This is a genomic window from Nguyenibacter vanlangensis (genome assembly GCF_038719015.1).
Classification (GTDB): domain Bacteria; phylum Pseudomonadota; class Alphaproteobacteria; order Acetobacterales; family Acetobacteraceae; genus Gluconacetobacter; species Gluconacetobacter vanlangensis.
Window position 1 is genome coordinate 1,001,720 of sequence record NZ_CP152276.1, and the last position, 57,671, is coordinate 1,059,390.

Genomic DNA, 57,671 nt, shown 5'->3' on the forward strand with positions numbered 1-57,671 from the left:
GCCCGACAGCGTCGCCGACCCGCGCGACAGCGTCAGGTAATCCAGCCCCACATCGTTCAGAAACCGCAGCCGGTCCAGGATCTCGCGCAGGATGCGCCGGGCGATCTCCGCCCGCTGCGGCGTCAGCGTCGCCTCGACGGTGGCGAACCAGTCCAGCGCCCGGCGGATCGGCAGGTCCGACGCCTCGGCGATCGTCGCCCCCGCGACCCGCACCGACAGCGCCTCGGGCCGCAGGCGGGCGCCATGGCAGGCATGGCACGGCTTGTCGGACTGATAGCGCGACAATTCCTCGCGCACCCACACGCTGTCGGTCTCGGCCATCCGGCGGCGCAGGTTGGTCACCACCCCGTCGAACGCCTTGGTCAGGTCATAGGATTTACGGCCATCGCGATAGCGGAAGGTGATCTCCTCGCCGCTCCCCTGCATGATCACGTCGCGCACGCCCTGCGGCAGGTCCCGCCAGGGCGTCTCCATGCGCACCCCGTAATGCGCCGCCAGGCTTTCCAGCGTCTGCTGGTAATACGGGCTCTGCGCACTGCGCCACGGCGCGATCGCGCCGGCGGCCAGCGACAGCGACTCGTCCGGCACGATCAGATGCGGATCGAAGAAGGTCTCGGTGCCGATTCCGTCGCAGGCCGGGCACGCCCCCTGCGGCGCGTTGAACGAGAACAGCCGCGGCTCGATCTCCTCCAGGGTGAAACCGCTGACCGGACAGGCGAATCGCGACGAAAACACGATGCGCGGCGGCGGCTCGGCATCGCCCCGCACCACTTCCTCGGCATAGACCAGCCCGTCGGACAGCCCCAGCGCCGTCTCGAAACTGTCGGCCAGGCGCGATTCCAGCCCGGGCTTGACCACCACCCGGTCCACCACCGCCTCGACCGTGTGGCGCAGCTTGCGGTTCAGCTCGGGCACCTCGGCGATCTCGTACAGCGCGCCATCCACCTTCACGCGGGCAAAGCCCTTGCGCTGCAGTTCGGCCAGTTCCTTGCGCCACTCGCCCTTGCGGTCGCGGATCACCGGGGCCAGCAGCATCAGCCGTGTGCCCTCCGGCAGGGCCATCACCCGGTCGACCATCTGGCTCACGGTCTGGGCCTCGATCGGCAGGCCGGTGGCCGGCGAATAGGGCACGCCCGCCCGCGCCCACAGCAGGCGCATGTAATCGTGGATCTCGGTGATCGTGCCGACGGTCGAGCGCGGATTCTTCGACGTGGTCTTCTGCTCGATGGAAATCGCCGGCGACAGGCCCTCGATCGCATCGACGTCCGGCTTGCCCATCAGCTCCAGGAACTGCCGCGCATAGGCCGACAGGCTCTCGACATAGCGGCGCTGCCCCTCGGCATAGATCGTGTCGAACGCCAGCGACGACTTGCCCGACCCCGACAGCCCGGTCACCACCGTCAGCGCGTCGCGCGGGATCTCGACGTCGATATTCTTCAGGTTGTGCGCCCGCGCGCCCCGCACCCGGATGGACTGCGCCGCCGGCGGCCCGCCCGCCGGACGAGTGCTCGGACCAGCATCCCGGTCGGCCTCCTGACTGGATCGATGTGCCATGCTCTGTCGCTCTCTGCCGCCGCTCTCTATCGCCGCTCTATATTCTATATATCGTCGCTCTTTGGCGCCCGCTGGGGCGCCCTCTGGCGCTCCCGCTCCGGACCCGCCGCGTCCGGCCCGCCGCGTTCCCACTCTGTTCTGACCGTTTCCGCGCCGTCCGCCAAGATCCGCCGCCTCAAAAATGCCGGGGACGAAGCGATATGAACCGACATGCCGGAAAAAAACATCCCGACGGAACGCCATCCGCCGCACCGGTATCATCCGCCGCGCATCTGGGTTAGGATGGCATCAGAGTTGCGTCCGCCCCCCAGACCGGCCGGGGCGGACGGTTTTTTAGAGCAGGAGCATCGCCGCCCGCGCGGCGTCTCCGGACCGGACAGCGGCAGGACAGCGTCATGGCAGGTAGCGTCAACAAGGTTATTCTCGTGGGCAATCTGGGCAAGGACCCCGAGGTCAGAAACAGCCAGAACGGCGCCAAGATCGTCTCGCTCACGCTGGCCACCAGCGACACGTGGAACGACCGCGCCTCCGGCGAGCGGCGCGAGCGCACGGAATGGCACCGCGTCGTCATCTTTAACGAACGCATCGCCGACGTGGCCGAGCGTTTCCTCCGCAAGGGCCGCAAGATCTATCTGGAAGGCTCGCTGCAGACCCGCAAATGGACCGACCAGTCCGGCCAGGAACGCTATACGACCGAGGTCGTGGTCGACCGCTTCCGCGGCGACCTGGTGCTGCTGGACAGCAATCGCGGCGGCGAGTCCGGCGACGACGCGGGCGGCGGATATGGCGGCGGCAATACCGGCGGCGGATATTCCTCCTCCGCCCCGCGCCAGATCGGCGGCGGCGGCGGTCGCGGCGGCAATGCCGGCGGCCCAGGCGGCAATACGGGCGGCAATACGGGGGGCTGGGACGCGCCGCATGGCGGCGGCAGCGACCTGGACGACGAAATCCCGTTCTAAATCCCGCTCCGGGCCGGCACGACCCGGCCCCTGGCACAGGCCGCCCCTTTGGTACAGCCTGCCCGGCCCCAACGGGCCATCGGGACGGCGCATGCGGCATCTTCACCGTGGTTTCCCCACTGTGGTTTCCCCACCGTGGTTTCTCTGGGCCCCGCACTCTGTGCTAGGCTCGGGTCCAGTTCCCGCCCTCCTTGCCCACGGGCCGGGGGCCTTGACATGACGGATTTGCATTGACCGAAATTCCCGATCCGCCGGAGCCGCCGGCGCCTTCCGATCTGCTTCCGGTGACGATCGAGGAGGAGATGCGGTCCTCCTACCTCGCCTATGCGATGTCGGTCATCGTCAGCCGCGCCCTGCCCGACGTGCGCGACGGGCTGAAGCCCGTGCACCGGCGCATCCTCTATTCGATGCGCGAGAGCGGCTTCACCCACGACAAGCCCTACCGCAAATCGGCCCGCGCGGTCGGCGACGTGATGGGTAAATACCACCCGCATGGCGATTCCTCGATCTACGACGCCATGGTGCGCATGGCGCAATCCTGGTCGATGCGCGTCAAGCTGATCGACGGTCAGGGCAATTTCGGCTCGGTCGACGGCGATTCCCCTGCGGCCATGCGCTATACCGAGGCCCGGCTGGCCAAGGCCGCGTCCTTCCTGCTGGACGACATCGACCGCGACACCGTCGATTTCCAGCCGAACTACGACGAAAGCGAGCAGGAGCCGAAGATCCTGCCCGCCGCCTTCCCCAACCTGCTGGTCAACGGCGCGTCCGGGATCGCGGTCGGCATGGCGACCAACATCCCGACCCATAATCCTGGCGAGATCATCGACGCGACCCTGGCGCTGATCGCCCGCCCGGACATGACCCTGGACGAGCTGATGCAGATCGTCCCCGGGCCGGATTTCCCCACCGGCGGCATCATCCTGGGCCGCGCGGGCATCCGCAGCGCGTTCGAGACCGGGCGCGGCTCGGTCATCATCCGCGCCCGCGCCGAAATCGAGGAGCTGCGCCGCGACCGCCGCGCCCTCGTGATCACCGAAATCCCGTACCAGGTTAACAAATCGACCCTGCAGGAACGCATCGCCGAACTGGTGCGCGCCAAGCAGATCGAAGGCATCTCCGACATCCGCGACGAAAGCGACCGGTCGGGCATGCGCATCGTCATCGAGATCAAGCGCGACGCGACGCCCGAAGTGGTGCTGAACCAGCTCTACCGCTTCACCCAGCTCCAGACCTCGTTCGGCGTCAACATGCTGGCGCTGGACAACGGCCAGCCCCGCCTGATGGGGCTGAAGGACGTGCTGCACGCCTTTATCACGTTCCGCGAGGACGTGATCCTGCGCCGGGCGCGCTTCGACCTCAACAAGGCGCGCGACCGCGGCCACCTGCTGGTCGGCCTCGTGATCGCGGTGGCCAATATCGACGCGGTGATCGCGCTGATCCGCGCCGCCCCCGACGCCGCCACGGCGCGCGAGGCGCTGATGCGCACCGCGTGGGACGCCGCCGACGTCGCGCCGCTGCTCGACCTGATCCAGGATGAGGGCAACGTGATCGCCGACGGCAAGGTCCACCTGACCGAGGCCCAGGCCCGCGGCATCCTCGAACTGCGCCTGCAGCGCCTGACCGGGCTCGAGCGCGAGAAGATCCAGCAGGAACTGTCCGAGGTCGCGGTCCGGATCAACGAACTGCTCGAAATCATCGCCAGCCGCCCCCGGCGCATGGAGGTGATGTGCGCCGAACTGGCGGCGATCCGTGCCGAGCTTGCCTCGCCGCGCCTGACCGAGATCGCCGATTACGCGGGCGACCAGACCGACGAAAGCCTGATCGAGCCCGGCCAGATGGTGGTGACCATCACCCGCGACGGCTTCATCAAGCGCACGCCGCTCGACATCTTCCGCGCCCAGAATCGCGGCGGGCGCGGCCGTACCGCCGCCGGGCGCCGCGGCGACGACATCGTGGTGCGCTCGTTCAACGCCCACACCCATCAATGGGTGCTGTTCTTCTCGTCCGGCGGCAAGGCGTATCGCGAGAAGGTCTGGCGCCTGCCCGAGGCCAGCCCCACCGCCAAGGGCCGCGCGCTGGTCAACCTGCTGCCCGACCTGGGCGGCGATTCGATCACCGCCGTCCTGCCCCTGCCGCAGGACGAGACGCTGTGGGAAAACCTGCACCTGGTCTTCGCCACCGCGTCGGGCAATGTCCGCCGCAACCGGCTCAGCGATTTCCGCAATATCCGCGCCTCGGGCCTGATCGCGATGAAGCTGGACGAGGGCGACCGCCTGATCGGCGTCGCCACCTGCCGCGAAGGACAGGACGTGTTCCTGGCCACGCGCAACGCCCGCTGCATCCGCTTCCAGATCACCGACGACACGCTGCGCGTCTTCGCCGGGCGCGACAGTTCCGGCGTGCGCGGCATCCGCCTGGCCGAGGGGGATGAGGTGAACAGCCTGTGCGTCCTCAACCATGTCGAGGCGACGGTCGAGGAACGCTCGGCCTTCCTGCGCATGGCCAATGCCCGCCGCCGGGCCGAAAACGCCGCCGCGGGCGACGAGGCCGAGGACGTCCCGCCCGATGCGTCCGACGAGGAATCGGCCCCCGCCGATTCGGTCATCACGCCCGAGCGATTCGCCGAACTGGAACTGGCCGAGGAAATCCTGCTGACCGTCAGCAACGCGGGCTTCGGGCGCCGCTCCTCGGCCTACGACTACCGGGTCAGCGGGCGCGGCGGGCTGGGCATCGCCAACATGACCTTCAGCAGCAGCCGGCGCGGCACCGAAGTCGTGGCGACGCTGCCGGTGATCAACGGCACCGACGTCATGCTGGTGACCGACGCGGGCCGCCTGATCCGCCTGCCGGTCGGCCAGATCCGCGTCATGTCGCGCCAGGCCGGCGGCGTGACCCTGTTCCGTCTCGACACCACCGAGCGCGTCACCAGCGTCTTCCCCGTCATGGATGACGGCGAGGATGGAGGCGAGGATGACGCTGCCGAGGACGGGCTCCAGAACGGCGCCCCGGACGGCGCCCAGGACGGCGTCCAGGATGGCCAGGGCGCGGCGGAGGCACCCGATGCCTGACGCCGCGCCGCGCACGGGATTCTATCCCGGCACGTTCGACCCGGTGACCAACGGCCACCTGGACATCATCGAACGTGCGGCGCGGCTGGTGGACCGGCTGATCGTCGGCGTGGGCGAAAATGCCGGCAAGCAGCCGCTGATGCCGGTCGACGAGCGCATCGCCTGCCTGCAGGCCGAAACCGCGCCGGTCGCACGCCGCGCCGGGATCGCGATCGGCGTGGTGGGCTTCGGCGGCCTGCTGGTCGACGCCGCGCGCGCCCATGGCGCGACCGTGATCGTGCGCGGCCTGCGCGGGGTCGCCGATTTCGATTACGAGGTCCAGATGTTCGGCATGAACCGCCAACTGGCTCCGGACATCGAGACGATGTTCCTGATGGCCGGCGAAGGCAGCCAATATATCTCCTCGCGGCTGGTGAAGGAGGTCGCCCGGCTGGGCGGCGACATCACCGGCTTCGTCCCCCCGTTCACCCGGCGGCGAATCCTCGCGCGCCTGGGCGGATGACGCGGGGCGCGCCCCGGTGCGCCGCCCACGATGTCTAGATGTTTATTTCAGCACTGGAACACGAATCATGACCGATACCGCAACCGATACCGCACCGGCGGACCTGATCGCCCTGGAACTGAAGACCGGCCGCGTGGTCATCCAGCTTCGGCCCGACCTGGCGCCGCTGGCGGCCGAGCGGATCCGCACGCTGGCGGCCGAGGGCTTCTATGACAACACGCCCTTCCACCGCGTCATCCACGGCTTCATGGCGCAGGGCGGCGATCCGACGGGCACCGGCACCAGCGGCAGCCACCTGCCGGACCTCAAGGCCGAGTTCACCCGCGCCGCGAAGTTCGAGCGCGGCACCGTCGGCATGGCCCGCACCATGAACCCCGACAGCGCCAACAGCCAGTTCTTCATCATGTTCGAACCCTCGCCGCACCTCGACGGCCAGTACACCATCGTCGGCCAGGTGATCGAAGGCATGGAACATATCGACCAGATCAAGCGCGGCGCGGGCCAGAGCGGCACGGTCCAGGACCCGGATCGCATCGTCAGCATGCGCCCGGTCGCCGCCTGACTCTCCACCCGCCGCGCGAATGCCGCCGGCATTCGCGAGGGTTGACTTGACCGCCCGCAGAAGCTACCCGAGGCCGCACCGCAGCGCGGCCTCGGTGAGCCGGTAGCTCAGTCGGTAGAGCATTCGACTTTTAATCGAATGGTCGTGGGTTCGAGTCCCACCCGGCTCACCACAGAGCCTCAGCCCGCGCGCTTCAGCGCATCGCGCAACGCATCGTTCAACCGGCTCCGCCATCGGGGACCCGTGCCGCGCCAGCCATCCAGCACATCCTGGTCCAGGCGGAGGGAAACCAGCCGCCTTGGGATGGGACAGACGCGGGGGGCCTCTGCGGACGACCCGCTCGCCCCGCCGGATCTCGGCCTGGTCGAAAAAGGCGTCGGTCAGTTCCGGCGCATCGTCCGGATCAACCCATTCGGGCCATTCGGGCGCGCCAGAGGGCTTCTTCACGGTCATGCGCATGCCTCATCGAAATCATGCGCCGCGCCGAGCGGGGTCCAGACCATCACGACCGGGCGGCCACCGAGCATGCCGGCCGCGATGAACCGTTCCTCACCATAATCCTTCCGGCCATCCAGGACAGTCGCGGTCGTCGGCTGCGGCCGAACGTTCAACGGCTTGATCAACACCTTCTTGGCACAGATGCGCAAGCCGGACGGGCGCCGCGCACTGATGCGCTTCGACCGGACGGTGAACATCGCATCGCAGCCTTGTCGTAATGTAGCCCCGGCTTCGGGTATTCGAGGGCCCGAACGGCGCCGGGAAATCCACGATAGTCGATCGTTATATGTGGGCGTTATGCACGGGCACGGATTCCGGTCGTGAATCCCGGCACGATCGCGCATTCCCTTGGCCCTGCTCCTGATGACCCGACGCGCGTTCTGCCGGCCGAATCGCTGTGCACGAGCGCTCTGGCCTGCTCCGCACCATCAAATCCCGGGACTAAACATTTAATTTATTCTGTTCCTATCATTTTCCATCTCACCTTCTTGAGGTGAGCAGCGGGATCGTAAAGGGTTACATCCAAGGCGAGATCGCGAGCGGTGAGACGGCCAATGGCGGCGGCAAGGGCATAGGAATCCTGCACCGTGTTGGCGATGTTCTGGATCAGTGTCCGTTGCTGCTGGAACAGAAGTTGCTGCTGTTGCAGCACCTCGAACGTCGTGCGGACGCCCAGGAGTTCCTGTTGCTGGATGGCGCGGAATGCTGCTTCTCCCAACGAGACAGCCTCCCGGTTCCTGGCCAGTTGATCGCGATCCGCCTGCCATTTGCGCCAGGCGCTGTCCGCCGCTTGAATGGCCGTTCTCCGTTGGTCGTCCAGATCATGGCGGGCGGCATCAACCGCGCGCCGGGCTGCGCGGATTGCGGCATATTCCGATCCGCCCTGATAGAGCGGAATACTGGCCTGAATCGTGGCCATCTCACCGTCTTCGGTGAATTTTGCCTCGTCCTGGTTGATCTGGCGCTGAAAAGACGCCTGAGCAGAAATCTGCGGCAGCAGGGCGGCAAAGGCGACCTTCACGGCATCCTGCCCGGCGGCGAGAGCGTATTGGGCACCGATGACCTGCGGGGCGTTGGTCACAGCAAGACGCGCGGCATCGGCCTCCTGCGCGACAGGCAGGACCAGGGGCTGGGGTGGTGCGAGGTCGCGTGGAGGTGAGCTGCCGACCTGACGCTGGAACGCAGCTTCGGCGACGCCGAGATCGCCTTCGGCCTGGCGGGTGGCGGCCCGTGCGGCCTCGTATTGCGAACGTGCCTGCAGAACGTCCGTCTGGGTGGCCTGATTGAGTTCGAACTGGCGTGTGGTCAGGCGTACCTGCCCGGCTAAGGTGTCTTCGTTGCGTTTTGTAAGGTCCAGAAGGCGGTGGGCCTGGGTCACGGACACATAGGCCGAGACGACGTTCTGGAAGACCTGCTGTTCGATCTGCACAAGGCGGGCACGTTCCTGCATGACCGTATGCATGGCCTGTCGGGTCGAGGCGACAGTCCGGCCGCCGGCGAATAGCGGCTGGGTGACGGTCACATCCGCGTTATAGCCGGGGGCAGCAAATTGCTGATCGTAACGGAATGATCCGCCAAATGGATAAGTGATATAGCTGGATTGATTGTAATTGGCGCTGGCGGCGACAGAAACAGTCGGTCGCCAGCCTGAAAGGGCCTTCGGAACGCCTTCGTCTGTCTGCTGGAGCAGCGCCCGTTCCTGCAGTAATTGAGGAGCAGAGTTATAGGCTGTGGCCAGGGCATCGTTGAGAGAATAGGTGTTCGGTCGCTCTTTTCCCTGACCGATTGACGGTACAAAAATGACTGCCAGAGCGGCCGTGACATAGAATCCAGACCATTTCGGTCTTGTTGAAGTCTTGTTCCGTTTCATCGCTTACGTGCATTGCATGATTTTTCCGAACGTATCAATATGTGTCGAAATTATGTCAGTTCCCTTCTGACGGAGCATATCGACCGTGCATCATGGCTGACGGATCGGCACGCCCCCTGTTTCGGGCGGAAGCCCTTAAATGGCATCAGGAAGCCTGGATCGGCTCGGCGCAACTCGTGGAGCCGATCTCCGGGCGCATCGCCTCACTGTGTTCTGTGGTGCTGGTCGCAACAGCGTGTTTCTATGTCGCGTTCGGGACCTATACACGGCGGATCCACGCCAATGGTCTGATGCTGCCGCCGACCGGACTGGTGGTCGCCGAGGCGGACCAGAGCGGTATTGTCGCATCAACTCCGGTCAAAGAGGGGATGCATGTCACAGCTGGAGACCGGCTGTTTACCCTGGATGTTGAAAGTTGGTCCGAAGCCGGGCCGACCGGACGACAATCGCTGGATGATCTGGCGGCTGAGAGGGATCTGTTGACGGCGAGACGCGCGTTGTTGAACGCGGATGCTCCGGTCGAACTGGAATCGTTTCGGGACGAACTGACGGCGCTGGAAAAGCAGCAGACCATGCTGACCGAACAGGTTGGGCGGGACAATGCGTCCTTGCCACTGGTGGAACGGGCGATGAGTGAGATGCGGACAGCGATCGGCACCCATCTGGTGACGGAAAGCCAGTTCCAGAGCCAGCTTTATACCTATGTGCAGTTCATGAATACGCACTCGCAGACCTTGCGCACGCTGGTCGAAACGGGCGGCCAGATTTCTGACCTGCGCTACAAGATCGATCGGCACCGCTACAAGGTGGATGAAGATCTGAACGACCTCGATGTGCGTCTGGCCGATATCAAGCGCCAGATTGCCCAGGCACGGGGCCAGGCCGGAACGGTCATCGACGCCCGTGTCAGCGGGACGGTGGACGGTATCCGTGCGTCGGTCGGGCAGCGCGTCGCGGCCGGCCAGCCCCTGGCCAGCATTCTTCCCGACAATGCCGAATTGCTGGCCGAGCTGTACGTGGATAGTCGGGCGGTCGGTTTCGTGCGGCCTGGGCAGCATGTGCTGCTGAAATATGCGGCCTATCCGTTCCAGAGATTCGGTTTGTATGACGGTACCGTCGTTGAAGTGACGAAGGCGCCCCTGCCGGAGCGGAATGGGTTCGTTTCCAGGGACAATGGCGATAGTGAGGCCAACAGCGCCTCGCCACGGCCACAAGGCGATACCTATCGTATTCGGGTGCGACCGGATCGGTCCTATGTGTTGGCCTATGGCCAGCAGGAGCGGCTGACGCCGGGGATGGCGGTGGAGGCGGAGATCGCGATCGATCGCCGTCGTCTGTATCAGTGGCTGCTTGATCCGGTCATCTCGATGACATCGACGCTGAAGTCGGTTTCCGGTGGTCCCGTGTCCAGGACGATGCCGTAATGCTGCGGCCGATCCAGACCGGGTTTCGCCGAAAACTCCCCGTTATCCTGCAAACCGAGACAGCGGAATGCGGGTTGGCCTGCCTGGCGATGATCTTGTGTGCCCATGGGCATCTGATCGATCTGGCCTCCCTGCGTCGACAGGCTGCGGTGTCTGGGTCCGGCCTCAACCTGCGGTCTCTGATGCGGATTGCCGACCGGTTCGGGTTGCATAGCCGGCCGGTCAAGCTCGATCTACCGGCGCTGGCGAAGCTATCTCTGCCTTGTGTCCTGCATTGGGATTTCAACCATTTCGTGGTGCTGGTGAAAGCCGGCGAGAAAGAGATCCTGATCCACGATCCGGCACGGGGCGCGCGCAGGCTGACGCTGGACGAAGCGTCGCGACATTTTACCGGTGTGGCCCTGGAATTGACTCCGGCAGCCGCATTCGAGAAGCGCGACGAACGCCGGCTGCTGAGCATCGGCGACATGTTCCGCCATATCGCGGGATTGAAGGGAGCGCTACTGGCCCTGGGTGGTCTTTCTCTGGGTCTGGAATTCATTGCCCTGGCCAATCCCATGCTGGCGCAGGTGATCATCGACGAGGTACTGACGACGGGAGACCGTTCCCTGCTGTGGACGATCGCCGCCGGTCTGGTGCTTCTGGTGGTCTTGCAGGGGGTGATCGCGACCTTTCGTTCATGGATGGTCATGCTGCTGTCCACGCGAATCTCCGTGCAATGGAATGTCAGTCTGTTTTCCCATCTGATGGGCTTGCCGCAGGACTATTTTGCGAAACGGGGGGCGGGTGACATTCTCTCGCGTTTTGCCAGCCTGGGGACGATCCAGCAGACCTTTACGACCGACCTAGTGCAAAGCGTGATGGACGGTCTGATGGCGATCGGCATGTTCGTCATGATCGTGATCTATGGGAAATGGCTGACGGCGATTGTCGCTGTGTCTTCTCTGCTCGATCTGATGGTGCGGATCGTCCTGTTTGAACCCTATCGGGAAATGTCTGAAGAGGCGCTGATGCATGAAGCGGCCCAGCAGGGCCATTTCCTGGAAACTTTGCGCGGGATGCGCAGCATCAAGTTGCTGTCCCTGGAAGGACGACGGAAGATTGCCTGGGGAAACAGGCTGGTCGACAGCATCAATGCGGGGTTGAATATCCAGCGATACGATCTGATTTTCGCGCGGACACAGGAAGCTCTGTTCGGGCTTGATCGCGTACTGATGCTGGTTCTCGGTGCCCGGATGGTGATCTCGGCCGAGATGTCGGTCGGGATGCTGGTGGCATTTCTGAGCTACCGGGATCAATTTGCAAGCCGCTTTGGGAGCCTAGTGACGGCCGGGTTCAAGATCCGGAATTTGAAAGTGCAGTGTGACCGGCTTTCTGATATCGCTCTCGCCGAAGCTGAGGTGACCGATCAGGTTCAGGCTCCGCTGTCCGCTCCAGCGTTAGTCGACGTCAAGTCCGATGTGCCGGTCATCGAATGTCGAAATATCGGGTATCGGTATGGCAGGGAAGATTCCTGGGTGTTCCGAGGTGTCAATCTACAGGTGCCGGCCGGAAAAAGTCTGGCTATTACGGGGCCCTCCGGTTGCGGCAAGTCGACCTTGTTGGCGATCATGATGGGGTTGGTCCAGCCGGAAGAGGGGCAGGTGCTGTGGAATGGCGTCGAGCTTGGCCCTGCAAACCGGGAAGCATATCGATCGCAGATCGCCGGTGTGCTTCAGGACGATATTCTGTTATCGGGAAGTATCGCCGAAAACATTGCCGGCTTTGATGAAAACATGGATTGGGGTTGGATGATTGAATGTGCGAGTAACGCGCAGATCCTTGACGACATTCAGCGCATGCCCATGGGATTCGAAACTCTGATCAACGAAATGGGACATACTCTTTCAGGGGGACAACGGCAGCGCGTTATTTTGGCTAGAGCATTTTACCGTAAATCACTGATTTTATTTCTTGATGAGGCAACGAGCAATTTGGATTTTGTTTCGGAACAATCTGTCGAAAATTTCCTTCAATTGACAAAAACCACACGAATTATAGTTACACATAGAAAAAATATCGCTGAAAACGCAAATAATATATTTCAAATGCTTAAATGATATTGCGACGAGAGAAAACGCTCCCGCCTTTATGGGTCGTCCATTTCGCATGGAGCGCCTAAAAAACTCGTCGTAGCGAGAAGTTGGTATCGCTGCCTATAAGGCGATGCCTTGGTATCGATAGGTAAGAAAATTTCTTATGGATCGTGCAACCAATGTTGTAAGTGAATTATTAAAATAACGGTCGAGCCATGCCCATTGCCCCCCCGGGTTTATCTCAAGAAAGACAGGATTTCCGCATTTATCGATGATAACGTCTACCACAGCCAAGTTTAAATTTAAACGCTCGCATAAAGACAGTAGGTTAATTTTTAATGATTCTGGTATTTCTGAAATCTCAAAAATTTCCTTGTTGAGTTGTTCAGTCCTCCAGTCAATTTTTGCCGTCTCTGAGTTCTGAGAATTCACCTTAATGGAGATTATTTCAGATAATATAATTAAAATCCTCAGTTCGTACTTTTTATCGACGTAATTCTGCAATTGATTTGGGCAAGATTCTAAGTAAAATTTACCATTTTTAATGGCATCCTTCGATATTTCGGTCGTAAGAATTATGTTATTTGCATCATGCATAGGCTGCGAAAGAGTTTTGTAAACAACTCTACTGTCATAAAATAGGGAAAGTAAATCATCATTATTATTAGATATGATCGTTTTTGGTACGTGGAGTCCCATTTCTTTCGCAATAGTTAATTGTAATATTTTATTATCGGCAATTTTTTCTGCACTTGGATTGTTTAGCCAAACTGCGTTTGGCAAAAGCGCCGGCAAAGATTCAACAAAACGACACCACTCACGAAATCGAAAATGGTCATCAGGAGTAAGGTCTTTATCAAATGGAGGGGAAAGATGAAATGTTTTCACTCTCCAGAATACACAATCGATTTCAGAAAAGGAGAATGATACTCCATCGTCCGCAGTAAATCTTGGATCAATTCCATCTATGTTGGACCATCTGATATAGAAATTCTTCCTGTTTTTAGGCTCTAAATCCAGTATAAAAACATTGAATCCTTCCTTTTTTAAAAAAGAAGAAAGCTTCTCCACGTGCTCGTCAGGCAAAAGTCCTATTAATAAGCAGGTGAATGCCCGATTAGGTATATTTTTATCCTTCACATTTTTCTCCGTATGCTTTTTTCAGCGATTCAGCATATAATCTTAATCTAATCAGGCCAAATCTCTTTCTCTCGTGATCAACGTTACTGGGTGTTTTTATAGGAAAAGGAACCCATTTTCCTGAGATGCACTGGAATTGTGTCCCGAATGTTTGTTTCCCATGTAAATATAGGTCAATTCTGTCCTTAAATTCTGTATACTGTTGGCCCGTTAGTTTATTATTTTGATACCATGTTAAAATATGGTTTGATGCAGATACTTGAAATGCCATATCAGACGTGACATGTTGTATAATCAAAAAAGCTGCTTGATTGACGTCACGAGGGCTTGTTGTGAAATATTTCCATCCCTTTTTTTCAATTATATGCTCAAATTGGGATATTCTTTCCGAGTCTTCTTCGGAAAGATAATTTCCAAGTGTATTCGTGACGATTTTTTGGACATCATTATCAAATTTATTCTTCATACCGTATTCAATATACGTATCTCTATCAACCTGATCTTCCTCTGCCAAAAGCTTTATAAGATCGTCATCCTGCAGGGTAATTGTTTTTTGTCGGTTATGCATTTCTTTTACTGCAAATAAAATAGCATTCAGTTGATCATCAGCTACTGTCAATACTTTTGAAAGATCGGAATAAGACCGAAATAAATTCACGTTTTTGACAAAAAATAAAACGCTCCTACATATACCATTTTGGTACGGCGCAAGAACTAGATGAGAAAATTCTATTTTCAAATCATTTAATTTATTCTCTTGATTTTTTTTATCCTGCACTTGACAATCATTTAAATATTTTTTTATTTCTCCCCATTGTTGTTTTTCTTCAGCAGTGGCATCTGCGAAGGCGCCACGTGCCCATTGGTAATGGTTTGGGTTAAAATGGGAGTTTTTAATATATTTTTTGAGTATAGGTGGAGGATTTATTTCCGATGAATAGCAGAGTTTAGGATATAATAAATAAAATATTAAAATATAAGATGATACATCGCGAAAGCTCATAACCATCCTATCGTGTGTGGTCAAAAAATCTTTCATTTGTTTGGAAGAAAAACACGAAGACACGTTATACAACGATATCTTCGTGGCAGCATGAAAGACTGATTTAGAAAAAATATATTAAGGGTTTGTGTCGAATTTATTATTTTGATTGGGAGTTACAATAATAGTACTCCCATTGTCTCCGCCCCCGGACACTTGACTGATCTCGTCGGCACTAAGGATCTCTTTGACAGGGCGAGCAAGCTTTGATCCAAAGCTTGTGCTGACAGTCGACGTTTCTTTCATGATTACATGTCTTTCCGATAAGAGGAAGTGAACATAGAGATTTGAGTATCTTCAGATCATTGTGGCAAATTAATAATATTAAAAATTTTTTTATATTACGCAACCTATTAAGTGTTCAGTCTCGGAACCAAACACCTAGCCCGGATTATGCGTGAGGGTTGGCGGGTATGGGCGTAACGCCTTGATCTGTCCTAGGATTTTGGTATCGACGCCAAAACCCACCTGCTCTGGACCGCGCCATGCTCGCCGCTGAGCCTATCGCTTTTCTACCCGGCCTGTCACCGGTCTGCGGCAAGCCGATCGAGGCCCGTTTCGACGAAGCCCTGATGTCCTCGGACGGCGGCTTGCTGGCACTGCGGGAGATCGAGCAGCGTCTCGGCATTGCCCGGCGCCTGGCGGCCTGCATTGACGATCCGCGGGCGCCGGAACGCGTCGTGCATTCGCTCGACGGGATCATGCGTTTTCGTATGCTGATGATCGCCGCGGGTTATAAGGACGGCAACGACGCTGACAGCCTGCGCACCGATCCCATGTTCAAGCTGGCGATGGACCGGCTGCCGGAGCACCGGGATCTCTGTTCGCAATCCACCGTATCGCGCACCGAAAATCTGCCGGACCGCCGCATGCTTCTCCGTATGGGCCATGCGATGGTTGAGCACTACTGCCACAGCTTCCGGCAGACGCCGCGCCGCATCGTACTCGATATCGACGATACCTTCGACGCCGTTCACGGAGACCAGCAGCTTCGTCTCTTCAACGCCCACTACGACGCTTATGGCTTCCAGCCGATTGTGGTGTTCGACGGCGAGGGCCGCATGGTTGCCGCGGTGCTGCGTCCCGCCTGTCGGCCGAAGGGGTCACAGATCGTCAAATGGCTGCGCCGGCTGATCCGCGCCATGCGTACCCATTGGCCCCGCGTCGAGATCCTCCTGCGCGCCGACAGCCACTACTGCACACCCGAGGTGCTGCGTTTCTGCCGTGCCGAGGCGCTGGACTATGTTCTCGGTGTCGCTTCCACCACGACGCTGCGCAAGCATGTCACAGCCCTGGAGGCCAGCGTGGCGGGCCGCGCCCATGGCGGCAGTGGAAAGCTGCGCCGGTTCAAGGAATTCCATGACGCCGCCGCAAGCTGGGATCGCGTCGAGCGCATCGTCGCACGCGTCGAAGCCGGACCTCAGGGCGTCGACACGCGGTTCATCGTCACCAGCATCAAGGGGGTCCGCGGACGCGTCGTCTACCAGAACCTCTACTGGTGCCCGCGGTCAGGCCGAAAACCACATCAAGGCATGGAAGACGCACCTGGCGGCCGATCGCACATCGTGCTGCCGCGCCGCCGCCAACCAGATGCGCCTGTTCCTTCACATCGGTGCCTACTGGCTGATGTGGGCCTTGAGGGCCGCCATGCCACGCCGTTCATCGTGGCGAACGGCCCAGTTCGACACCTTGTGCCTGCGTCTGATCAAGCTCGCCGTCAGGGTCGTCGTGCAGAAACGCAAAGTCCGCCTGCATCTGCCGCGCGCCACGCCGGATCAGGCCATCTTCTCCTGCGCGCTCATGCGGCTGCCCGGAATGATCGTCTGATCCACGGGGCTCATGCCCCGTCTCCGCCCCGCATCCCGCCAACCCAAACGCCGAACACCGCCGCGACCGTCAAACCCTCTCAAAAGGAGCGCGCCCTTGCGCCTGCAGCCTCGACACGCGCTCAATATGCCAACCCTCATGCATTATCCGGGCTAGTCACTTAAAACTGAAATGGGCTTCATTATATTCTTCTCTTGTTGCAAGGATGGGAGCGGAAAGATGTAGCAAAGCTCCATGCACCGACTGTCCACGCCGATGTGATTACGTCCCAACCTCGATCGGTAAACCCTAGAATCTTCGACATGCTTTGCTCCTTATGCAAATGGATGGATGGCAGGCAGCCGTCTCCTTATGTTGGATGATAATCGACAGCACGGCATAATCGCACGTAATCCCCGCCGCCACTATCGTCGGCGTAGCGTGCCGCCACAGTTCAGATTGGGACCGTGCCGAGGCACTTAGAATCCGTCCAAGATCATTATCTGCGATTACAGAGTTTCTGCCCCTCAAGCGAACTAGCGCATTGTAATCAAGACACTCCCAATCCTTGCTCAGGCGTCGGCAGCGGTTCAGCCAGGCGATGAAGCGCTCCACAATCCATCGGTTGGGCAGGACTATGAATTGGCCGGCGTCACTGCGCCACACGATCCCGACGTTCACGGAGCGGCAGACCCTGGCCAGCCCTTTGTGGAACTTTTCCCCTTGATAGCCGGCATCGGCATAGAGTTTCAGCTAGAATGGATAAAGGCCGAACAGGATCGCCATCGGCACGACGCCGCCATCGCGGTCCTGGATGGGCGTGGCCCGCCATTCCCCACGTCCCGATCGGCAGGCGTCAGCCCTATTCCTCGTAGGTCGTCACGGAAAATTCCGCCAGCCCGGCCGGCCCGAAGGACGTGCTCAACGCAACGTCGGTCGCATCCCGGCCCCGCGCCATGACGATCCGCCCGATCCGCGGCCGGTTGTGCCGCGCGTCGAACGTGTACCACTGGCCGTCCAGCCAGACCTCGAACCAGGCCGAGAAATCCATCGGGTCGGGCACCGGCGGCACGCCGATATCACCCAGATAGCCCGTGCAATAGCGCGCCGGAATGTTCATGCAGCGGCACAGCGCCACCGCCAGGTGGGCGAAGTCGCGGCACACTCCCACCCGCTCGCGATAGGCTTCATGGGCCGAACGCGTGGGCCGCGCCTGGCCGTAATCGAAGCGGATATGGTCGTGGACGAAGGCGGTGATCGCCTGCACCCTGCCCCAACCCGGCGCCAGATGGCCGAACAGCGACCACGCGATGGGCGACAGCAGGTCGGTCTCGCAATACCGGCTGCCCAGCAGAAAGACCAGGCAATCGGACGGCAAATCCTGCACCGGCACCTCGCGCGCCGTCGGCATCTGCCGGTCCGGCAGGCCGCTGTCGGCAATCACGAAGGACATGCTGGTCCGGAACAGCCCCGCCGGGGCCAGCACCCGCGTGCAGCGATTGCCGAACCCGTCCAGATAGCGCTGGCTGGGTACCGGCGGGTCGAAACACGGGATCTGCGGCGTCATCAGATCGGGCTCGCGGTCCGGATGGACCTCCAGCATCAGCACGATCGGCGTCGGGGACGACAGCAGCAGCGCGATGTCATAACCGGCTCGGATCAGCATGCCGTCCCTCTCCCCGACGCCACGCGCGCCGCGACCCCACGTGGCCCGACCACTGTGATCCGACCAGGCGGCACCGTCAATGCGCCCCGGTCAAACGCACCCCGTCAACGCGCCCCCTCAATGCGGCGTGGTGGCGTGCGCCCGCTTGTAGATCACGTTCGGCAACTGCCTGGCCAGGATCAGTTCCACCGCCTGCGCCGACAGGCCGGTCTGCTCGGCGAACCAGTCCAGGTCGGACGGCGTGAACAGCGCCCGGACCATCTCCTCGGTGGCGGGCCCGGCCTCGTGGTCGGTACGCCAGCGCATGACGATATCGCCATACCCCGCCGCCGCCGCCCGGTCGGCAAAGCCGTACAGCCCATGCTCGCGGCGCACCCGGTCCAGATATTCGTTCAGCGCGCTGATCAGTCCGGAATGGTCATAGCGCGCGCCGGTCAGGAAATCCCCCAGCGCCGACGCCGATTTGGCCAGAGACATCGTTCCCCTCCTTGCATGAGGTCTTGCGGAACATATCATCCAGCGCGCCGGACCGCCGATCGTTTCCCTCTCCCGCAACTGTGACACAATGTCCATGCCGCGCCCCTGCCGCGAAGCCCCTGCCGCGAACGAAAAACCGGGGCCCCTTGGGGGCCCCGGTTTCCCGCGGATGAGACGACACAGAGGAATGGCCTTGCGGCCACCTTCTGCATAACATCCATGCTTCGCACGGAGCAATCAGCCTCACGACAATGTGCGATGACTCGCACGCGCGTTGCAAAATTCCCCGTCCAGTTCGGAATACATAAAAAAGGGGTGGCTCTCACGGCCACCCCCTCTCCACTATGCGGACGGTGTCGGAACCGAGCGTCCGAACGGAGCGCCCGGATCGCCCGCGATCAGAAATTCCCGCGATCAGAAATTATCGTCGCCGCCGCCCCAATCGCCGCCTCCAAAATCGCCGCCGGCATCGAACCCCGGATCGACGTCGGTGCCGGTCCCGCCGAACGGATCGGCCGACGGCGCGGTGCCGTAATTATTGTTGATGATGGTCTCGCCGGGCATGCCGCCCCCGAACCCGCCGCCAAGCCCGCCATCATGATGGCCGCTGAACAGGTCGGTCAGCGCATTGCCCACCATCATGCCGCCGGCGACCCCGGCCGCCGTCGTCAGTGCCGAGCCCAGGAAGCCGCTGCCGCGCGCGGGAAACATCCCGGGCTGCATGCCTTGCGGATAGACCGGCTGCGGCGGCGGGGGCGCGGCCTGCTGGCTGCCCCAGCCCGGCGGGGGCGGCGCCTGGGTGCGCTGCCCACCGCCGAACAGCCCACCGAACAGCCCGCCACCCCCGGCCGGCCGCTGCTGACCCTGCTGGGCCTGGAGCGCCTGCTGGGCCTGCTGCAATTCCCATTGCAGTTGCTGGATGCGGTTCTGCGCCGCCACCAGCGCGGCTTCCTGCACCACCGCCATCTGGGTCACGCGATAGCGCGCCTCGGGATATTGCTGGAACATCTGGCCGATATACTGGTCGGCCTGGGGGTCGATCGGGGGCAGGTTGGGCGTCGTCGCAGGCACGCTGCCGAATCCCCCCTGCGGTGCGCCGCCGACGCGGGCGACGAACTTCGTGATAAGGTCGCGTTCCTCGTTGTTCATCGTATCCGTCCTGTCTCCGCTGAAGGGTCGGACCCAAGATGTGGCGTGGACCGGCGATTTCCGCAAGCCCACCCCGCCTTCCGGTCCGCGCCCCATACCTGTATGGTGCGCCCCTTCCGCGTGCCGGACGGCACGCCCCGTCTTCACGCCTCGTCTTATCGCCTACCGGAGCATCCTTTCCATGGTCCCGGCCTCCGCGCCCCGCCCGCCCGTTCCCCCGTCCGCCAAGCGTCCGCTGTCATTCCAGGCGCTGATCCTCAAGCTGCACCAGTTCTGGTCCGAGCAGGGCTGCGCCATCCTGCAACCCTACGATACCGAGGTCGGGGCCGGCACGCTCTCGCCGCACACCACATTGCGCGCGCTGGGCACCCGGCCGTGGAAGGCCGCCTATGTCCAGCCCTGCCGCCGCCCGTCGGACGGACGCTACGGCGAAAACCCCAACCGGCTGCAGCATTACTACCAGTACCAGGTCCTGCTGAAGCCCACGCCCGAGGACAGCCAGAAGCTGCTGCTCGACAGCTACCGCGCGATCGGGATCGACCCGCTGGAGCACGACATCCGCTTCGTCGAGGACGACTGGGAAAACCCCACCATCGGCGCCTGGGGCCTGGGGTGGGAGGTCTGGTGCGACGGGATGGAAGTCACCCAGTTCACCTATTTCCAGCAGGTCGGCGGCATCCCCACGGTGGTCCCCTCGACCGAACTGACCTACGGGCTGGAACGGCTGGCGATGTACGTCCAGGGCATCGAGAATGTCTACGACCTCGATTTCAACGGCCAGGGCCTGACCTACGGCGACGTGTTCCTGCGGGCCGAGCGCGATTATTCGCGCCATAATTTCGAACTGGCGGATACCGACATGCTCCACCGCCATTTCATCGACGCCGAGCGCGAGGCGATCGCCCTGGTCGAGCACGGCATCGCCCAGCCCGCCTACGACCAGTGCCTCAAGGCCAGCCATTTGTTCAACCTGCTGGACGCGCGCGGCGTCATCAGCGTCAGCGAGCGCGCCGCCTATATCGGCCGGGTACGCACCCTGGCGCGGCGCTGCTGCGAAGCGTGGCTGGCGGGCGAGGAATAAGATCATGCCCGAATTGCTGCTCGAACTGTTCTCCGAGGAAATCCCCGCGCGCATGCAGGCCCGCGCGGCCGAGGACCTGGTCCGGCTGGTGAGCGACGCCCTGGCGCCGCTGAACCCGCGCGCGGCCACCGGCTTCTCCGGCCCCCGCCGGATCGCCCTGACCCTGACCCTGGACGCCGTGGTGCCCGGCACGATCGCCGTCGAGCGCGGCCCGCGCGAAGGCGCGCCCGACAAGGCGCTGGACGGCTTCACCCGCAAGCACGGCGTCACCCGGGACGACCTGATGCTCCAGGACGGGTTCTGGGTGCTCAGCCGCACGCTCCCCCCCGTCGAAGCCGCGGCCCGGATCGCCGAGGCGCTGCCGCCGCTGCTGCGCCGCTTTCCCTGGCCGAAATCCATGCGCTGGGGCGACGGCAGCGCCTTCACCTGGGTCCGGCCGCTGCGCCGTATCCTGTGCCTGCTGGACGGTCAGGTGGTCGGCATCACCCTGGCCGAGGACGGGAACGGAAACGGCAACGGAAACGGGAACGGGGGCGATGACGGCCACGGCCTGCGCTCCGCCGACCTGACCGAGGGCCATCGCTTCACGGCGCCCGGGGCCTTCGCCGTCACCGGCGCCGCCGACTGGGCCCAGGGCCTGCGCGCGCGGCAGGTCCTGGTCGACGCCGCCGAACGCCGCGCGCTGATCGAGGCCGACACCCAGCGCCTGGCCGCCGAGGAAGGGCTGCGCGTGGTCGCCGATCCCGGACTGGTGGACGAAATCGCGGGCCTGACCGAATGGCCGGTCGCGTTCCTGGGCCGCATCGACGAATCCTTCATGGACCTGCCGCCCGAGGTCATGCAGGTCTCGATGCGCGTCAACCAGCGCTATTTCGCGCTGCGCAACGATGACGGCTCGGCCGCGCCGCGCTTCGCCTTCGTCGCCAACCTGCTGCCCGCCGACGGCGGCGCCCTGACCATCGCCGGCAATGAACGGGTGCTGCGCGCCCGCTTCGCCGACGCCCGCCATTTCTGGGACCTCGACCGCGCCCGCCCGCTGGCCGGCCGCGTCGGCGCGCTCGACGGCATCGTCTTCCACGCCGCCCTCGGCAGCCAGGGCGAACGCGTGGCCCGCATCGTCCGCCTCGCCGGCATCCTGGCGCCGCTGGTCGGCGCCGACGCGGCGCAGGCCGAACGCGCCGCCCTGCTGGCCAAGGCCGACCTGACCACCGGCATGGTCGGCGAATTCCCCGAACTCCAGGGGGTGATGGGCGCCTATTACGCCCGCCATGACGGCGAGGACGACGCGGTCGCCGACGCGATCGCCGATCATTACATGCCGCGCGGCCTCAATGACGGCGTGCCGACCGCCCCGGTCTCCATCGCCGTGGCGCTCGCCGACAAGATCGACAGCCTGACCGCCTTCTTCGCCGCCGGCGAGAAGCCGGGCGGCTCGGGCGATCCCTACGCGCTGCGCCGCGCCGCCCTGGGCGTCATCCGCATCATCCGCGACAACGCGCTGCGCCTCGACCTGGTCAGCCTGTTCGTGCAGGCCGCCCGGGCCCTGCCGCCCGCCCTGCGCGACGCGCCGGACCTCGACGCCCTGCCCGGCTTCGTCGCCGAGCGGCTGCGCGTGCAGCTCCGCGCCGAGGGCGCGCGGCACGACATCCTGGCCGCGATCTCCAGCGGCAATGCCGACAGCGACATCACCCGCCTGCTGGCCCGCACCGAGGCCCTGGCCGCCATGCTGGCCACCGATGACGGGCGGAACCTGCTGGCGGCGACCCGGCGCGCGGCGAACATCCTGCGCATCGAGGACCGCAAGGACGGCCCGCACGAGGGCGCGCCCGACCCGGCGCTCTATGCCCAGCCCGAGGAACGCGCCCTGGCCGACATGCTGGGCGACGCCATTCCCACGGTCGAAGCCGCCATCGCCGAGGAACGCTTCACCGACGCCATGCGCGCGGCGGCCCGCCTCCGTCCTGTCCTGGACAGGTTCTTCGACATGGTGACGGTCAATGCCGACCAGGCCGAACTGCGCCTCAACCGGCTGCGCCTGCTGTCCGAACTGCGGCGAATGACGGTGCTGATCGCCGATTTCAGCCAGATCGAAGGCTGAAACCAAGGCCGGAACGGTTCCCCTGCCCTCTGCCGGCGTCCTCCAGAAGGGACGCCAGAAACACCAGCCGGGCCGGCCCGCCGTCACGCACCAGCAGCAGGGCATTCTGCCGGAAGCGGCGGGCCAGCACCCGGGCGCGCGCCAGCGGCATGCGGGCGGCGAACAACGGCTCGCCCCACCGTCCCAAGCGCCCCTCGCCGCGGCGGGCCGGCACCCCCGCCAGATGCGCCGCCAGCCGGGCCATCATGCGCTCGTTCCATCCGTCGGGGCGCCGCCGGCCGCCGGGATTGGCCGCGCTGATGAACACGATATCCCCCCGGATCCCGCTCCGCCTGTCTCCCTGCGCGTCTCCCTGGCCGGCCACCGGCCGGCAGCCGACGCGCAGGACCATGCCCCCCGCGTGATAGGTACTGCGCCGATAGGCGCGCGCCGTCGGCACGTCGACGGGCCGGATGCCGGTCATGCGCCGCTCACCTCTCCTCCGTCTCGGCCTCGCCGAAACGCGAATTGCGGTGCACCCACGCCGACAGCAGCAGGCCGAAGCCGAACATCACCGTCAGCATCGCCGATCCGCCATAGGAAATCAGCGGCAGCGGCACCCCTCCCACCGGGATCGCCCCCATCACCATCGACAGGTTGACCGCGCAATACAGGAAGAAATTGGTGGCGATTCCCAGCCCCAGCAGCCGGCCGAACTGGTTGCGGCTGCGCAGGGCGATCAGCATGCCGCCCAGGATCATCAGCATCAGCAGCCCGATCACCGCGATCCCGCCGACATAGCCCCATTCCTCGGCGATCATGGTGAAGATGAAGTCGGTCTGCTTTTCCGGCAGGAAATTCAACTGCCCCTGCGTGCCGTGCAGATAGCCCTGCCCCCACATCCCGCCCGACCCCAGCGCGATCTTGGACTGGATGATGTTGTACCCGGCACCCAGCGGATCGCTCTCCGGATGCAGGAAGGTGGTGATCCGCGCCTTCTGGTAGTCGTGCAGATGGGCATAGACGATCTTGCCCAGGAACGGCACCGGCGCCAGCAGCAGCGCGATCTGCCAGATCCGCATCCCGGCGGCGAAGAAGATCGCCGCCCCGACCAGGCCGGTGATCACCGCGGTCCCCAGGTTGGGCTCCTTCAGCACCAGCCCGACCGGCAGCAGCACCAGCAGCGCCGGCGGCAGCAGATAGAGCGGATTGGCCATCTTGCGGTAATTGACCCGATGGAACCAGGTGGCCAGCACCAGGACCAGCGCGATCTTCGCCAGTTCCGACGGCTGGATCTGCATGCCGCCGACGATCAGCCAGCGTTCCGCCCCCTTGCCGACATGCCCCATCCGCAGCACCGCCACCAGCAGCAGCATGGACAGGCCGTAAAGCGGCCAGGCCAGGCGCACCAGCACGCGCGGACTGGTCAGCGCCACGCAGACCATCATCACCAGCCCGATGGCGAAGCGGATGCTCTGCGGTCCGGCGAAGGGGCGCGACGACCCGCCGGCCGCCGAATACAGCGCGCCGTACCCCACCCCCGCCAGGACGCAGATCAGCAGCACATACAGCCAGTTGACCTGCCAGAGCTTGGCCAGGATGCGGAAATTGGGCTCGGCGCGCAGCAGGCGCTTCTGAAAATTCATCTCCCCTCCGGCCCGCCTGAGCGCAAACTGCTCTACTCGATCTCGGCCACCACCTGGCCCGGCGGCTCCTTGCGGTTCGCCGGATCGCGCGTCAGGGCGTCGGTCATGATGTCGCGGGCCAGCGGCGCCGCCACGGCGGCGCCGGCATTGCCGTGCTCGACGACCACCGACACCGCATAGCGCGGCGCGTCGAAGGGCGCAAAGCAGATGAACAGCGCATGCGGCCGATATTCCCACGGCAGCGCCGAGGAATCGAAATGACCGCTCTCGCGCATGGCGCGCGACACCCGCCGCACCTGGGCCGACCCGGTCTTGCCGGCCATCTGCACGCCCGGAATGTCCAGCCGGGCCTTGGGCGCCGTGCCGTGGGGCTCGTTCACCACGGCGAACATGCCCTGCCGAAGCTGGTCCAGGAACGGGTCGGGCATCTCCAGCGCCGGCCAGTGCGCCGGATCTGTGCCCTCCACCAGCTTGCCGGAGACGGCACGGACCAGATGGGGCTGCACCGCCCGCCCGCTGGCGAGGCGCGAGACATAGGTCGCCAGTTGCAGCGGCGTGACCTGCACGAATCCCTGCCCGATGCCGCTGACGATCGTATCGCCGCCATTCCAGTGCTGGCCGTGCGCCCGCCGCCATTGCGGCGTGGGGATCAGCCCCTGGCGGGCATGAGGCAGCTCGATGTCCAAAGATGTGCCCAGCCCGAAACTGTGGGCCGCGGCGGCGATCGCATCCATGCCCGTCCGGCGCGCGACCTCGTAGAAGAACACGTCGCACGAGAATTTCAGCCCGTCCCGCAGGGTCAGCGACCCATGGCCGTAGCGCGACCAGCAATGGAAGCGCGTGCCGCCCACGTCCAGATAGCCGGGGCAGAAGATCCGGTCGGCCGGCGACAGCGTTCCGGCCCGCAGCGCCGCCATCGCCACCGCGGGCTTGAAGGTCGATCCGGGCGGATAGACGCCGGCCACCGCCTTGTTGATCAGCGGCGTGCGCTCGTCATTGGTCCATTCGGCCCATTGCGCCTGGCTGACGCCGCTGTCGAACAGCGACGGGTCGAAGGACGGGTTGCTGACCATGGCCAGCACCTCGCCGTTGCGGCAATCCATCACGACCGCGCTGGCCGACTGGTCGGCGATCCGGCCCAGCACCGCCTGCTGCAACCCCGAATCGACGGTCAGGGTGATTTCGTCGCCCGGCTGGCCGTCATCGCGCGACAATTCGGCCATGACGCGCCCGACGGAATTGACCTCGATCTCCACCGCGCCCACCGTGCCGCGCAACTGCGCGTCCTGGGTCTGCTCCAGGCCGGCACGGCCGATACGCATCCCCGGCAGCGCCATGGTCGCGTCATGGGCCACCTCCGCCTCGCCCGGCGGCGCGACATAGCCCACCACATGCGCCAGCAACGGCCCGAACGGGTAATTGCGCGTGGTGCCCACGTCGATCACCACCCCCGGCAGCGACGGCGCGTTCAGCTCGATCCGCGCCATGTCGTCCCAGGACAGGAAATCGCGCAGCATGATCGGGATGAAACGCCGCTTGTGGCGCATCTCCCGCTCGATACGGGCGCGATCGCGGGGCTCGATCGGCAGCAGGGCGGAAAACCGGTCCAGCGTGCCCGGAATGTCGCTGGTCTCCTCCGGCAGCAGCAGGGCGCGCCAATTCACCTTGTTCGACGCCACGGCAATGCCGAACCGGTCGACCACCCGCCCGCGCGGCGGCGCGATCAGCCGGCGATTGACGCGATTGTTCTCCGCCAGCCGGGCATAATGGTCGCCGTCGCGCACCTGCAGCTCGTACAGCCGGTGCCCCAGCCCGCCCAGGGCCGCCATCTGCGCCGTCAGCACCACCAGCGCCCGGCGGGTAAAGACGCCGCGGGACGGGTTTTCGGTGTCGGGCCGCGACATCAGGCGGGGCATGGTCTTTCTGCGCCGGATCATCCGACCACCCGCTCAGAAACGCATCCCGGCGGCGCCGATCAGGCGCGCTCGGGATTCGCGACGGTGCGCGACATGGCCGTGAACAGCCCGTACAGAACCGGAAAGACCCCCATCCCCAGCGTCCACTGGAACCCGAACGCCGCCCCCGGCATCACCCGCAGCGACAGCGCGGAAACCAGCGCCCATTGCAATACGGTGCCGGCGGCCGACACCCCCCCGAACGCCAGCCACAGCGCCAGCACGTGCAGCCGCGCCAGCCCATAGCGCGCGGACAGCGCGACCCCATGGACGATCAGCAGCACCAGCAGCATGACCCCCGGCGGCCCGAACCCCAGCAGGTCGACCAGCAGCCCGCACAGGAAGACGGCCGGCGACGGCATCGAGGCCGGCCGGAAGATCGACCAGAAGAACACCGAGGACAGCACCACGCCCGGCAGCAGCTCGGCCTGCCCCGGCAGGTCGAGCGGCGCGGACAGCAGCAGGATGGCCAGGCCGGTCAGCGCGGCGGGAAGGCCGCGCCGCGCCAGCACGTCCAGCCGCCGCCACAGGCTGGCGCGGGGCTGGATGCCCGGCTGTAGCGCAGGTGACGGGTCGGGCGTCATCCATGCACACTCTCATCCTCGGCCGAACGGGGCGCGGCCGAACGGCGCCGGACCGAACGGAGCACCGCCGAACGGAGCGCCGCCGAATGGGGCGCCACCAGCCGGAGACTGGAACGGAAGCCCAAGGCCGTCCGCCGGGCGCTGGGCGGGCACGCGCCCCGGCGCGTCCGGCGCGACCACCGCCCCGCGGCCGTAATCGAAGATCCGGACGATGTCGAGATGCCCCAGCATCGCCGCCGGAACGACGACCGGCTGCCCGGGACGGGGATAATGGACCCGGCCGACGGGCAGGCCAGGGGGCAGTGAATCGATCTCGCCATTGGTGACGACACGTTCTCCCTCGATCGGCGGATTATCCTGCGGGTAATAGATCAGGCGCGGAGTAGCTGAATTGTCTCCCGCCATTATAGCCGCCCCGTGGCTGACTTCCAGAGTGACCGGAATGCGGCTGGACTCATCCGTCACCAGCAGCACCCGCGCCGAGCGGATTCCGGTTTCGGTCACCCGCCCGACCAGGCCCGACGCATCCAGCGCGATCTCGCCCTTGCGGATTCCCGCATCGACGCTGGCGGCCACCAGCACGCTGCGGGCATACAGCCCGCTGGCGTCGCGCACCACGCGGCCGGTGACGAAGGACGATTCCGGGTCCGGCATCCAGTGCAGGTTGGCCTTCAGGGTCGCATTCTCGTCGGCCAGGGCGGCCGCGACGTCGTACCAATGGCGCAGATTGGCGTTCTCGGCACGCAGGCGCTGGTTTTCGGCCTCGACCCGCCCCATGTCGCGCACCCGGCCGACCAGGAAGCGGATCCGCGCCTGCGGCCAGGCGATCATCCCATAGGCCGGCGCCAGCAGATCGGCGACCTCCATGCGCATCCGCTCGGCCAGCGGGCGATCCGCCTGTCCCAGCAGCATGACGCCCAGCGCCGCGACGATCAGGAACGGCAGCACCAGCTTGTCCAGCGCCTGGCGCAGCGGGATGGACAGCGGAATCATCGCGCGGCACCCCCGCACGGCAGGTGCCCCCCGGTCGCGTCGCCGATCCGCTCGCCGTCGTTCCGCGGGATCTTCATCACCCCCGCCCCCTTGCCCGTGCCTGTCCCGGACGCGCGGCGCGCGCCCGGCTCGCCTCTTCCGCGGTCAGTATCAGTACATGCTGGTCAGTACGTTCTTCAGCCGTTTCATTTCTTCCAGCGCGCGCCCGGTCCCCAGCGCCACGCAGGACAGCGCGTCCTCGCCCACCGTGACCGGCAGGCCCGTCGACCGGCGCAGCACCTCGTCCAGCCGATAGAGCAGCGCCCCCCCGCCCGTCAGCACGATCCCCTTGTCCACGATGTCGGCGGCCAGTTCCGGCGGCGTGTTTTCCAGCGCGGTGGTGACGGCATCGACGATCTGGCTGACCGGCTCTGCCAGGCTCTCGGCGATCTGCGCCTGCGAGACCACGACCTCCCGCGGCACGCCGTTGATCAAGTCCCGGCCCTTGACCTCGCGCCAGCCGCCGTCATCCTGGTAATCGTCCGGCGGCAGCGCCGACCCCAGCTCGATCTTGATCCGCTCGGCCGAGCTTTCGCCGATCAGCAGGTTATGGGTACGGCGGATATAGGAAATGATCGCCTCATCCATCTTGTCGCCGCCGACACGAGCCGACCGGGCATAGACGATGCCGCCCAGCGAGATCACCGCGACCTCGGTGGTGCCGCCGCCGATATCGACGATCATGCTGCCCGACGGCTCGGTGACCGGCAGGCCGGCGCCGATCGCCGCCGCCATCGGCTCCTCGATCAGGAACACCTTGCGCGCTCCGGCGCTTTCCGCGCTTTCCTGGATGGCGCGGCGCTCGACCGCGGTCGAGCCCGACGGCACGCAGACGATGATCAGCGGGCTGGCGAACATCCGGCGGTTATGCACCTTGCGGATGAAATGCTTGATCATTTCTTCGGCGACTTCGAAATCGGCGATGACGCCGTCGCGCAGCGGCCGGATCGCGGTGATGTTGCCGGGCGTCCGCCCGACCATCTGCTTGGCTTCCTCGCCCACCGCCAGGACCTGCTTCTTGCCGCGTACGTCGGCGATCGCCACCACCGACGGTTCGTTCAGAACGACGCCGCGTCCCTTGACATAGACGAGCGTATTGGCCGTGCCGAGGTCGATGGCCATGTCGGCCGACAAAAGACCCAGCAGACGAGCAAACATGCAGAACTCCCGCGAACAAGCACGACCCCGGCCGGCGGATGCGCCACGGCGGCGGGCCGCGCGCATGTCAACCGGTACTGTCGGATCAGGGCGACGGCTTACCGGGGCCGCGCCCCCTGGGCAAGGCCCACGGACATTAATTCGTGCTTTTCATATGTCATCCGGGCCGTCATTCCGGCCGCCCTTCGGATCGCCCTTCGATCGGTTGAAAAAATTTGCCGTCGCCCGGCTGCCGGACCCTGCACGCATCCCCATATTCCCTGCGTCGAGAGGACCCGGTCCCGCCTTCCGCGTTCCGCCTTTCGCGCTGCCCTGTTTTCGCCACCGAAACGCCGCGCGGAATTCACGAGCGGGACCGACAGTTCCCCGTCACATGACAATCCAGCCGCCTCATGTGCGAGGCGCCTGGCGATTTCGATGAGGATATTGACCATGACGATCCGCGTGCATGCCCCCCTTCTGGCTCGCTCCGCGATCCTCGGCGCCGGCCTGCTGGCGCTCGCCGGCTGCAGCAATCCCTATGACCCGGGCCAGCGCGCGCTGGGCGGCGGGCTGATCGGCGCCGGCGGCGGTGCCGCGATCGGCGGCCTCGCCGGCGGCGGCACCGGGGCCGCGATCGGCGCGCTGTCCGGCGGCGCGCTGGGCGCCGCCGTCGGTGCCGCGACCACGCCCAACCCGCCGCCGCGCCGCGGCTACAACGGCGGTTACTGACAGGGGCGGCTACTGACAGGACGCCCCGCCGGAGATAAACGGTCGGGGAGGACGGCTCCATCCTCCCCGATCACGTTCTCCGGGCCGCGCCTCCCAACCATGAGATGAACATGAGTCTTCTTCGCAGTCTCTCCATTTGCTCTCCCCTCATGCCGCGCCGGCCGCTTCGCGTGCTGGGCCTCGTCGCGGCCGCCGGCGGCATGCTGTCGCTCGCGGCCTGCAGCAATCCCTATGACCCGGGCCAGCGCGCGCTGGGCGGCGGACTGATCGGCGCCGGCGGCGGCGCTGCGATCGGCGCGCTCGCCGGCGGCGGCCGCGGTGCCGCGATCGGCGCACTGGCCGGCGGCGCGGTCGGCGCCGCGACCGGCGCCGCGACCACCCCGCAGCGCCCGTACTATCCGCAACAGGGCTACGCCCCTCCGCCGCCCCCGCCGCCGCCGGGCTATTACGGACGGCCCGCCTATCCGCCGCCGCCGCCTCCGCCGGGCTATTACAACGGCTACTGACGCCCGGATCCTCGGGGCCCGGGCCGTTCATGCCCGGGCCGCATGAAAAAAGGCGCCCGCACGATGCGGACGCCTTTTTCCCGTTCCGACCGAACGGACCGCAGGTTCAGGCCATCAGCGCCTCGGGCTCGGCCCGTGTCCGCTTGACCAGCAGCTTGTTCAGCGCATGGACATAGGCCCGCACGGCCGAGACCAGCGTGTCGCTGTCCGCCCCCTGCCCGTCCACCAGCTTGCCGTCTTCTTCCAGCCGCACCGTGGTCCGCGCCTGGGCATCGCTGCCCTCGGTCACCGCACCCACCGAATAAAGCTGCAGCGTCGCGTCGTGGGGATAGATGGCGCGCACCGCGTTGAACGCCGCATCGACCGGCCCCTGGCCGTTCACCGTGGCGTCGCGGGCTTCCCCGTCGACCTCCAGCACCAGCGCGGCGCGCGCCGGGCGCTTGGACCCGGCCTCGACCTCCAGCGACACGAACCGGATGCGGGCATGATCGCGCGCCTCGTCATCGACCAGCGCCGCCAGGTCCTCGTCATAGACGACCTTCTTGCGGTCGGCCAAATCCTTGAAGCGCACGAACGCGTCGTTCAATTGCGCGTCGTCCATGTCGCCATATCCCATGGCCTTCAGCTTGTCGCGGAACGCTGCGCGGCCGGAATGCTTGCCCAGCACCAGCGACGAACGCGTCCAGCCCACGCTCTCCGGCGTCATGATCTCATAGGTCGCGGCATTCTTCAGCACGCCGTCCTGATGGATGCCGCTCTCATGGGCAAAGGCGTTGCGGCCGACGATCGCCTTGTTGGGCTGCACGTCGAAACCGGTGATCGTCGCCAGCATGCGCGACACCCGCAGCAGATTCCCGGTCCGGATGTCGTTGCGATAGGGCAGCACGTCCTGGCGGGTGCGCAGCGCCATCACGATCTCTTCCAGCGCCGCATTGCCCGCGCGCTCGCCGATGCCGTTGATGGTGCACTCGATCTGCCGCGCGCCCGCCGAGACCGACGCGATGGTGTTCGCCACCGCCAGGCCCAGATCGTTATGGTTGTGGGCCGAGAAGATCACCCTGTCCGCGCCCGGCACGCGCGCGCGCAGGTCAGCGAAGATCCGCGCCATGTCCTCGGGCGTCGCATAGCCCACCGTATCGGGGATGTTGATCGTCGTGGCCCCGGCCTTGATCGCGGCCTCGACGCAGCGGCACAGAAAGTCCGGATCGGTGCGCGACCCGTCCTCGGCCGACCATTCGACGTCGTCGGTGAACTGGCGCGCCGCCATGTTGCCGGCGGTGATCAGCTCCAGCACCGTCTCGGGCTCCATCCGCAGCTTGTATTTCATGTGCAGCGGCGAGGTGGAGATGAAATTATGAATGCGGCCGCGCTCCGCCGGACGGATGGCCTCGCCCGCGCTGGCGATGTCGTTCTTGCCGCCGCTGCGCGCCAGCGCGCAGATCACCGGCCCCCGGACGGTCGAGGCGATCTGGTGCACGCTCTCGAAATCGCCCTTCGACGCCACGGGAAAGCCCGCCTCGATCACGTCGACGCCCAGTTCGGCCAGCGCCTCGGCCATCCGGAGCTTCTCGGTCAGGTTCATCGAGAAACCGGGGGATTGTTCGCCGTCGCGCAGCGTCGTGTCGAAAATGATGACGCGGTTGCCGTCGATGCGGCCGAAGGACGGATGGTCGATCGTCATGGGGAATATACCTCGGACTTGTGCCGGATGTTCGCCTTATGAACGCCATGGGCGGCGTTCGCTTACCTGCATGCGGGCCCGGGCCCGCATCATCCCCTGGGCGTACCGGCATCGCGCCGGCCCTGAACGCTCAGGGGCAGATAAGTCGAAGGCGAAGGAGGAGCGCCCCGCGTCCATGGGCGCACGACAGCGCAGGCGCTTGCGCACCCATCCCGCCGGCCATCATGAACGTCACGCGATCCATGGGCGGCACCATACAGGCCGATCCGCCGATTGCAACCGAAATTGCAACCGAATTCGCGCGGAAAGCCGCCCCCAACGATCGACGCGACCGGCCGATCAGCCGGTCAGCCGCGTCACCCCGCCGGCCGAGGCGAAATACCGGTCGATCGCCTGCTTCATCGCCCCCGCGACCATCATCCGGTGCCCGGCCTGGCGCAGCGCCGCCTCGTCCAGCCGGTTGGACATGAACCCCATCTCGACCAGGACCGACGGAATATCCGCCGATTTCAACACCACGAACGCCGCATGGCGCGACGGATTGGGCAGCAGCCCGATCCGCGGCTGGAACGCCGCGACCACGCTGCTGGCCATATGGGCGGCGCCGCGGCGCGTCTCCTCGGTCACCAGGCTGGCCAGGATGGCCTGCACCTCGGGCGAGGCGGCATGGACCTGTGGCCCGCCGAACCGGTCGGCGCTGTTCTCGGTGCGCGCCAGCGCCGCCGTCTGCGCGTCCGACGCCTGGCCCGACAGGGTATAGACGCTGGCCCCGCGCACGCCGCGATCGGTCAGCGCATCGGCATGCATCGAGATGAACAGCGCGGCCCGGTGGGCATGGGCGATCTCGACCCGCCCCTCCAGCGGGATGAACCGGTCGTCCGCGCGCGTCATCGCCACGCGATACGCCCCGCTGGCCAGCAATTGCCGCCGCAATTCCGCCGCCGCCGCCTCGGCGATATGCTTCTCATAGGTGCCGGAAACCCCGATCGCGCCCGGGTCCTTGCCGCCATGGCCGGGGTCCAGCATGACCAGCGGCAACGGCGCCGCCGCCCGGCCGACGATGGCCGGCGCGCCCAGATGATGGCCCGATCCAGGCGGTCCAGGCCGATGCCCGCCCTGCCCGTGTCCGCCCTGCCCGTGCCCACCATGATGCACCGCCGCCCGCGCCGGCAGCGTCACGCACGCCGCCAGCCCTGCCAGCAGCACCCGGCGGCGCCCCTCAGCCTGCCTGCCCGGCGCCGCCGCGCCGTCGGAACGATATTGGAACATGCAAAACCGGTCTCCATTGCCGATCCCACCCCTCATCTAGCAGGAATCGCGCGCGTCGTCAGCATATCAATGGTTTGCACGCAATCATTGGTACCGGCCGTCAACCCCGATGACGAAACCCGGCTGCCCCCCGAGGGGCGCTTGCAGCGGGGGCGCAGTTGGGTCATGCTGTACTCGTGATGGGTCCGCGCCGATCGACGCCTGAAAGAGGCACGCGCGGCATGACCGGACCCATCCGGCCGGCCGGTCCCATCGGGGCGTGGCGCCCGACGCCCAGGGGACTGACATCCTGGACGGCCGGGCCGCCCACGCCGACGGAACCGGCTGCCGCTCCGCCCCGGCCGCAAGGCCGGACGGCGGATGACGACGCCATATATGCGACGATGCGGCCAGACGATGCACGGCCGCGCGTCATCGTTTGATGAGGATGGATGAACGCCACGCGACCCGCGTCCGAAGACCGTTTGACCCAGCCCGCGCCCCTGGCGGCGCGCGCTGATCACGGCCGCGCGGGCTCCGCCGCAACGGTTTCTGGATTCATCATGTTCCCCCCGACTGTTTTTGCCCCTTCCGCCCGCCGCCTCCGTCCGCCCCCGATGCGGACGCCGGACAGAGGCCGGGACCGGGCATACCGGAGTTCCGTTTTTTATGAACAAGCGCATGCTGATCGACACGACCCACGCGGAAGAAACCCGCGTGGTCGTGATGGATGGTAACAGGCTCGAAGATTACGACGTCGAGGCATCGGCCAAGAAGCAGCTCAAGGGCAATATCTACCTGGCCAAGGTGATCCGGGTCGAGCCCAGCCTGCAGGCCGCCTTCGTCGAATATGGCGGCAACCGCCACGGTTTCCTGGCCTTCAGCGAGATCCATCCGGACTACTACCAGATCCCGGTGGCCGACCGCGAGCGCCTGCTCGCCCTGCAGGAGGAAGAAGCCCGCGCTGACGAGGCCCAGCTTCAGGACGATTTCGCCGAAGCCGGGCCCGGCTCTGAAGCCGACGCCGAAACCGGCCTGGAATCCGGCTCGGAATCCGTCTCCGGCACCGCCGAACTGGTGGCGACCGACGACGAGGCCGCCCAGGCCGAACCGGAGCCCCTGCCCGAGACGGTCGGCGGCGAGACCGATACCGGCGAGGAAGGCGCGGTCCAGCGCCGCATCGCCCGCTTCCTGCGCAGCTACAAGATCCAGGAAGTCATCCGCCGCCGCCAGGTCCTGCTGGTACAGGTCGTCAAGGAGGAACGCGGCAACAAGGGCGCCGCGCTGACCACCTACATCTCGCTGGCCGGCCGCTACTGCGTGCTGATGCCCAACTCGCTGCGCGGCGGCGGGGTGTCGCGCAAGATCACCTCGGTGGCCGATCGCCGCCGGCTCAAGGACGTGATCGCCGAACTGCAGATCCCCCGCGGCATGGCCATGATCGTGCGCACCGCCGGCGCCCAGCGGCCGCGCCCCGAGATCATGCGCGACTGCGAATATCTGCTGCGGCTGTGGGACGATATCCGCGACCATACGATGCGCTCGATGGCGCCCGCACTGATCTATGAGGAAGCCAGCCTCATCAAGCGCGCCATCCGCGACATCTACACCCGCGACGTGGGCGAGATCCTGGTCGATGGCGAGGCCGGCTGGAAATCGGCCCGCGAATTCATGCGCATGCTGATGCCGCAGAGCGCGCAGAAGGTGAAATGCTGGCAGAACGGCGCCCAGCCGCTGTTCTCGCATTTCAATGTCGAGGGCCTGCTGGACTCGATGCTCTCGCCCACCGTGCAGTTGCGCTCGGGCGGCTACCTCGTCATCAACCAGGCCGAAGCCCTGGTCGCGATCGACGTCAATTCGGGCCGCGCGACGCGCGAGCGCAATATCGAAGAGACCGCGCTGCGCACCAATCTCGAAGCCGCCGAGGAAGTCGCCCGGCAATTGCGCCTGCGCGACCTGGCGGGCCTGATCGTCATCGACTTCATCGACATGGAAAGCCGCAAGCACAATGCGATGGTCGAGCGGCGGCTGAAGGACGCGCTGCGCACCGACCGCGCGCGCATCCAGGTCGGCGCGATCTCGCATTTCGGCCTGCTGGAAATGTCGCGCCAGCGCCTGCGCCCGTCGATCACGGAATCCACCTTCACCCCCTGCCCGCACTGCCAGGGCACCGGCATCATCCGCGGCACCGAAAGCGCGACCCTGCACGTGCTCCGCGCGATCGAGGAAGAAGGCGCGCGCCGCCGCGCGGCCGAGATCATGGTGCATGTCGCTGCCGAGATCGCGCTCTATATCCTGAACAACAAGCGCGTCTGGCTGGACGAAATCGAAAAGCGCCACAAGATGCGCGTCACCTTCGCGCCCGACCCCAGCCTGGCGCCGTCGCAGGTCCGCATCGAACGCACCCGTCCGCAGACCGAGCGGTTCGAACCGGTGGCACCGCAGCCGGTCCCCGCCGAGGCCGCGCAATCCGGCCAGGTCCGCGAAATCCCGATCCTGCCCGCCGCGCCGGCCGAGACGCCCCAAGGTGAAACCACCCAGGGTGAAACCATCCAGGGTGAAGCCGCTCTGGGCGAAGCCGCCCAGGGTAAAGCCGTTCGGGCCGGAACGACCCCGGCCGAAGCCGCGCCGTCCGCCGCCGAGGGAGAAGGCGAAGAGGGCACCGATCATCGCCGCCGCCGCCGCCGTCGCCGCCGCCGCCGCGGAGCCGAACGGGGCGAACAGCTCGAAACCGCGCTGCACCCCGCCGGGGAGGAAGCCGCTCAGGAAGACGCCGGAGAAGACACCGAGGCGGCATTCGCCACCGAGGCGCCGCTCGAACCGGGCGAAGAGGCCGAGGCTCCGCAGGCACGGCGCCAGCCTGCTCCCGAGCCTGCGCAGGGCCGCGAGGATGGCGGACGCGATCGCCACCGCCGCCGCCGCGACCGGCATGAACGCCGCGCCCCAGGCGCCGAGCCCCATCGCGCCGAGCCTTATCGCGGCCCGACGCCGGCCAATCCGTTCGGAAACGGTATCATCGACATCTTCGACGTGATCGAACAATCCGCCGAGCTGGCGCCCGCCCAGGCAACGCCCGCATCGCCGGCCGCGCTCATCGAAGGCAATCTCGCCAAGGATAGTCTCACCGGGGACAGTGCCGCCGGGGACATCCTCGACGTCGCCGAAACACTGGCGGTGTCCGAGCCCGAGGCGGTGCCCGCGATCGCCGAGCTCACGATCGCCGAGCCCACGATCGCCGAGCCCCCGATCGCCGAGCCCCCGATCGCCGAGCCAACGGCGGTTGAGGCCGAGGCACCGGCCAAGCCCAGGCGCCGCCGCGCGGCGACCGCGCGCAAGGCCGCGACCAAGGCGGCGGAACAACCCGCCCTGGTCGAAGACAGCGCCGCCCCCGCAACGGAGGCCGTGGAAGCTGCTGGGGATTCCCCTGCGGAAACCGCCGGGGAATCCCCCGAGGCAACGCCCGCCAAGCCGGCCCGCAAACGGGCCACCCGCGCCGCCACGTCCACGGCCACGTCCACGACCCGCGCCCGCAAGGCCAAGCCGGCGGCCGAGACGCCCGCCGACGCCGAGAGCACGGCGGACGTCGAGGACGCAGCCGAAGCAGCCCCCGCCAAGCCGGCTCGCAAGCGGACCACCCGCGCCGCCGCATCCGCGACCGCGCCCCGCACCCGCAAGGCCAAACCGGCGGCCGAGACGCCCGCCGAGGACGCCACCAGCGAAACCGCCGACGAAACTACCGCGGCCAAACCCCGGCGCACGCGCAAAACCCCCGCCCGCGCGAAGGCGGCAACGGGGGCAGGCACCGCGTCAACGCCCGAACCGGCCGCCGCGGAGGCCACGCCGGCGGGCAGCCCGGCCGTGCAGCCGATCGTCATCGACGGTTCCAGCCCCGCTCCGGTCCGCAAGACCGGCTGGTGGCGCCGCTGACGCCGGCCTGACGGAAGGCCGATCGACGAGTGTCCTGCCCGGGAAAGAATTTCCCGGGCAGGACACCAACGTTAGAAACCGTTATTCATCAACAGATTGGGGTCAAGGGGTCCGCGACCCCTTGCGGGTCGAGGGCAGTGCCCTCGCCTTGCCTTGTCCCATGCCCCTGCCGCTCGCTCACCCCGCGCCGTTCGGATCGGCGGGCGCGGTCTCCCACCCCGGGCCGATCACGGCCGCGCTGCGCCGCCCCATCCCGTCGGTGCGCAGGACGATGACGTTCTGTTCTTCCAGATAAGCGAGCTGCCGGCGCGCCCGGCCGAGGGAATGGGTGCCGTACGCCCTGGCGATGGTGGCGTCCGACGGACAGGGCGCCCCCTGCTGCGCCGCCCGGGCGATCAGCAGGAAAATCCCCCGCACATCGTCCGGCAACGGTCCCGCGATGCGCTCGGCGGTCTGCCAGGTCTCGCTCTCGGCGGCCTCGGCGTCGATCCCGGCGCGGGCGGTGGCCAGCAGGCGGCGGAATTGCGGCATGTCCAGCGCCTGGCGCCCCATCCCCTCGATCCGGCAGCGCACCAGGAAATCCTGGTACAGCACGTGCACCGGGCGGAAACCGGCCTCCTCGTCGCGCAGGATCTCGGTCAGGATCGCGCCGAACTGCCGCCGCCGCTCGGCCGGGTCCATGTCGGTCTCGGCCGGCGCGCCCCGCGCCTCGGCCTCGGTGACGATCGCGGCCGAGGCTGCGTGGGCGGCCAGTTGCGCCAGGATGTCCGGCGGCGGCGGCGCCACCGGCCGCGGCGGACGGGCGGGCGCTTCGCGCTCCGGCATCCGGGTCAGGATCAGGTCGCGAATGTCCTCGGGCGGCGGCGCGGGGGCGAAGGGCATCAGGGCCGGCCCGGCCGAGCGGCTCTCGGTCTCGACCGCGCCGATCCGCACCGGCAGCGGCCGGCGGGACAAAGCCGGCCCCAGCGCGACGAAATAGCCGCGCTCCAGGTCGCGGAAGCTCTCGGCCTGGCGCCGCTCCATACCCAGCAGGTCGGCGGCGCGCATCATGTCGATATCCAGGAAGGTGCGCCCCATCAGGAAATTCGACGCCTCGGCCGCGACGTTCTTGGCCAGCTTCGCCAGGCGCTGGGTGGCGATCACCCCCGCCAGCCCGCGCTTGCGCCCACGGCACATCAGGTTGGTCATCGCGCCCAGCGAAGCCCGCCGCGCCTCGTCCGACACCTCGCCCGCCGCCGCCGGAGCAAAGAGCTGCGCCTCGTCCACCACCACCAGCACCGGGTACCAGTAATCCCGCCCCACCTCGAACATTCCGCCCAGAAAGGCGGCGGCGCGGCGCATCTGCACCTCGGCGTCCGCGCCTTCCAGGTTCAGCACGACCGACGCGCGATGCACGCGCATGCGCTCGCCCGCCGCCTGCAGTTCCGCCTCGGTATGGGCGGCGCCGTCGATCACCAGATGGCCGTATTTCTCCGCCAGGCTGACGAAATCGCCCTCGGGATCGATGATGGCCTGCTGCACCAGCGTCGCCGACTGCTCCAGCAGCCGGCGCAGCAGATGCGACTTGCCCGACCCGGAATTGCCCTGCACCAGCAGGCGGGTGGACAGCAATTCCGCCAGATCCATCTGCGCGGGGCCCCCGCCCCGCACGTCGCCTATGGTGATCGCAACCGTCATGGACAGGACGGATACCGTCCCTTGCCCTGCTCCTGCAACCAGTCCAGCACGCCGCCCGCGGCGGCATGCCCGGTGGCGAAGCAGGCCTGCAACAGATATCCCCCGGTCGGGGCCTCCCAATCCAGCATTTCGCCGGCCACGAACACCCCCGGCCGGGCACGCAGCATGAAGCGCGCATCGATCTCGGCGCGGCGCACCCCGCCGGCCGCCGAAATCGCCCGCTCCAGCGAATCGGGCGCCGTCGCCACCACCGGCACCGCCTTGACCAGCCGCGCCAGCGCCACGGCGTCGCGCGGCGGGCTTTCGCCATGCGGCATGCCCTCGCGCAGCAGCGCCACCGCCACGGGCGGCAGGCGCAGCGCCTTGCGCAGCAGGTTGGACAGGCTCTCGCGCCCCCGCACCCGCGCCAGCCGCCCGGCCACCGCGTCGCACGCCATGTCCGGCCGCAGATCGATCATCAGCCGCGCCGTCCCGTGCCGCGCGATCCGCTCGCGCAGCCGGGCGGACAGCGCATAGACCGCGCCGCCCTCCAGCCCGCGCCGCGTCACCACCGCCTCGCCCCGCACCCGCGCATCCTCTCCGGCGCCACCCTCATCCGGCACCCCATCCAGCATCAGCGCGATGCCCCGCAACGGCGTGCCGGCGAACCGGTCGCAAAATTCCCGGCTCCAGTTCGTGACGAACCCGCAATTGGCCGGCCGGAACGGCGCGACCCCGATCCCGGCCTCCTCCAGCAGCGCGGTCCAGCGCCCGTCCGCCCCCAGGCGGGGCCGGCTCGCGCCGCCCAGCGCCAGCAGCACGGCATCGGCCGGCATCGTCCCTTCGCCCCGCATCCCGTCTCCCTGGGGCCGATCCCCCTGGGGCCCGACAAAGCGAACCCGCCCCGCCTCGTCCCAGCCGGTCCAGTCATGGCGGGTCAGCAGCCGCACCCCCAGCGCATCCAGCCGCGCGCGCCAGGCCCGCAGCAGCGGCGACGCCTTCATGGCAAGCGGAAAGACCCGCCCGCTGCTGCCGACGAAGCAGGGCTGGCCCAGCCCGTCCGCCCAGCGGCGCAGATCGTCCGGGGCAAAGCCGCGCAGCGCGGGCTCCAGCCACGATCGCGCCGCGCCATACCGCGTGACGAACCGATCGAACGGCTCCGAATGGGTCAGGTTCAGCCCGCCCCGGCCCGCCATCAGCAGCCGGCGCCCGATTGTGGGCATCCGTTCCAGCACGCTCACCGCGCAGCCGGCCTCCGCCAGCCGCTCGGCCGCCGCCAGCCCGGCCGGACCGGCCCCGACAATGACGATGGCGGGCCTCATGCCCCCATTCCCGCTTCACCCGATACACACATCCTCGGGGCTTTAGATCAGATCGCGCCCCAGTGGAATCGCCTTACGTGGAATCGCCTTACGTGAAATCGCCTCACGCGAAATCACCTCATTGCGCGACCAGCGCCCCCTCGGTGCGGACGCCGCGATGCCAGACCTGCGCGATCCGGTCGACCGCGGCGATATCCCGCGCCGGATCGCCCGCCACGACAAGCAGGTCGGCCCATTTCCCGGGCTGGACCGTCCCCCGGTCGTCCCAGCGCATCAGCGCCGCCGCCTGGCCGGTGGCCAGCGTGATGGCCTGCAGCGGCGTCAGGCCCGCCGCCACCGTCAGCTTCAGTTCCCGATGTTCGGCGAACCCCGGAATCCGCGTGGCCGACGCGCCGGAATCGGTGCCGAACCCGATGCGGATGCCCGCGCGGTACAGGGTCGCCAGGTTGCGCTGATTGATCGCCAGCGCCTTGCGCGACGCCGCCGTCAGCGGCGCGGCCAGGATCCTGGCCCGCCATGCCGGATCGGCGAACTGGGCGCGCAGGGCGGGGTCCAGCCCGGCGGACAGGAACGGATCGTCCAGCCATTCCGGATGCTGGGCGAAGATGTAATTGGCCTCGTCCAGATCCAGGGTGGCGATGTACCACGCCCCCTTCTGCTCCATCAGCATGATGAAATCGGGATCGACCGGCCGGTCGCGCACGCCATGAGCGATGATGTCCGCCCCCGCCGCGACCAGCGCCTTCGCGTCGGCCAGGTCGTGGATATGCGCCGCCACCCGCAGGCCGCGCCTGTGGGCCTGGTCGATCGCGGCGCGATAGATTGCCGGATCGATCTTGGGATACCCCTTCGCCCCCGGCACGCCGTTGCGGAAATCATCCACCCAGATCTTGACCAGGTCGGTCCCCTCGTCGGCCATCCGGTCCACGGCGGCGCGCGCCTCGTCCGGCGTGGTCGGGCGATAGATCTGGTCGGGCCCCAGATGGAACATTCCCTGCGGCGGCACCCCGTCCGGCGCCCCGATCCCCTGATCGACCCCGAACAGGTCGGCCCCCGGATTGCGCCCCGCATGCTGCTCCGCGCGCAGCCGGTCGAACAAGGGCGATGTGTTCAGCCCCAGCGACACCACGTCCAGCACGCCATAGCGTGCATACTGCCTCATCTGGGCCAGGATGTTGTCCCGCGTGTAATTGGCCGCGTCGTCGCGCGTGCCCTTCACCAGCCCGGTATGGCTGTGGTCGGAAATCAGCCCCGGCAGAACCGTCAGCCCCGCCAGATCGACCCGCCGCGCACCGGCCGGCACCGCAAACGTCCCGTCCCGCCCCACCGAAGCGACACGCCCGTCCCGCACCAGGATCGCACTGTCCGCCACCGGCGCCGCGCCGGTCCCGTCGATCAGGGTCGCATGCTCCAGCAGCACCGGCGCCGCCCCCAACGCCGGCGTCCCGCCCAGCAGCCACGCCCCCAGCGGCAACACGCCCCGGAACCGTACGCACCGCTTTCCTCCGAACCGTGACGCGATCGTCATGCCGGCTGCCTCCCTTTTCGGCCCCGTCCTCCGCGTCACCATCCGGCACCATGTCCGAAATCCCCCGACGAGGCGATATGATGAATTCTGCGATTCTATCTTATTTTTTTGAAATAATGACAAGAAACTTGCATTTCTACGGCATGACGACTCATCGCCGGGAAAAGAACCCTTGATGGATAAGGATCCTTTTGCTTCTTCTCCGGAAGAAAACGCTTTCGATCGTCCTGCGCCCGATCCCGTCACGGGCAAATATCAGAATGCCCCCCGTCCCGAACCAATCCTTTCCAGAACCATGAAGATCCGGAATAGTCTCGCATCCTTCGCCATCGGAACAGCCCGTCTTCACGCGATTTTTCTCGCGATTCTTCCCGTGACTCTCTGGGGCATTACGCGCCCCGCATGCGCCACTGGGTTCGATATCGTCGTGCTCGGCGCCCGGGGCGGCATCCAGGACGGCAATCTCAGCGCCTATCTGGTTCGGCCATCGGGGGACGCGCGCGCCATTCTTTGCGATGCCGGAACCGTGGTGGCGGGTCTCGAAGCCGCGTCTCGACATGGCGCGTTCCACGATCTCACCCGGTCCCCCCAAATCGCGCCGCGCGAAGCCGGCATCGTGCTTCACGACATCATCAAGGGCTATTTGATCAGCCACGCGCACCTCGATCACATCGCCGGCCTTGTCGCCGTATCGCCCGATGACATGCCGAAGCCGATCTATGCACTTCCGTCCGTCAACCGCATCCTGGCCCGGGACATATTCAACTGGCGCGTCTGGCCCAACATGGGTGACCGCGGTCCGCCGCCGCGCCTGGCAACATATCGATATCGCGACCTGGTACCGGGACAAAGGCTGCCGCTGGACGGCACGGCCATGGAGGTCCGCGCCTTTCCGCTCAGCCATGGCGGCGTGGAATCCACCGCGTTCCTGATCGAAAGCGGCGGCGCCGCGATGGTATATCTTGGCGACACCGGACCCGATGCGCTGGAACACGGCACGCGCCTGCAGGATCTTTGGCGTGCCGTAGCGCCTTTGGCGCGCGCACACCGCCTGAAGGGGATCATCATCGAATGTTCATGGGACAATGCGCGTCCCGACCACCTTCTCTTCGGTCACCTGACACCACGATGGCTTGCGGCGACATTGTCCGACCTGCGCTCGCAAAGCGGCGGAGGGACCGTCCTTGCCGGATTGCCGGTACTGGTCAGCCACGTCAAATATACCTTGACCGGCGCCCCGCCTGCCCAGGTGACGATCGAGAACGAACTGAAGGCCGCTGACCGAACAGGCGTGCATTTCATTATCGCGGAGCAGGGCATGTCGCTGCGCTTCGACTGAGCGACCGTCTCCATTGCCCTATCCGTTCACCCCTTCACGGATATGGCTCCATCTCACTGTTCGGATCAGGATCCTCTCTCAGACCCCGCATCCGCCCATCCCCTCAGATCATGTAGTCGATCGGCGGCAGCATCTGGTCCATGGTAAAGGCCGGCAGCGAGGAATGGCGCGTGCCCACCGGGCGCGCCGGATTGCCGACCACGGTCGTATAGGGCGGCACCGATTCCAGCACGATCGACCCGGCGCCCACCTTGGCGCCCTCGCCCAGCTCGATATTGCCCAGCACCTTCGCCCCGGCACCGATCAGCACGCCGCGCCGCACCTTGGGATGCCGGTCGCCGACATTCTTGCCCGTGCCGCCCAGGGTGACGCCCTGCAGCAACGACACGTCGTCCTCCAGCACCGAGGTCTCGCCGATCACGATCCCGGTGCCATGGTCGAACAGGATGCGCCGCCCCAGCCGCGCCGCCGGATGGATATCGACCGCGAACAGTTCCGACGCCCGGCTCTGCAGATGCAGCGCCAGATAGCGCCGGTCGTTATGCCACAGCCAATGCGCCACGCGGTGGCTCTGCACCGCGTGATAGCCCTTGAAGAACAGGAACGGCGTCGCGTAATTCGCCGTCGCCGGATCGCGCTCGCGGATCGCCACCAGGTCGGCGGCGGCGGCGGCCACGATCTCGGGATCGGCGTCGAACACTTCCGTGACCAGTTCGGCCAGCGCGTCATCCGCCACCGACCGGTCGCCCAGCTTGCGGCCGATCAGCGCGGCCAGCCCGTTGGCGAAGCCGGCATGGTTGCGAATGCCCGTCGCCAGCAATCCCCGCACCAGCGGATCGCCGCAGCCCTCGCATCCTTGCGTGATGTCGTCCCACAGCCGGCGCAGGTCGATCTGCGTCAGGGTGGGCTCGGATGCGGAACGGCTCTTGCGGGCATCGGCAAGCGAAATCGGCGAACTATCGGGCATGACAGACCTGACGCAGCAGAGAAAGGCAGCATATGGGACAGCGTCCCGCCCCGGACCAGAGGGCACCTGCCCGGAAAAGATCCCAAACGAAAAACGCCGGCCCCTACAGCCCCATCGCATGGCGGACGAAGGCCCGGCGCAGCGCGGGCATGCGGTGCACCGCCGCCAGCCCCACATCCCGCGCGCCGCGCAGCAGCGGATTGTCATTGCCGAACAGCCGCTCCAGCATGTCGGTCGCCGCCAGCATCAGCATGTTGGCCGGCCGGCAGCGCGCCTGATAACGACGCAGCACCTGCGGGCCCCCCAGGTCCTCGCCCCGCTCATGCGCCGCGATCAGCAGGTCGGACAGGGCGGTCACGTCGCGGAATCCCAGGTTCAGCCCCTGCCCGGCGATCGGATGGATGCCGTGCGCCGAATCCCCGACCAGCGCCAGGCGGGTATCGAAATAACGCTGGGCGTACTGGGCCGACAGCGGATAGGTCCAGCGCCGCCCGACCGGCGTAACCCGGCCCAGCCAATCCCCCATCCGACGCTGGATCTCATGGGCAAAGGCCGCGTCGGGCAACGCCGCCATGCGCTGCGCCACCCCCTCGTCCTCGGACCAGACGATGGCCGACAGGTTCGCATGCCCGGCCGTGGGCGCCATCGGCAACTGCGCGAACGGCCCGGCCGGCAGGAAATGTTCCAGCGCCCGGTTGTGGTGCGGCCGCTCGTGCGTCACCGCGCAGACGATGCCCCGCTGGTGATAGGGCAGGCGCGTGACGGCGATGCGGGCCTGGTCGCGCAGCGCGCTGCGCCGCCCCTCGGCCGCGACCACCAGCCGCGCGCCGAACACGCACCCCGACCGGGTCCGCACCACCGCGCCCTCGGCCGTGCGGATCACGCTGGCCTCGTCCGGCGCCATCACGCGGATCGCCGCTGCGTCATGCAGCGACCGGTTCAGCGCGACACGCAACGCGCGCGCCTCGATCATCCAGCCGAACGGCTGCGCGGCATCCTGCCGCCCGAATTCCAGATGCAGCGGCGACGGCGCCTCGCCGGGCCGGCCGTCCGACACGCGAATCTCCTCGATCGCGCAGGCCGGCAGCGGCAGATGCGCCCAGACCCCGGCCGCCTCCAGCAGCAGGCGCGACCCAGCGGCGATGGCATAGGCCCGGCCGTCGAAGGCCGGGTCCTCCATCGGCGGCAGGGCGGCATGATCGATGATCGCGACGCGGATCCCCGCCACCGCCAGGCGGCAGGCCAGCGTAGCCCCGACCGGCCCCGCCCCCACGATGCAGACATCGACATCGTCCAATGCATCGCCGGCGGGCCCGGACACGAAAGGGGGGGTCACGAAAGGGGGGATGGTGCCATCGGTCATCGCCGTCATCCTGTGGCGCAATCCCGTCCGCCGGGCAAGCCGGCGGACGGGACAGCCAGGGCCGAACCCCGCCCCGGCAGGCCGGGCGCCGCCCGGCGATTCGGCCGCCACCCCGACCGGCAGCAGAGCTTTCGCCTACAAAACAGGCACAAAATCAGGCACTTCTGTCCCATTGGTGGGCATCACGTCCGATCGGAGGGCACGCGGCGCCAACCTTGGACGATGCGGCAAGGTTTTTGTATTGCCGTTCTGTGGAATTGGATCATCATCCGGATCAGGAAACGATTTCTCATCATGCAACAAGGAGACGTGGCGCGATGAAGCTTGTCACAGCCATCATCAAGCCCTTCAAACTCGACGACGTGCGCGAGTCCCTGACTCCCCTGGGCATCCAGGGGCTGACCGTGTCGGAAGTGAAGGGGTTCGGCCGCCAGAAGGGCCAGACCGAAATCTATCGCGGGGCGGAATATCATGTCAGCTTCCTGCCCAAGGTGAAGATCGAGGTCGCGGTGTCCGACGACATCGTGGACCAGGTGGTCGACGTGATTCTGCAATCGGCGCATACCGGCAAGATCGGCGACGGCAAGATCTTCGTCTCCAGCCTGGACAGCGTCATCCGCATCCGCACCCGGGAAACGGGAGAGGACGCGCTGTGACCTTTGCCGCCCCGATGCAGACCTCGATGCAGACCCCGCGACAGACCACGCAGCCCCCGATGCGCCCCCGCCTGTCCCTTGCCGCGGTGGCGTCCCCCCTCCTGGCGGCGGCCGCCCTGCTGGCGACGGCCGCGCCCGCCCTGGCGGCCGACGCCCCTCCGCCGATCAATAGCGGCGACACGGCGTGGATGCTGACCAGCACCGCCCTGGTGCTGATGATGACGATCCCGGGCCTGGCGCTGTTCTATGGCGGCATGGTCCGCAAGAAGAACGTGCTGGCCACGCTGATGCAGTCCTTCGCGATCTGCTGCATCATCACCATCGTCTGGATGGTCGCGGGCTACAGCCTCGCCTTCTCGACCGGCACGCCCTATATCGGCGACCTGTCGCGCGTCATGCTCAACGGCATCGGCGCGCATATCGCCAAGGGTGCCGATATCGGCTTCACGCTCGGCCAGGGCTCGTCCAACCCCACGGTGATGACGATCCCCGAGAGCGTCTACATGATGTTCCAGATGACGTTCGCGATCATCACCCCGGCCCTGATCACCGGCGCCTTCGCCGACCGCATGAAATTCAGCGCCCTGTGCGTCTTCACCGTCCTGTGGTCGCTGCTGGTCTATGCCCCGATCGCCCATTGGGTCTGGAGCCCGATCGGCTGGGTCGCGGGCTTCGGCGCCATCGATTTCGCCGGCGGCACGGTCGTGCACATCAATGCCGGCATCGCCGGGCTGGTGGCCGCCCTGGTGCTGGGCAAGCGCCACGGCTACGGCACCGACGACCTGGCGCCGTTCAACCTGACCTACGCCGTCATCGGCGCGTCGCTGCTGTGGGTGGGCTGGTTCGGCTTCAACGCCGGTTCGGCCGTCGGGTCGAACGGCCGCGCCGGCATGGCCATGGCCACCACCCAGATCGCCGCCGCGGCGGCAGGCGTGGGCTGGATGATCGCGGAATGGATCCGCACCGGCAAGCCGACGGTGCTGGGCATCATCTCCGGCGCGGTGGGCGGCCTCGTCGCCATCACCCCGGCCGCCGGCTTCGTGCTGCCGGGCGGCGCGCTGGCCATCGGGCTCGCCACCGGCGTGGTCTGCTTCTGGTCCGCCACCTCGCTCAAGCACCTGCTGGGCTATGACGACAGCCTGGACGCGTTCGGCGTGCACGGGGTGGGCGGCATCCTGGGCGCGCTGCTGACGGGCGTGTTCGCCTACGGCCCGCTCTCGGCCACCGACGCCAATCCCGCCGGCATCAGCGGCTCGTTCGCGCAGTTCGTCATCCAGGCCAAGGCGGTCGGCGTGACGATCGTCTGGTGCGCCGTCGTGACCTTCATCCTGCTCAAGATCGTCGACCTGGCCATCGGCCTGCGCGTCAGCCGCGAGGACGAGGTCGAGGGGCTGGACATGACCCAGCACGGCGAACGCATCAACTGACGCAGCGCCCCGCGCGGGCATGCTGGCCGGCAGGCCGATCGACTGGCCGATCTGGGGCTTCCCCCCGGATCGGCCTTTTTCTTTCCGTATTCATGTCAAACTGTTATGAAGAATCGTCCAGACCGAACGCCACGTCCGGCACGGCCGCCGGCGCGTGCCGTTCCGCAAACGGAAAGGGTTGCCTTCCTCATGGTTCATGCGATTCGCGGCCGGCTCGCGCTCGGCCTGCTTCTGACCGTTCCCGCCCTCGCGCTGGAGGCGCCGCACGCCCACGCCGTCAGCGCCGCGCAGGCGTGCTACAAGAAATTCAACGCCGAGCGGAAAGCCGGCACCATCAAGGGCCAGACCTACAAGGACTTCAAGGCCACGCAATGCGCGGCGCCCGGGGCGGCCCAAGGCACGGCCGCCGCCCCCGCCACCGCCACGCCCGCCGCCAACATGCCCGCGGCGCCGTCCCCGGCGGCCCAGGCCGCGCCCACGGCTCCGGGCGCGGCATCCCCGCCGCCGACCGCCCCGGCCGCCGCCCCGATGCCGGCCAAATCCGCCCCCACCACGGCCGCGGTTCCCGGCAACGCGGTGCTGCCCAACGCGGTCTCGCCGAAATATACCAGCGAAAGCCCCGGCAAGGCGCGGATGCATACCTGCCTGGACCAATACAACGCCAACAAGGCCACCAACGGCAATGGCGGCCTGAAATGGATCCAGAAGGGCGGCGGCTATTACAGCGTCTGCAACGCCCACCTCAAAGGCTAGTGTCCTGCCCGAGAAATTCTTATGAGAATTTCTCGGATCAGCAGGCCACTAAAATATTGATCCCAGTGTCCTCGGGACACTGGGGCATCATCCGACCGGATGGACTCATCCGGTCGGACAAAGATGCTCGATAAAACAATAAATTAGAGCCATATCCGTGAACCCCATATCCGTGAACCAGTGTGAACGGATATGGCTCTACGACCCGATCTGGGAATGATTGCCAACAATGCTGTAAATCATGTATTTTGTTCCACCTTCAGGGAGGAACAAAATGCGGACATTCTCAACGAGCGACCTGTCCCGCAAATCCGGGGACATCATTGCCAGCGCTCTTCAAGGGCCGGTATCGATCAGCCAGCGTGGCAAGCCGCGCCTGGTTGTGTTGAGCGTGGAGCAATACGAGGCCCTGGTGCGCAGTCCGGAGGATCGGATTGCGGGCGCCACTGCGGACATGCCGGGGCCCCTGGCGCACGATATCGCGACGGCTATCGATGCGTATCTGGCGTCGACCGAATCAACGCCGTGAGCGTCGGTCTGCGACCCGGGACCGTCCTCAGATACCCCTATCTCTGGCATTGGCAGGACGCCCGCGGTGAAACGGAAGGGCGCAAGGAGCGTCCGACCGCCGTTGCCGTGGTGTTCCTCGCGCGGGAAGGACAGGAGTATGTCCTGCTCCTGCCTCTGACCACGCGCGAGCCCGCCGCCGCGCGAGTGGCGGTCGAGATCCCGGACACGGAGAAGCGGCGGGCCGGGCTTGATCGGACATTGCGCCAATGGCTCATCCTGGACGAATACAATCTCGATCCGTTGCAGGCGTCATATTATCTACGCGGGGACACGGTCACCGGACAGTTCAGCGAGGCCTTTATTCGGCCTGTGCTGACCCGGTTCAGGTCTCTTTTGCCGCAGGCCAGGCGCGTGTCTCGCTATCCCTGATGGACAAAATTCACGCGCGCCCCATTTCCATTTGGCGACTGTCTCCGGGTTGATCCCATAGCGCTTCTTTCCGCTCTCGCGAAAAGATTGCCCATCAAATCCCGGGACTGAACATCCAAGCTTCCCCGCCTCCGATGCTCAAGGCGCCGGCCGGACGAACACCCGGCCGGCGCCATAGGACAGCCAGACCGCGTGCCGGGCGAACCAGTCCGCGCCCAGCAGCATGTCCACCGGCTCATGCAGGGGCAGCACCGTCAGCACCGGCGCGCGCTCCACTCCCCCGCCCACGCGCAGGCTGCCGAAACGATGCCAGTGATACAGGACGGGCCGCCCGTCCACGCCGCTGGCCTCGCCCCCGGGATCGACCGCCAGCCGGTCCGCCGTCACCCCCAGCCGCGCCGCCGCCGCCTGCGACAGGATGCGCGACCGCGCTCCGCTATCGATCAGCGCCGTCAGCCGCACCCCGTCCAGGACGACCGTCACCGTCAGCCGCTGCCCCAGGCGGGCCGCCGGCAGCTCCGTATAGGCGCCGCGCCAGGCCGGCGCCGGCGCGCACCCGCCCGCAGGCGGCCGCCACAGCGACAGCCGGCCGCCCGGCCCGTCGAATTCGACGTCGAAGCGCGCCAGCACGTCGCTTCCCAGCAATCCTGCGACCGGCGGGACGATCATCGGCTGACCCGGCAGGGCGCCCACCGGCACCGACAGCGCCCCCAGCGCCAGCAGCCCGGTCCGCGCCGTGCCCAGCCGCAGGTCGGGAATGACGATATCGGGCACCACCGCCCCACCCCCGCCCGTCCCCTGCAGGATCGTACGCCGCTGCATATCGACCGGCAGCGCCAGGGCAGCGGCGACCGCCCCGTCGATCAGCCCGCCCTCGGCCCCGGTATCGACCAGCAGGCTGAACGGCCGGCCCGCCACCAGCGCCGGCACCGACAGATAGCCGCCATCGTCGCGCAGCGTCAGGCGCGCCAGCAGCACCGGCGCGCAGGACGGCGCCGGCGCGGCCCACGCCGCTGGGCCCGCCGGGATTCCCGCCGACAGCCCGATCGCCAGCACCACCCGGCTCCGCAAACCGCGCACGCGTTCCCGCACCTGCCGGATCTCATGCTGCCAGATCACATGCCGCCGGATCACACGATCGTGGCGAAGCGATCGGTCGCCTCCAGCAGCGCGTCCCGTATCCCCGGCTCCGACACCGCATGGCCGGCATCGTCGATCAGGCGAAACGCCGCCTCGGGCCAGGCAAGATGCAGGTCCCAGGCGGTGCGCATGGGGGTGGCGACGTCATAGCGCCCCTGGATGATCAGCGCGGGAATATGGCGGATGCGCCCGACATCGCGGATCAATTGCCCCTCCTCCAGCCATCCGTGATGGACGAAGTAATGGTTTTCGATCCGCGCGAAGGCCAGCGCATAGTCCGTGTCGCCATGCTGGGCCGACAGCGCCGCCAGCGGCCGCAGGGTGATCGTCTCACCCTCCCACACGCTCCAGGCGATGGCGGCGCGGACGCGCACCGCCGGGTCCGGATCCGTCAGGCGGCGGCGATAGGCGGCGATCAGGTCATCCCGCTCCGCCGGCGGGATCGGCGCCAGGAAACGCTCCCATTTGTCCGGAAACAGCCAGGACGCCCCCTCCTGGTAGTACCACCGTAATTCGGCGCGCCGCAGGGTAAAGATCCCGCGCAGGATCAGCCCCGTCACCCGCTCCGGATGGCTCTCGGCATAGGCCAGCGCCAGGGTCGATCCCCACGACCCCCCGAACACCAGCCAGCGTTCCGCCCCGCTCAGCACGCGCAGCCGCTCGATGTCCGCGACCAGGTGCCAGGTCGTGTTGTTCTCCAGCTCGGCATGCGGCAGCGACCGCCCGCACCCGCGCTGGTCGAACAGCAGGATGCGATAGCGCGCCGGATCGAACAGGCGCCGATGGTCCGGCGCGCACCCGCCCCCCGGCCCGCCATGCAGGAACACCACCGGCACGCCGTCCGGATTGCCGCATAATTCCCAATAGACCTGGTGCCCGTCGCCGGTATCCAGATGGCCATGGGCATAGGGTTCGATCGGCGGATAGAGCGTGCGGGCAGATGTCACGAACTTGGCTCCTCTGTCACGGATCCGAGGGACGCGAATCCGGGGTCACGAATCCGATGCCGCCCCGCCGGCGCGCGGATGGGTGCGCGTCCACACCTCCATCAACTGCGCCTCGTCGGCCAGGGTATAACGCTGGGTGGTCGACAGGCTGGCATGGCCCAGCAGGTCCTGGATCACCCGCAAATCCGCCCCGCCCTTCATCAGGTGCGTGGCAAAGGAATGGCGCAGCGCGTGCGGCGTGGCATGCTCCGGCAGTCCCGCCACCTCCCGCCAGGCCCGCATCGCCCGCTGCGCCACCGCGGGCTGCAGCCGCCCGCCGCGCACGCCCACGAACAGCGGCGCATCGTCCAGCGGCGCCGGATGCCGCGCCCGCCAGTCCGCCAGCGCCCGCATGACGGGCGGCAGCACCGGCACCAGCCGCTCGCGCCCGCCCTTGCCGCGCACCAGCAGCGTGTCGCCTGCAACCCGGGCCCGGTCCAGGTCGCGTATATCCAGGTCCAGCGCCTCGGAAATCCGCAGCCCGCACCCGTACAACAGCACGAACAGCGCCGCGTCGCGCGACTGCGCCATCGGTGTTGCGGCCAGGTCCGCCACCCCCGGCGCCACCTCCAGCGCCTGCGCCTCGCCCAGCGGACGCGGCAGCGGCGCGCGGGTGCGGGGGGCCGCCAGCAACCCCGGCGCCGGATTGGTCAGGCCATGCCGCCGCGCCAGATAGCGAAAGAAGGACCGCACGGCCGAAACCCGCCGCGCCCGGGTCCGCGCCGCGCGCTCCGGCGTGCCGCGCCGCCCTCCGGACTTCGCAGACCGGGCAGACCGGGTCAACCGGGCCGATGCAAGGGCATGCTCATGCGCCAGCCAGGCACGCAGATCCGCCAGCGCGAGTCGGTCCAGCACCGCCAGGTCGACCGCGTCGCCGACATGCGGGCCGATGAAATCCAGAAACCGGTCCAGGTCGCCGCGATAGGCGTCGATCGTCCGCACTGATGCCCGCCGCTCGTCCCGCAGCCAGGACAGGAAGGCATCGCGCAGCGCCGCCCCCTCCATGCGCTCCCCCATCCGTTCCCCGGTCATGCGCCCCCCATCGCCGGCACTCGGCATCGGCGCCCAAACCGGACAAGACAGAACGCGGCAGGGCGGATAGAAAACCTCATGGCCAGCACGACACTAGACAAACCCGCCCCGGGGCGGAAGCCCGGGGCCGCCGCCCGCCGGCGCGTCTCCGTGCTGCTGCCGCTGCCTTTCCCCGGACCGTTCGACTACGCCCTGCCCGATGACGGCCGGCTGGACGATGTGCGGCCGGGCGAGGTGGTCAGCGTCCCCCTGGGCCGCCGCACGGAAACCGGGGTCGTCTGGGACCGCGACGGCACCCTTCCTCCCGAATTCGCCCCGCCGCCCGGCCGGCCCGTCGCCGACGGACGGCTCAAGCCGGTCATCGCCCGCGCCGGCCTGCCCGCCCTGCCCGCCGCCCTGCGCCGCTTCGTCGACTGGGTCGCGGCCTATACGCTCTCGCCGCCCGGACTGGTGCTCGCCATGGCGCTGCGCACCAGCCAGTCCGCCCAGGCCGCCCCCGCCCAAGGTCGGGCCCAGGGCTGGGCCCCGGCCGATCCGCCCCCGGCCGGGCTGCGCGACACCCCGGCCCGCCGGCGCGTGCTGGACGTCGCGTCGCGCGACGGGCCGCTGGGCGGCGCCGAACTGGCGCGCCGCGCCGGCGTCGGCGCCGGCGTGGTGCGCGGCCTGGCCGATGCCGGCGCGCTGCGCCCCGTCACCCTGGCGCCCGCTCCCGCCTTCGCCGCGCCCGATCCCGGCCACTGCCCCCCCACCCTGGGCGATCACCAGGCCCAGCCCGCCCAGGCCCTGCGCGACCTGGCGGCGGCGGGCGGGTTCTCCGTCACCCTGCTCGAAGGCGTGACGGGCTCGGGCAAAACCGAGATCTACATGGAGGCGATCGCCGCCTGCCTGGCAAAAGGCCGCCAGGCCCTGGTCCTGCTGCCGGAAATCGCCCTGTCCGCGCAATGGACCGGCCGCTTCGCCCGGCGCTTCGGGGCCGAACCCGCGCTATGGCATTCCGACCTGGGGCCGCGCCTGCGCCGCGTCACCTGGCGGGCGGTGGCCGACGGCACCGCCCGCGTCGTGGTCGGCGCCCGCTCGGCCCTGTTCCTGCCCTTCGCCGAGCTGGGCCTGGTCATCGTGGACGAGGAACATGAAAGCGCCTTCAAGCAGGAAGACGGCGTCACCTACCATGCCCGCGACATGGCGGTGGTGCGGGCACGCATGGACGACGCCCCGGCCATCCTGGTCTCCGCCACCCCCAGCCTGGAAACCCTGGCCAATGTCGGGGCCGGCCGCTACCGCCACCTGGTCCTGCGCGCGCGCCATGGCGGGGCCGGCATGCCCGACGTGCGCACCATCGACATGCGCGCCCACCCGCCCGAACGCGGCCTGTTCCTCTCGCCGGTGCTCGCCGCCGCCCTCGATGAAACGATGGGCCGCGGCGAACAGGCCATGCTGTTCCTCAACCGGCGGGGCTACGCGCCGCTGACCCTGTGCCGCACCTGCGGCCACCGGCTGCAATGCCCCAACTGCACCGCCTGGCTGGTCGAACATCGCGCGCGGCGGATCGTCACCTGCCATCATTGCGGCTATCAGGACCCCACGCCCCCGGCCTGCCCTTCATGCAAGGCCGAATCCAGCCTCACCCCGATCGGCCCCGGCGTCGAACGCATCACCGAGGAAGCGCGCGCCACCTTCCCCGATGCCCGCATCCTGGTCATGGCCAGCGACACCCTGCCCGGCCCGGCCGCGACCGCCGACGCCGTGGCCCGCATCGCCCGGCGCGAGATCGACCTGGTGATCGGCACGCAGATCGTCGCCAAGGGCTGGCATTTCCCGCATCTCACCCTGGTGGGCGTGGTCGATGCCGATCTCGGCCTGGGCGGCGGCGACCTGCGGGCGGCGGAACGCACGGTGCAGCTCCTGCACCAGGTCGCCGGCCGCGCCGGCCGCGCCGAGGCCCCGGGCACGGTCATGCTGCAAAGCTACACCCCCGAACACCCGGTTATGCAGGCCCTGGTGCTGGGCGATTTCGAGAATTTCATGCGGCAGGAAGCCGAACAGCGCCGCCCCGGCTTCTGGCCCCCCTTCGGGCGCCTGGCCGCCCTGATCGTCAGCGCCGACACGCCCGAAGCCGCCGACGCCACCGCCCGCGCCCTCGGCGAGGCCGCGCCGCACGGCGACGGGGTCCAGGTCCTCGGCCCCGCCCCCGCCCCCCTGGCCATCCTGCGCGGCCGCCACCGCCGGCGCCTGCTGCTGCGCACAAGGCGCGACATCGCCGTCCAGCCCCTGGTCCGCCAATGGCTCGCCCGCGTCCCCCCCGACCGCGGCGCCCGGATCGACGTCGATATCGACCCGATCTCGTTCCTTTGACATCCTGGCGATTGGCGTACCATCCAAGGAATACCCAGGGCCAAGGAAATACCCGGGGCCAAGCATTACCCCGGGGCAGGCTTGCAAGGACAGGCTTGCAAGGATCGGCAGCTTCATCCCGATTGACCCGTCGCAGCCGTATCTTCTGCTGCCTGCGCCATATCCCGACTGGCTGACGACGGCACGATAGCGCGGCGGTTGCCACCGACGGCCCGACGATCGACGCCACCTCGCGCGTCTCGCAGACAGCCTGTAGACAGGTTCCCGAAATATATACAAAATGAAACGGTTTCAGTTCTGCTCACTTGAGAAAATTTCTTGTCCACCACCGGGTCATCTCCAACGGGGGGAGCAATGCGGTCTGATGGCACGGCAGTGCACGCCGAGGAACTGCTGATTGACGTTGCGGTCGAGAGTTGGCGCCTGTCGCGTACGTTTCAGAGATCGCTAGACTTTCGAAACGAAAAGGCTGCTGGACGACAATCCAGCCAGATCAGCTACTTCCAGCGTAAATTGGCGGACACCCTCTCTCTGCTCGGACTCCGACTCGTTGATCTCGATGGTCAACCATACGACGTCGGGATGGCGGCAACGGCACTGAATGCCGCGGACTTCGACGCCGATGACGTCCTTTACGTCGATCAAATGATGGAACCGATCGTGATGGGTCCCAATGGGGTCCGTCGGACCGGTACGATGATGCTTAGGAAGTAAGACAGTGGAATATGTCGGTATCGATCTTGGCACAACCAACAGTGCCATTGCCAGCTTCGATGGCGAGAATGTGATCCTATATAAAAGTCCGGAGCAGCACGACGTTACTCCATCAGCCATCTTCCTCGATCGTCGCGGCAACAAATTCGTCGGCAGCCGCGCTTACAACAACGCCGCACGCAATCCCGACAATGCGGCGACCCTATTCAAGCGCTTCATGGGCACCAGCACGCCAATCGCCATGAAAGGCGTCGGCAAGACAATGACTCCGGAGGAGTGCTCAGCCGACATCCTGCGGACAATCTTCGGCTATCTACCCGAAGCCATGCGCAACGGCGGCCAGAGCGGCACGGTGATCACCGTTCCTGCCGCGTTCAACCAGATGCAAAAGGACGCGACGCTGGCCGCCGCGGAGTCGGCTGGAATCGGTCGCGTGGCCCTGATGCAGGAACCGGTCGCCGCTGTCATGAGTGTGATGCGCCAACGCAGCCGCGACGGCACGTTCCTGGTATTCGACCTCGGCGGCGGCACACTCGATATTGCCATCGCCCAGAGTATGAAGGGTCGCGTGAGCCTTCTTGCCCATGGCGGCGTCGAGATGTGCGGCGGCCGCGACATCGACCGTGCGCTCATGGACGAAGTCGTAAAGCCTTGGCTGGTGGAGCATTTCGACATCGGAGACGATTTCACAACCAACGCCAAGTATCGGACTCTAGTCCGCATGGCGACATGGGCGGCCGAGAAGGCGAAGATCGAACTTTCACGCACCGAAGACACGGTGATCGCCCTATCGGAGACCGAGATCGGTATCCGCGATGAGGGCGACGAGGAAATCTATGTCGACATCCCTATTGACCGAACGACGTTCGACAACTTGATCGCGCCCACTGTCGCCAAGGCGATCGCGTCCGCCCGCGAGACCCTTGAACTGGCAGGCATCAGCCCCCACGATGTGGACCGCATCGTATTCGTCGGCGGCCCGACCCATTACAAGCCGCTGCGCGACAAGGTCGCCTTTGAACTCGGCATCGCGGCCTCCACCGACGTCAACCCCATGACTGCCGTCGCGGAAGGTGCCGCTATCTTCGCGGAATCAATTGATTGGTCGACAAAAAGCCGCGGACGCAAAGCCTCGCGCAGTTCGCTCTCCTCGGCGGGCGTCGCGTTCGCCTACACCACGCGCACACCCGACATACAGGCGCGGTTCGTCGTCAGAAATGTGGGCGACCTGTCTGGCGCGTTCCAGGTCGACAGTCTTGATACCGGTTGGTCATCGGGCCGAAAGGCGTTGCAGGAGGGCGCTTCGATGGAGCTTCCCCTGGTAAAGCCCGGAGAGAACAGCTTTCGCGTTTTTGTCTTCGATCCCGCTGGCGGCCCGGTCTCGATCTCCGAGGACAGGATCGTCATCGTCCGTACCGCCGCGTCGATCGATGCTATTCCCGCATCCCATACAATCGGCCTCGCCGCACTCCGAAGCCGCAATGGCCCCGAGATTCTGATACCTCTGGTCAAAGCTGGTGATCCGCTGCCGAAGAAGGGAAAGATCAAGGTCATCGCAGGCGAGACGCTCCGCGCGGCAAGCCCAGGCTCCCTCAACTTCAAGCTATGGGAAGGCAACATTCAGAGCAACATCCAGGACAATCTGTTCATCGGTACATTCCGCGTGAACGGTTCGGACTTCGAAGCGGGCATGATCGCCACCGGCACCGAAATGCTCCTCGAATATGAAGTAACGGACAGCGGAAACATCAAGCTCGACGTATCCGTTCCGTCCATCGGAAGTTCATTCGCGACCGACCACAATTATTATTCGCGCCAGGACGCGCAGATCGACTACACACAGGCGTCGGCACGTGTTGCCGCCGAGGCACGCTCCACCCTTTCGCGTCTCGACGAAATCGCCAAGCATATCGACGATCCCCGTATTGCCATCATCCGCGCCCGGCTGATCCGCATCGACGCCATCGACGTGGATCGCGCCGATCCGGAAGAGACGAAGCACGCCCTCGATGAGATCCGTGCGATCCGCAAGGCCATCTCGCTCGTCCGCAAGGATTGCTTGAAGCCTCTCCGCCAAGTCGATCTGAACAGCATCG

At 66.3% G+C, this 57,671-nt stretch carries 45 protein-coding genes, 1 tRNA gene and 2 pseudogenes (2 of these 48 running past the window's edge); 22 read left to right on the forward strand and 26 right to left on the reverse strand.

Going from position 1 to position 57,671, the window contains the following annotated elements:
* Positions 1–1,554: the 5' portion of an excinuclease ABC subunit UvrA gene (gene uvrA, locus AAC691_RS04620; protein WP_342629102.1), read on the reverse strand. 1,467 nt of this gene lie to the left of the window's left edge; 1,554 of the gene's 3,021 nt are visible here — the first part of the coding sequence; the start codon lies at positions 1,552–1,554; its stop codon lies beyond the left edge, outside the window.
* 395 nt (positions 1,555–1,949) lie between these two features.
* On the opposite strand from uvrA, the gene ssb reads away from it, so the two are divergent.
* The 5 genes from ssb (at position 1,950) to AAC691_RS04645 (ending at position 6,820) form a co-directional block, all read left to right on the forward strand.
* The gene (gene ssb / locus AAC691_RS04625) at positions 1,950–2,513 is read left to right on the forward strand and encodes a single-stranded DNA-binding protein (protein ID WP_342629103.1); all 564 of its coding nucleotides are present in this window, start codon (positions 1,950–1,952) and stop codon (positions 2,511–2,513) included.
* 230 nt (positions 2,514–2,743) lie between these two features.
* The gene (gene gyrA / locus AAC691_RS04630) at positions 2,744–5,584 is read left to right on the forward strand and encodes a DNA gyrase subunit A (protein ID WP_342629104.1); all 2,841 of its coding nucleotides are present in this window, start codon (positions 2,744–2,746) and stop codon (positions 5,582–5,584) included.
* The gene (coaD, locus tag AAC691_RS04635) at positions 5,577–6,086 is read left to right on the forward strand and encodes a pantetheine-phosphate adenylyltransferase (protein ID WP_342629105.1); all 510 of its coding nucleotides are present in this window, start codon (positions 5,577–5,579) and stop codon (positions 6,084–6,086) included. The genes gyrA and coaD overlap by 8 nt, the downstream gene beginning before the upstream one ends.
* A 67-nt stretch (positions 6,087–6,153) precedes the next feature.
* Positions 6,154–6,648 (forward strand): peptidylprolyl isomerase, encoded by a 495-nt coding sequence (locus AAC691_RS04640; RefSeq protein ID WP_176640352.1) that lies wholly within the window; start codon positions 6,154–6,156, stop codon positions 6,646–6,648.
* 96 nt (positions 6,649–6,744) lie between these two features.
* Positions 6,745–6,820, forward strand: a tRNA-Lys gene (locus AAC691_RS04645).
* 7 nt (positions 6,821–6,827) lie between these two features.
* Here AAC691_RS04645 and AAC691_RS22265 read toward each other — a convergent pair.
* The 3 genes from AAC691_RS22265 to AAC691_RS04655 all read right to left on the reverse strand — a co-directional run bounded on the left by AAC691_RS22265 (position 6,828) and on the right by AAC691_RS04655 (position 9,016).
* Positions 6,828–6,953, reverse strand: a complete 126-nt coding sequence (locus tag AAC691_RS22265; RefSeq protein ID WP_408906094.1) for a BrnA antitoxin family protein — start codon at positions 6,951–6,953, stop codon at positions 6,828–6,830.
* Between the two features lie 144 nt (positions 6,954–7,097).
* Positions 7,098–7,343: a BrnT family toxin gene (locus tag AAC691_RS04650; RefSeq protein WP_342629106.1), complete on the reverse strand. Its 246-nt coding sequence runs from the start codon at positions 7,341–7,343 to the stop codon at positions 7,098–7,100.
* A 257-nt stretch (positions 7,344–7,600) separates the two neighbouring features.
* Positions 7,601–9,016 (reverse strand): TolC family outer membrane protein, encoded by a 1,416-nt coding sequence (locus AAC691_RS04655; RefSeq protein WP_342629107.1) that lies wholly within the window; start codon positions 9,014–9,016, stop codon positions 7,601–7,603.
* A 92-nt stretch (positions 9,017–9,108) separates the two neighbouring features.
* Between AAC691_RS04655 and AAC691_RS04660 the strand changes: the two genes are divergently transcribed.
* A complete protein-coding gene (locus AAC691_RS04660; RefSeq protein WP_342629108.1) occupies positions 9,109–10,440 on the forward strand; it encodes an HlyD family efflux transporter periplasmic adaptor subunit in 1,332 nt (443 codons plus the stop codon).
* Positions 10,440–12,539: a peptidase domain-containing ABC transporter gene (locus tag AAC691_RS04665; RefSeq protein ID WP_342629109.1), complete on the forward strand. Its 2,100-nt coding sequence runs from the start codon at positions 10,440–10,442 to the stop codon at positions 12,537–12,539. Before AAC691_RS04660 ends, AAC691_RS04665 begins: the two co-directional genes overlap by 1 nt.
* A gap of 96 nt (positions 12,540–12,635) precedes the next feature.
* Here the strand turns inward: AAC691_RS04665 and AAC691_RS04670 are convergent, their stop codons facing one another.
* Both AAC691_RS04670 and AAC691_RS04675 read right to left on the reverse strand, forming a co-directional pair.
* The gene (locus AAC691_RS04670) at positions 12,636–13,655 is read right to left on the reverse strand and encodes a hypothetical protein (protein WP_342629110.1); all 1,020 of its coding nucleotides are present in this window, start codon (positions 13,653–13,655) and stop codon (positions 12,636–12,638) included.
* Entirely contained in the window at positions 13,645–14,658 is a 1,014-nt protein-coding gene (locus AAC691_RS04675; RefSeq protein WP_342629111.1) for a DUF6624 domain-containing protein, read from the reverse strand. The genes AAC691_RS04670 and AAC691_RS04675 overlap by 11 nt, the downstream gene beginning before the upstream one ends.
* A gap of 524 nt (positions 14,659–15,182) precedes the next feature.
* On the opposite strand from AAC691_RS04675, the pseudogene AAC691_RS04680 reads away from it, so the two are divergent.
* Positions 15,183–16,524 (forward strand): annotated as a pseudogene (locus AAC691_RS04680) (IS1380 family transposase).
* Positions 16,525–17,028: 504 nt separating this feature from the next.
* Here the strand turns inward: AAC691_RS04680 and AAC691_RS04685 are convergent.
* The 4 genes and pseudogenes from AAC691_RS04685 to AAC691_RS04700 all read right to left on the reverse strand — a co-directional run.
* A pseudogene (locus tag AAC691_RS04685) lies at positions 17,029–17,328 on the reverse strand (transposase); the annotation flags it as partial.
* A gap of 37 nt (positions 17,329–17,365) precedes the next feature.
* Positions 17,366–18,169, reverse strand: a complete 804-nt coding sequence (locus tag AAC691_RS04690; RefSeq protein WP_323991385.1) for a transglutaminase family protein — start codon at positions 18,167–18,169, stop codon at positions 17,366–17,368.
* Between the two features lie 117 nt (positions 18,170–18,286).
* Positions 18,287–18,646, reverse strand: coding sequence for a YidB family protein (locus AAC691_RS04695; protein WP_342629112.1), 360 nt, complete (start codon positions 18,644–18,646; stop codon positions 18,287–18,289).
* A gap of 414 nt (positions 18,647–19,060) precedes the next feature.
* Entirely contained in the window at positions 19,061–19,795 is a 735-nt protein-coding gene (locus tag AAC691_RS04700) for a DUF2076 domain-containing protein (RefSeq protein WP_342629113.1), read from the reverse strand.
* A gap of 181 nt (positions 19,796–19,976) precedes the next feature.
* Between AAC691_RS04700 and AAC691_RS04705 the strand changes: the two genes are divergently transcribed.
* Entirely contained in the window at positions 19,977–20,876 is a 900-nt protein-coding gene (locus tag AAC691_RS04705; protein WP_323991387.1) for a glycine--tRNA ligase subunit alpha, read from the forward strand.
* Between the two features lie 4 nt (positions 20,877–20,880).
* Positions 20,881–22,974, forward strand: coding sequence for a glycine--tRNA ligase subunit beta (glyS, locus tag AAC691_RS04710; protein ID WP_342629114.1), 2,094 nt, complete (start codon positions 20,881–20,883; stop codon positions 22,972–22,974).
* On the opposite strand, the gene AAC691_RS04715 is transcribed toward glyS, so the two are convergent.
* The 6 genes from AAC691_RS04715 to AAC691_RS04740 all read right to left on the reverse strand — a co-directional run bounded on the left by AAC691_RS04715 (position 22,955) and on the right by AAC691_RS04740 (position 29,328).
* Entirely contained in the window at positions 22,955–23,437 is a 483-nt protein-coding gene (locus AAC691_RS04715; protein WP_342629115.1) for a DUF3293 domain-containing protein, read from the reverse strand. The two genes, glyS and AAC691_RS04715, sit on opposite strands and share 20 nt — an antisense overlap.
* Positions 23,438–23,444: 7 nt before the next feature.
* Positions 23,445–24,599 carry a rod shape-determining protein RodA gene (gene rodA / locus AAC691_RS04720; RefSeq protein WP_342629116.1) on the reverse strand — a complete coding sequence of 385 codons (1,155 nt, stop codon included), beginning with the start codon at positions 24,597–24,599 and terminating at the stop codon, positions 23,445–23,447.
* 32 nt (positions 24,600–24,631) lie between these two features.
* Positions 24,632–26,536 carry a penicillin-binding protein 2 gene (mrdA, locus tag AAC691_RS04725; RefSeq protein WP_176640548.1) on the reverse strand — a complete coding sequence of 635 codons (1,905 nt, stop codon included), beginning with the start codon at positions 26,534–26,536 and terminating at the stop codon, positions 24,632–24,634.
* Positions 26,537–26,574: 38 nt separating this feature from the next.
* Positions 26,575–27,138 carry a hypothetical protein gene (locus AAC691_RS04730; protein ID WP_323991391.1) on the reverse strand — a complete coding sequence of 188 codons (564 nt, stop codon included), beginning with the start codon at positions 27,136–27,138 and terminating at the stop codon, positions 26,575–26,577.
* Positions 27,139–27,150: 12 nt separating this feature from the next.
* Entirely contained in the window at positions 27,151–28,131 is a 981-nt protein-coding gene (gene mreC, locus AAC691_RS04735) for a rod shape-determining protein MreC (RefSeq protein ID WP_342629117.1), read from the reverse strand.
* A 150-nt stretch (positions 28,132–28,281) separates the two neighbouring features.
* Positions 28,282–29,328, reverse strand: a complete 1,047-nt coding sequence (locus AAC691_RS04740; RefSeq protein WP_342629118.1) for a rod shape-determining protein — start codon at positions 29,326–29,328, stop codon at positions 28,282–28,284.
* 417 nt (positions 29,329–29,745) lie between these two features.
* Here AAC691_RS04740 and AAC691_RS04745 point away from each other — a divergent pair, with 417 nt between their 5' ends.
* Together AAC691_RS04745 and AAC691_RS04750 are read left to right on the forward strand one after the other, a co-directional pair.
* On the forward strand, positions 29,746–30,039 hold the full coding sequence (locus AAC691_RS04745; protein WP_342629119.1) for a cell envelope biogenesis protein OmpA: 294 nt from the start codon (positions 29,746–29,748) through the stop codon (positions 30,037–30,039).
* Positions 30,040–30,149: 110 nt separating this feature from the next.
* Positions 30,150–30,545, forward strand: coding sequence for a cell envelope biogenesis protein OmpA (locus AAC691_RS04750; protein WP_342629120.1), 396 nt, complete (start codon positions 30,150–30,152; stop codon positions 30,543–30,545).
* A gap of 106 nt (positions 30,546–30,651) precedes the next feature.
* Here AAC691_RS04750 and AAC691_RS04755 read toward each other — a convergent pair whose 3' ends face one another.
* The gene (locus tag AAC691_RS04755; protein WP_176640819.1) at positions 30,652–32,226 is read right to left on the reverse strand and encodes a 2-isopropylmalate synthase; all 1,575 of its coding nucleotides are present in this window, start codon (positions 32,224–32,226) and stop codon (positions 30,652–30,654) included.
* Positions 32,227–32,565: 339 nt separating this feature from the next.
* Complete coding sequence (locus tag AAC691_RS04760) at positions 32,566–33,495, reverse strand: N-acetylmuramoyl-L-alanine amidase (protein WP_342629121.1); 930 nt, start codon at positions 33,493–33,495, stop codon at positions 32,566–32,568.
* Between the two features lie 648 nt (positions 33,496–34,143).
* Between AAC691_RS04760 and AAC691_RS04765 the strand changes: the two genes are divergently transcribed.
* Positions 34,144–37,401, forward strand: coding sequence for an Rne/Rng family ribonuclease (locus tag AAC691_RS04765; RefSeq protein WP_342629122.1), 3,258 nt, complete (start codon positions 34,144–34,146; stop codon positions 37,399–37,401).
* Positions 37,402–37,578: 177 nt separating this feature from the next.
* Here AAC691_RS04765 and AAC691_RS04770 read toward each other — a convergent pair whose 3' ends face one another.
* The 3 genes from AAC691_RS04770 to AAC691_RS04780 all read right to left on the reverse strand — a co-directional run bounded on the left by AAC691_RS04770 (position 37,579) and on the right by AAC691_RS04780 (position 41,907).
* Positions 37,579–39,078 carry an ATP-binding protein gene (locus AAC691_RS04770; protein WP_342629123.1) on the reverse strand — a complete coding sequence of 500 codons (1,500 nt, stop codon included), beginning with the start codon at positions 39,076–39,078 and terminating at the stop codon, positions 37,579–37,581.
* Positions 39,075–40,379, reverse strand: coding sequence for a TIGR03862 family flavoprotein (locus AAC691_RS04775; RefSeq protein WP_342629124.1), 1,305 nt, complete (start codon positions 40,377–40,379; stop codon positions 39,075–39,077). The genes AAC691_RS04770 and AAC691_RS04775 overlap by 4 nt, the downstream gene beginning before the upstream one ends.
* Positions 40,380–40,497: 118 nt before the next feature.
* A complete protein-coding gene (locus tag AAC691_RS04780) occupies positions 40,498–41,907 on the reverse strand; it encodes an amidohydrolase family protein (RefSeq protein ID WP_342629125.1) in 1,410 nt (469 codons plus the stop codon).
* Between the two features lie 373 nt (positions 41,908–42,280).
* On the opposite strand from AAC691_RS04780, the gene AAC691_RS04785 reads away from it, so the two are divergent.
* Complete coding sequence (locus tag AAC691_RS04785) at positions 42,281–43,246, forward strand: 3',5'-cyclic-nucleotide phosphodiesterase (RefSeq protein WP_342629126.1); 966 nt, start codon at positions 42,281–42,283, stop codon at positions 43,244–43,246.
* 103 nt (positions 43,247–43,349) lie between these two features.
* Here the strand turns inward: AAC691_RS04785 and cysE are convergent, their stop codons facing one another.
* Positions 43,350–44,213, reverse strand: coding sequence for a serine O-acetyltransferase (gene cysE, locus AAC691_RS04790; RefSeq protein ID WP_342629127.1), 864 nt, complete (start codon positions 44,211–44,213; stop codon positions 43,350–43,352).
* Positions 44,214–44,316: 103 nt separating this feature from the next.
* Positions 44,317–45,576 (reverse strand): UbiH/UbiF/VisC/COQ6 family ubiquinone biosynthesis hydroxylase, encoded by a 1,260-nt coding sequence (locus AAC691_RS04795; RefSeq protein ID WP_342629128.1) that lies wholly within the window; start codon positions 45,574–45,576, stop codon positions 44,317–44,319.
* Between the two features lie 317 nt (positions 45,577–45,893).
* Between AAC691_RS04795 and glnK the strand changes: the two genes are divergently transcribed.
* The 5 genes from glnK to AAC691_RS04820 all read left to right on the forward strand — a co-directional run bounded on the left by glnK (position 45,894) and on the right by AAC691_RS04820 (position 49,351).
* Positions 45,894–46,232: a P-II family nitrogen regulator gene (gene glnK / locus AAC691_RS04800; RefSeq protein WP_012226274.1), complete on the forward strand. Its 339-nt coding sequence runs from the start codon at positions 45,894–45,896 to the stop codon at positions 46,230–46,232.
* 26 nt (positions 46,233–46,258) lie between these two features.
* Positions 46,259–47,659, forward strand: a complete 1,401-nt coding sequence (locus AAC691_RS04805) for an ammonium transporter (RefSeq protein WP_408906095.1) — start codon at positions 46,259–46,261, stop codon at positions 47,657–47,659.
* Between the two features lie 189 nt (positions 47,660–47,848).
* Positions 47,849–48,412, forward strand: a complete 564-nt coding sequence (locus AAC691_RS04810) for a hypothetical protein (protein ID WP_342629129.1) — start codon at positions 47,849–47,851, stop codon at positions 48,410–48,412.
* A 274-nt stretch (positions 48,413–48,686) separates the two neighbouring features.
* Positions 48,687–48,941: a type II toxin-antitoxin system Phd/YefM family antitoxin gene (locus AAC691_RS04815; RefSeq protein ID WP_342629130.1), complete on the forward strand. Its 255-nt coding sequence runs from the start codon at positions 48,687–48,689 to the stop codon at positions 48,939–48,941.
* Positions 48,938–49,351: a hypothetical protein gene (locus AAC691_RS04820; protein WP_342629131.1), complete on the forward strand. Its 414-nt coding sequence runs from the start codon at positions 48,938–48,940 to the stop codon at positions 49,349–49,351. Before AAC691_RS04815 ends, AAC691_RS04820 begins: the two co-directional genes overlap by 4 nt.
* Before the next feature lie 138 nt (positions 49,352–49,489).
* Here the strand turns inward: AAC691_RS04820 and AAC691_RS04825 are convergent, their stop codons facing one another.
* The 3 genes from AAC691_RS04825 to AAC691_RS04835 are packed head-to-tail and all read right to left on the reverse strand — an operon-like array spanning position 49,490 to position 52,482.
* Entirely contained in the window at positions 49,490–50,485 is a 996-nt protein-coding gene (locus AAC691_RS04825; protein WP_342629132.1) for a pepsin/retropepsin-like aspartic protease family protein, read from the reverse strand.
* Positions 50,482–51,438 (reverse strand): prolyl aminopeptidase, encoded by a 957-nt coding sequence (pip, locus tag AAC691_RS04830; RefSeq protein WP_342629133.1) that lies wholly within the window; start codon positions 51,436–51,438, stop codon positions 50,482–50,484. Before pip ends, AAC691_RS04825 begins: the two co-directional genes overlap by 4 nt.
* A gap of 45 nt (positions 51,439–51,483) precedes the next feature.
* The gene (locus tag AAC691_RS04835) at positions 51,484–52,482 is read right to left on the reverse strand and encodes a tyrosine recombinase XerC (protein WP_342630150.1); all 999 of its coding nucleotides are present in this window, start codon (positions 52,480–52,482) and stop codon (positions 51,484–51,486) included.
* 105 nt (positions 52,483–52,587) lie between these two features.
* Between AAC691_RS04835 and AAC691_RS04840 the strand changes: the two genes are divergently transcribed.
* From AAC691_RS04840 to AAC691_RS04850, 3 genes are all read left to right on the forward strand, one after another.
* Positions 52,588–54,861: a primosomal protein N' gene (locus tag AAC691_RS04840; protein ID WP_342629134.1), complete on the forward strand. Its 2,274-nt coding sequence runs from the start codon at positions 52,588–52,590 to the stop codon at positions 54,859–54,861.
* Positions 54,862–55,215: 354 nt separating this feature from the next.
* Positions 55,216–55,575: a hypothetical protein gene (locus AAC691_RS04845; protein WP_342629135.1), complete on the forward strand. Its 360-nt coding sequence runs from the start codon at positions 55,216–55,218 to the stop codon at positions 55,573–55,575.
* 4 nt (positions 55,576–55,579) lie between these two features.
* Positions 55,580–57,671 carry the 5' portion of an Hsp70 family protein gene (locus AAC691_RS04850; RefSeq protein ID WP_342629136.1) on the forward strand. Its footprint extends 386 nt past the window's final position, so only the first 2,092 of its 2,478 coding nucleotides appear in the window; the start codon lies at positions 55,580–55,582; the stop codon falls past the right edge of the window.

Coding starts and splice junctions, on each gene's coding strand:
- AAC691_RS04730 (WP_323991391.1), bottom strand. CDS start 27,138: ATGACGCCCGACCCGTCACCTGCGCTACAGCCGGGCATCCAGCCCCGC.
- AAC691_RS04675 (WP_342629111.1), bottom strand. CDS start 14,658: ATGAGCTTTCGCGATGTATCATCTTATATTTTAATATTTTATTTATTA.
- AAC691_RS04640 (WP_176640352.1), top strand. CDS start 6,154: ATGACCGATACCGCAACCGATACCGCACCGGCGGACCTGATCGCCCTG.
- AAC691_RS04770 (WP_342629123.1), bottom strand. CDS start 39,078: ATGACGGTTGCGATCACCATAGGCGACGTGCGGGGCGGGGGCCCCGCG.
- AAC691_RS04660 (WP_342629108.1), top strand. CDS start 9,109: ATGGCTGACGGATCGGCACGCCCCCTGTTTCGGGCGGAAGCCCTTAAA.
- AAC691_RS04665 (WP_342629109.1), top strand. CDS start 10,440: ATGCTGCGGCCGATCCAGACCGGGTTTCGCCGAAAACTCCCCGTTATC.
- AAC691_RS04750 (WP_342629120.1), top strand. CDS start 30,150: ATGAGTCTTCTTCGCAGTCTCTCCATTTGCTCTCCCCTCATGCCGCGC.
- AAC691_RS04655 (WP_342629107.1), bottom strand. CDS start 9,016: ATGAAACGGAACAAGACTTCAACAAGACCGAAATGGTCTGGATTCTAT.
- glnK (WP_012226274.1), top strand. CDS start 45,894: ATGAAGCTTGTCACAGCCATCATCAAGCCCTTCAAACTCGACGACGTG.
- AAC691_RS04745 (WP_342629119.1), top strand. CDS start 29,746: ATGAGGATATTGACCATGACGATCCGCGTGCATGCCCCCCTTCTGGCT.
- AAC691_RS04705 (WP_323991387.1), top strand. CDS start 19,977: ATGGTCCCGGCCTCCGCGCCCCGCCCGCCCGTTCCCCCGTCCGCCAAG.
- AAC691_RS04650 (WP_342629106.1), bottom strand. CDS start 7,343: ATGTTCACCGTCCGGTCGAAGCGCATCAGTGCGCGGCGCCCGTCCGGC.
- AAC691_RS04755 (WP_176640819.1), bottom strand. CDS start 32,226: ATGACGATCGACCATCCGTCCTTCGGCCGCATCGACGGCAACCGCGTC.
- AAC691_RS04695 (WP_342629112.1), bottom strand. CDS start 18,646: ATGTCTCTGGCCAAATCGGCGTCGGCGCTGGGGGATTTCCTGACCGGC.
- mreC (WP_342629117.1), bottom strand. CDS start 28,131: ATGATTCCGCTGTCCATCCCGCTGCGCCAGGCGCTGGACAAGCTGGTG.
- AAC691_RS04815 (WP_342629130.1), top strand. CDS start 48,687: ATGCGGACATTCTCAACGAGCGACCTGTCCCGCAAATCCGGGGACATC.
- AAC691_RS04700 (WP_342629113.1), bottom strand. CDS start 19,795: ATGAACAACGAGGAACGCGACCTTATCACGAAGTTCGTCGCCCGCGTC.
- AAC691_RS04795 (WP_342629128.1), bottom strand. CDS start 45,576: ATGACCGATGGCACCATCCCCCCTTTCGTGACCCCCCCTTTCGTGTCC.
- cysE (WP_342629127.1), bottom strand. CDS start 44,213: ATGCCCGATAGTTCGCCGATTTCGCTTGCCGATGCCCGCAAGAGCCGT.
- AAC691_RS04775 (WP_342629124.1), bottom strand. CDS start 40,379: ATGAGGCCCGCCATCGTCATTGTCGGGGCCGGTCCGGCCGGGCTGGCG.
- coaD (WP_342629105.1), top strand. CDS start 5,577: ATGCCTGACGCCGCGCCGCGCACGGGATTCTATCCCGGCACGTTCGAC.
- AAC691_RS04835 (WP_342630150.1), bottom strand. CDS start 52,482: ATGGAGGGGGCGGCGCTGCGCGATGCCTTCCTGTCCTGGCTGCGGGAC.
- AAC691_RS04840 (WP_342629134.1), top strand. CDS start 52,588: ATGGCCAGCACGACACTAGACAAACCCGCCCCGGGGCGGAAGCCCGGG.
- mrdA (WP_176640548.1), bottom strand. CDS start 26,536: ATGATCCGGCGCAGAAAGACCATGCCCCGCCTGATGTCGCGGCCCGAC.
- AAC691_RS04780 (WP_342629125.1), bottom strand. CDS start 41,907: ATGACGATCGCGTCACGGTTCGGAGGAAAGCGGTGCGTACGGTTCCGG.
- AAC691_RS04690 (WP_323991385.1), bottom strand. CDS start 18,169: ATGCTGATCCGAGCCGGTTATGACATCGCGCTGCTGCTGTCGTCCCCG.
- AAC691_RS04810 (WP_342629129.1), top strand. CDS start 47,849: ATGGTTCATGCGATTCGCGGCCGGCTCGCGCTCGGCCTGCTTCTGACC.
- glyS (WP_342629114.1), top strand. CDS start 20,881: ATGCCCGAATTGCTGCTCGAACTGTTCTCCGAGGAAATCCCCGCGCGC.
- rodA (WP_342629116.1), bottom strand. CDS start 24,599: ATGAATTTTCAGAAGCGCCTGCTGCGCGCCGAGCCCAATTTCCGCATC.
- AAC691_RS04740 (WP_342629118.1), bottom strand. CDS start 29,328: ATGTTTGCTCGTCTGCTGGGTCTTTTGTCGGCCGACATGGCCATCGAC.
- AAC691_RS04765 (WP_342629122.1), top strand. CDS start 34,144: ATGAACAAGCGCATGCTGATCGACACGACCCACGCGGAAGAAACCCGC.
- AAC691_RS04760 (WP_342629121.1), bottom strand. CDS start 33,495: ATGTTCCAATATCGTTCCGACGGCGCGGCGGCGCCGGGCAGGCAGGCT.
- ssb (WP_342629103.1), top strand. CDS start 1,950: ATGGCAGGTAGCGTCAACAAGGTTATTCTCGTGGGCAATCTGGGCAAG.
- AAC691_RS04845 (WP_342629135.1), top strand. CDS start 55,216: ATGCGGTCTGATGGCACGGCAGTGCACGCCGAGGAACTGCTGATTGAC.
- AAC691_RS04805 (WP_408906095.1), top strand. CDS start 46,259: ATGCAGACCCCGCGACAGACCACGCAGCCCCCGATGCGCCCCCGCCTG.
- AAC691_RS04715 (WP_342629115.1), bottom strand. CDS start 23,437: ATGACCGGCATCCGGCCCGTCGACGTGCCGACGGCGCGCGCCTATCGG.